Consider the following 55,528-nt stretch of genomic DNA (forward strand, 5'->3'; position numbering starts at 1 on the left):
GGTATTCGAGATTGATCCAGCGCGGCGCGGCCGGCAGGCGGGCGAGGGCGGCGACATAGCCGTCGGGCAGCTCGCAGGCAAAGGCTTCGACGACCAGCCGGGGCGGCGCCGCAGCGTCGGGCAGCACGCCGTCATGCCAGCGCTCGACTGCAATCCCTTGCACGTACTGAAGCGCGCGGTCGGCTGCAAGCTCGGGCGCGATGAAGGCCAGGCTCGCCAGATCGTCGATGACCAGCCGCACCCGCCAGCCGAAGTCGTGCGCCAGATTGCGCGCGAGCCGCCAGCACACGCCGGCATCGCCGAGGTTGTCGATGACACGGCAGAAGAGGTCGGCGCGAGGCGCGGGAACGGCGGGCGGGGTGATGGTCATAATCGTCGGCAGTCTCAGTCGCGTGATTGTCCATGTCCGAACCCGAAGCCCTGCCTGAACCCGCCGCCGCGCCCGACTTCGATCCGAAGGCGATCGTCCGCAGCCTGCCGAACATGCCCGGCGTCTACCGCTATTTCGACGCCGCCGGCACCGCGCTCTACGTCGGCAAGGCGCGCGACCTGAAGAAGCGCGTGTCGAGCTATTTCCTCACGCGGGTGTCGAGCGAGCGCATCGCGCGCATGGTCGCCCGCATCGCGCGCATCGAGACCACGGTCACGCGCTCCGAGGCCGAAGCGCTGCTGCTCGAAAACAATCTCATTAAGACGCTCGCGCCGCGCTTCAACATCCTGTTCCGCGACGACAAGAGCTATCCCTTTCTCAAGCTGACCGCGCACCGCTTTCCGCGCATGGCCTATTACCGCGGCTCGGTCGACAAGAAGAACCAGTACTTCGGCCCCTATCCGAGCGCCTGGGCGGTCAAGCAGTCGATCCAGATCCTTCAGAAAGTGTTCCAGCTGCGCACCTGCGAGGACTCGGTCTACAGCAACCGCACGCGGCCCTGCCTGCTGCACCAGATCGAGCGCTGCACCGCGCCCTGCGTCGACAAGATCAGCCACGAGGCCTATGCCGGCGACGTTCAGGCCGCGATGCGCTTCCTGCGCGGCGACCATGCCGAAGTGATGCGCGAGCTGGAAAACCGCATGACCGCGCTGGCCGAGGAACTGCGTTTCGAGGAAGCCGCCGTCGTGCGCAACCGGCTGTCGGCGCTCGGCAAGGTGCTGCACCAGCAATCGATGGAGGTGGCCGACAACGCCGACATCGACATCCTCGCGGTGGCGGTCGGCGGCGGCCGCGCCTGCGTCAATCTGGCGATGGTGCGCGGCGGCCGGCATCTGGGCGACCGCGCCTACTTCCCCAAGCATCTGGTCGATGCCGACGCGCTCGACGACAACCGTCCGCTCGCCGAGCGCGTGCTCGAAGCCTTCGTGGTGCAGCACTACGCCGACCAGCCGCTGCCGGCCGTCGTCATCGGCGAGTTCACGCCGGCGATGGAGCCGGTGCAGGAAGCGCTGGTGGAAGTGGCGCAGCGGCGCGTCAGCTGGTTGCATCAGCCGCAAGGCCAGCGGCGCGGCTGGCTTGAGCAATGCGCGCGCAATGCCGAGATCGCGCTCGCGCGCAATCTGGCCGAGCAGGGTTCGGCGCAGGCGCGCACCGCCGCGCTGGCCGACACGCTCGGCATGGAACTCGGCGCCGACGACCTCGAAGCGCTGCGCATCGAGTGCTTCGACATCAGCCACACCGCCGGCGAGGCGACGCAGGCGTCATGCGTGGTCTACAGCCAGCACGCGATGCAGAACGCCGAGTACCGGCGCTACAACATCACCGGCATCACGCCCGGCGACGACTACGCCGCGATGCGCCAGGTGCTGACACGGCGCTACTCCAAGGTGGCCGACGGCGAGATCGTGCTGCCCGACATCGTGCTGATCGACGGCGGCACCGGGCAGGTGGAAATCGCGCGCCAGGTGTTCGCCGAGCTGGGTCTCGACATGTCGGTGCTGGTCGGCGTGAAGAAGGGCGAGAACCGCAAGGTCGGGCTCGAAACGCTGGTGTTCGCCGATGCCCGGCCCGATCTGCTGCTGGGCCAGGAAAGCGCCGCGCTGATGCTGGTGGCGCAGATCCGCGACGAGGCGCACCGGTTTGCCATCACCGGCATGCGCGCCAAGCGGGCCAAGGCGCGCCAGGTGTCGGCGCTGGAGGAGATCGAGGGCATCGGCGCCAAGCGGCGGCAACGGCTGCTCACGCGATTCGGCGGGCTGCGCGGCGTGTCCAATGCCAGCATCGACGACCTCGCCTCGGTCGAAGGCATCTCGCGCACGCTGGCCGAGGAAATCTATCGGCGCCTGCATTGAAAGCAACACGCCAGGACGGCCGCCGGGCCGTCGCTAGAATCGCGTGCTTATGCCATTCAACTTCCCCATCCTGCTGACCTGGGCGCGCATCGTGCTGATTCCGCTCATCGTCGGAATCTTCTACCTGCCCGAGGACGTCGTCTCGCGGCCGATGCAGAACCTGATCGCGACGGCGGTGTTCGCGGCTGCCGCGCTCACCGACTGGTTCGACGGCTATCTGGCGCGGCGCTGGAACCAGACCTCGCAGTTCGGCGCCTTCCTCGATCCAGTCGCCGACAAGCTCATGGTGGCGGCTGCGCTGCTCATGCTGCTCAAGCTGCAACGCGTCAACGAGTTCATCGCGCTGGTCATCATCGGCCGCGAAATCACCATCAGCGCGCTGCGCGAATGGATGGCGCAGATCGGCGCCTCGAAAGCGGTGGCGGTGAACATGATCGGCAAGGTGAAGACCGCCGCCCAGATGGTCGCGATCCCGATGCTGCTGTACTACGAGCCGGTGGTCGTGGCGGGCATCGCGCTCGATGTGGGCCGCATCGGCGACTGGCTGGCCTGGGTGGCGGCGCTGCTGACCGTGGCGAGCATGCTGTACTACCTGCAACGCGCCTGGCCGCAAATTGCCGAGCGAACGAAGTCGTAAAAATGACACACCTGCAAGTTGGCGAATGCCAGTGTTTGACAAACAGAAAAATCCCCCTATACTTGCAATCTCTGTTCAGCGCTGAACGCAAATTCAGCAAACAATCAGACGAAAGCGTTAGCGATTAGTCAGGCTGTTTGAACAATGCGGGAGTAGCTCAGTTGGTAGAGCGCAACCTTGCCAAGGTTGAGGTCGCGAGTTCGAGCCTCGTCTCCCGCTCCAATTCAAGAAAAGGGAAGCGCAAGCTTCCCTTTTTGCTGTCTGCGCCGAGAGTTCATTCCGGCGCTTGCCCTGGCGGGTTGGCAGAGTGGTGATGCAGCGGATTGCAAATCCGCGTACGTCGGTTCGATTCCGGCACCCGCCTCCAGTCATTCCAATGTTCGGTTGATTGCACCGTCGATTTCTCCGGCGGCCTCGCACAACCGTTCGATTCCTTCCGCAGTGCCCGCCGCCGTTCCGGTTGAGTTCGCTCGCCATCGGCCTGGCAAGCGCAATTCATCCCGGCGCATGCAGCGGCGCACAATCTGCCGCTTTCATGGCGGGCGCGCCGTGTCGATATGCGGCCGCGCGCCAGATGGCAAGGAGCTGCGATCTCATGGACGGCATTCCCGATAGCAAGCCCGCTGCGCGCGACTGGCGCTTTCCCGTCGAGGGCATGACCTGCGCCGCCTGCGCCGGCCGGATCGAGAAGCTGCTGCGGCGCGTGCCCGGCGTGGAGTCGGCAAGCATCAATCTGGCGACCGAGACGGCGAGCGTGCGCGCCGCCGGCGAACTCGGCTTCGACGCCTTGCGCGGCGCGGTCGAGCGCGCGGGTTTCTCGGTGGGCACGCGGCTGCTGCGCATCGGCGTGGACGGCATGACTTGCGCATCCTGCGTGGCGCGGGTCGAGAAGGCGCTGGCGCGCGTGCCGGGCGTGCTGTCGGCCGAAGTCAATCTGGCGACCGAGACCGCGACGCTGCGGCTCGCCGGCCAATCGGACGACGACGCCGCGCTTGCCGCTGCCATCGAGCGCGCCGGCTACACGCCGCGCATGCCGGGCGCGGCCGAGCGCCCGGACCCGCAGCGCGCCGCCGCGCGCGACGGCTGGTACGTGGCGATTGCGGCGCTGCTCACCGCGCCGCTGCTGCTGCCGATGCTGGCGGAACTGGCCGGCGCGCATCTCATGCTCGATGGCTGGCTGCAGCTGGCGCTGGCGACGCCGGTGCAGTTCTGGCTCGGCGCGCGGTTCTATCGCGCTGGCTGGAATGCGCTGCGCGCGGGCGCCGGCAACATGGATCTGCTGGTGGCGCTGGGCACTTCGGCGGCTTTCGGGCTGAGCCTGTGGACGCTGGCGACCACGCAGTCGGCGATGCCGCCGCTGTATTTCGAGGCGGCGGCAGTGGTCATCACGCTGGTGCGGCTGGGCAAATGGCTGGAGGCGCGGGCGCGACGCCAGACGACCGAGGCGATCCGGGCGCTGAATGCGCTGCGGCCCGAAACCGCGCGGCTGCGGCGCGCCGACGGCGATGTCGACATTCCGCTGGCGCAACTGCGCGTGGGCGATGTGGTGGTGGTGCGGCCCGGCGAGCGCCTGCCGGCCGACGGCACGGTGACCGACGGCGACAGCCAGCTCGATGAATCGCTCATCACCGGCGAGAGCCTGCCGGTGGCGCGCGGCCCGGGCGACCGCGTGACCGGCGGCGCGGTGAACGGCGATGGCCTGCTACTGATCGCCGTGACGGCGGTCGGCGCCGAAACCACGCTCGCGCGCATCGTGCGGCTGGTAGAGAACGCCCAGGCCGGCAAGGCGCCGATCCAGCAGCGGGTCGATCGGGTGGCGGCGGTGTTCGTGCCGGTGGTGATCGGCATTGCGCTGGCGACGCTGCTGGGCTGGGGGCTGGCCGGCGGCGACTGGAGCCGCGCCATCCTCAATGCGGTCGGCGTGCTGGTCATCGCCTGTCCCTGCGCGCTCGGGCTGGCGACGCCGACGGCCATCATGGTCGGCACCGGCGCGGCGGCGCGGCAGGGCATTCTCATCAAGGATGCGCAGGCGCTGGAACTGGCGCGCGAGGTGACGGTGGTGGCGTTCGACAAGACCGGCACGCTCACGCTCGGCCGGCCCACGCTGCTGGCTTGCACTGCGGTGAACGGCGACGCCGCGGCATTGCTGGCGGCGGCTGCGGCGATCCAGTCGGGCAGCCAGCATCCGCTGGCGCTGGCCGTGATCCAGGCGGCGCAGCGTGACGGACTGCGGCTGCCGGCGGCAACCGGGCTGCGCGCCTGGCCCGGTCGCGGCATGGCGGCCCAGGTCGATGGCCGCGAACTGCGCCTCGGCAGCGCGCGCTGGATGACCGAACTCGGCATCGATCTCGCGCCGCTGCAAGCGCGTGCAGATGCGCTTCAGGCCGAGGGCAGCACGGTGTCCTGGCTGGCCTCGACCGACGACCGCCAGCTGCTCGGCCTGCTCGCTTTCGGCGACACGCTCAAGCCCGGCGCCGAGGCGGCAATTCGCGCGCTGCATGCGGCCGGCATCCGCACCCTGCTCATCAGCGGCGACAACCGTGGCAGTGCCGAGGCGGTTGCGCGTGCGCTCGGCATCGACGATGTGCGCGCCGAAGTGCTGCCCGAGGACAAGGCCGGCATCGTCGCGGCCCTGCGCGCCGACGGCAGCCGCGTGGCGATGGTCGGCGACGGCATCAACGATGCGCCCGCGCTCGCCGCCGCCGATGTCGGCATCGCCATGTCCACCGGCACCGACGTGGCCATGCATGCCGCCGGCATCACGCTGATGCGCGGCGATCCGGCGCTGGTCGCCGACGCCATCGACATCTCGCGTCGCAGCTGCGCCAAGATCCGGCAGAACCTGTTCTGGGCCTTTGCCTACAACGTGGTCGGCATTCCGCTCGCGGCGGCCGGGCTGCTCAGCCCGATGATCGCCGGCGCGGCGATGGCGTTCAGCAGCGTGAGCGTCGTCACCAACGCGCTCGCGTTGCGTCGCTGGCGCGCCCGCCGGAGCGCCGCATGACGCCGCGCTGGCCGGCACTGCTGCAGCAGCACGGCCTCGATGAACTGCTGCCGATCCGCGACGAGGCGCACTGGCGCGCCGATGCGGATTTCGTCTACTGGCGCCCGCATGCAAACGACCGCGTGATCGATGCAGACGGCCGCGTCTTTCGTGCGCTGCCGGGCAGTTCGGCGCCGCCGCCGCTCGAACATGGCGGCGAGGTCATCGCGCTCGCGGCCTTCTCCGATCTGGTCCGGCGCCATCTGTCGGCGGCCGGGCAGTGCTGCGTCAGCAAGATCGAATTGCGCGATCTGGCCGAGGGCTTTGCGCTGGTCGGGCAAAGCGCCGATTGACGGCGGCTGGGTCGGTAAAACGCGCGTCATATAATCGAAGGCTTTTGTTACGTCGGGTCGGTGCCGCGATTGCGGCGCTCGGCGCGCCGGTCATTCCTTCACTCGGCAACATCATGGCTTTGATCGTTCACAAGTACGGCGGCACGTCGATGGGCTCGACGGAACGCATCCGCAATGTCGCGCGCCGCGTCGCCAAATGGGTTCGCGCCGGGCATCAGATCGTCGTCGTCCCGTCCGCGATGTCGGGCGAGACCAACCGGCTGCTCGGCCTCGCCAAGGAGCTGTCGAGCAATCCCGATCCGCGCGAGCTCGATGTCATCGCCGCCACCGGCGAGCAGGTCTCGGTCGGCCTGCTGGCGCTCGCGCTGCAAAGCGAAGGCGTGCCGGCGGTCAGCTACGCCGGCTGGCAGGTGCCAGTCAAGACCGACTCGGCCTTCACCAAGGCGCGCATCGCCTCCATCGACGACGTGCGCGTGCGCGCCGATCTCGATGCCGGCAAGGTGGTCGTCATCACCGGCTTCCAGGGCGTCGACCCCGACGGCAACATCACCACGCTCGGCCGTGGCGGCTCGGACACCTCGGCGGTTGCCGTCGCGGCTGCGCTCAAGGCCGAGGAATGCCTGATCTACACCGACGTCGACGGCGTCTACACCACGGATCCGCGCGTCGTGCCCGAAGCGCGCCGGCTCAAGGTCATCAGCTTCGAAGAGATGCTGGAAATGGCCTCGCTCGGCTCCAAGGTCCTGCAAATCCGCTCGGTCGAATTCGCCGGCAAGTACCGCGTGCGCACCCGCGTGCTGTCGAGCCTGACCGATCCGCTCATTCCGCTCGAAGACGAAATGGTTTCGGGCACCCTGATTACCTTCGAGGAAGACGAAAAGATGGAAACCGCTGTCATCTCCGGCATCGCCTTCAGCCGCGATGAAGCCAAGATCACCGTGCTCGGCGTGCCCGACAAGCCGGGCATCGCGTTCAAGATCCTCGGCCCCATCGCCGAGGCCAACATCGATGTCGACGTGATCATCCAGAACCAGTCGGTGCAGGGCTTCACCGACTTTTCGTTCACCGTCGCGCGCGGCGAACTGGCCAAGGCGCTCGACGTGCTCAACACCCAGGTGAAACCGGACATTGGCGCGAAGGAAATCGTCGGCGATCCGGCAGTCTGCAAGGTGAGCGCAGTGGGCATCGGCATGCGTTCGCATGTGGGCATCGCCAGCCGCATGTTCGAAACCCTCTACAACGAGGGCATCAACATCCAGATGATTTCCACGTCCGAAATCAAGATCTCGGTCGTGATCGCCGACAAGTACATGGAACTGGCGGTGCGCGCACTGCACAAGGCTTTCGAGCTGGAAGGCAGCGCCGCCTGAGACCTGTGGCGGCCGCCCACGCGGTCTGATTGATCGTTTGCCTTCGCTCGCGATCATCGCTAGAATCGCGAGCTCGGCTGGAGACGTGACCGAGAGGCCGAAGGTGCTCCCCTGCTAAGGGAGTATGCGGTGAAGAGCTGCATCAAGGGTTCGAATCCCTTCGTCTCCGCCAACCGATTTGCACAACCCCGGCGGCGACAGTTTTCATTCATTGAAACTGTCGCCGCCGGGGTTTTTGCATTGGCGCCGCGAAAGTGATGTGGTTGGAGAGAACGAATCCCATGGTGCAATTGAGCTGATTGATAGGCGATGAATGTCGACAATTTCAAATAACGAAATTCGCCATGGATAATTCTGTCTTTATCATGGAATGAATGTCGCGGTACGGCATCACCCGATGATGGCAGATGTGAAACCTTGCGCTCCTTTGGTTTTTGCACGCGAATTCGACTTCGCGATTTGAGTGACTATCGACCACCTTCTGTTGAGGTGGACATGTCAAAGCGTCGCGATAAATCAAATGCGATTCCGGAGAAGGATTCGGCAACGCCATCTCAGGCAATGCAAGTGTCCGGGCGTCTTGATCAGACCCGCGATCGGGTTCTGGAGATTGCTTCGCGACTGTTTCTTCTCGAAGGATATGGCCCGGTTACCGTCGAGCGCGTGGCACGCGAAGCCCGGGTTTCCAAGACCACTGTTTATAAATTCGTGCGCTCGAAAGAGCAGTTATTCGAAATTTCAGTTGCGCTGAAAGCTAATAGAAGGGTCGTCGACGATCCTCTCGTCGTGCATGACGACGATGATTTGCAGCCGGCATTCGAAAAACTCGGGCGCAATATCGTGGCCGTGATGACTGATCCCGAGACGCTCTCTCTTACTCGCAACGTGATTGCGGAAAGTTCCCGCTTTCCGCAATTGGCTGAAGCATTTCATCGTGCGAGCGTGACTCAATTCGGGCGTACGCGGCTGATCAAATGGCTTGAAAAGCTGCGTGCCGATGGGCGATTGCAAATCGATGACGCTTCGACGGCGGCATCGCAGTTTCTCGGGATGGTGCGGGATGCGGCGATGCCCAGACTGCTGCTGGGCTTGAGCGTCAAGCCGCGCGACCTGGATCGGAATGCGGTTGCCGCAGCAGATGCCTTCCTGAAAATCTATCGACCGCAATGCTTGCAAAAATCAGAAAAGCATGTATAGTGCGCGTCTCCCGCAACAACCTTGTGGGCGAGGCAAGCAGCAAAACACATTGCAGTTTGCCTTTTCAGAAAATCAGGCTATAATCGATTTTCTTTGCGGCTGTAGCTCAGTTGGATAGAGTACCTGGCTACGAACCAGGGGGTCGTGGGTTCGAATCCTGCCAGCCGCACCAGAATTTATTGCAGTTCTCAAAAGCCCGATCGGTCAATCACCGTTCGGGCTTTTGCATTTCCGGAAGCCGATTCGGTCATGAAACTCGCGCTATTCGATCTCGATCACACGCTTATCCCTTATGACAGCGGCGCAAGCTGGCTCGACTTCCTGATCGCGCGCGGTGCGGTGCCGGCGTTGTTCGCCGAGCGCTATCTGGGCTTCTGCCACGACTATGTCGCCAGCAAGGTGGATTTGCGCGATCTGAATCGCGAGTACTTCGCGCTGTTGCGTGGCCATCCTGTGAGCGTGTTGCGTGGCTGGCGCGATGAATGGCGCGACGGCGTGCGCCCGGCGATCGCGGCCGAATCGCATGCGCTGGTGCAGCAGCATCGGCAGGCGGGCGATCTGTGCTGTCTCGTCACCGCGACCAGCGGCTTCATTGCCGAGGCCTTCCGCGACATCTTCGGTTTCGAGCATCTGGTGGCGACGGAACTGGTCATCGCCGGTACGGATGACGCTGCGCGCATCACCGGCGAGGTGGCCGGGACGCTCAACTACCGCGACGGCAAGATCGTCAACGTGGGCGCCTGGCTGGCGAAGCTCGGCCATGACTGGTCGAGCTTCGACGCGACGGTCTTCTACAGCGATTCGGCCAACGATCTGCCGCTGCTGCGCCATGTGACGCATCCGGTGGCGGTCATGCCCGACGCGCGGCTGCGCGCCGTGGCGCTGGAGCAGGGCTGGCCGATCATCGAGTCGGATCGGCCGGCTTCCGCGGCTTGACCCGACCGGCAGCGGTCTTGGCGTTGACGCGCGCGGTGTCGGTATCGGCGGCATGCGCGAGGGCCACGCCCATGCGCCGACGCACGAAGCTCTCGGGCTTGCCGAACAGCCGCAGCTCTGTGCCGGGCACCGCGAGCGCTTCGGCGACGCCGTCGAACACGATGTCCTTCGCCTCGATGCCGCCGTAGATCACCGCCGACGCGCCGGCGCTGCGCAGCGCCGTGTCCACCGGCAGGCCGAGGATGGCGCGCGCATGCAGCTCGAACTCGTTCTGCCATTGCGTGACGAGCGTGACCAGCCCGGTGTCGTGCGGTCGCGGCGACACTTCGCTGAACCACACCTGCTCGCCCTTCACGAACAGCTCGACGCCGTAGAGGCCGAAACCCCCATCGCCGCCGAGCGCGCCCGTGACCGCTGCGGCCACCTCCTGCGCGCGTTGCAGCGCGAGCGGCGCCATCGCGCAGGGCTGCCAGCTCTCGACGTAATCGCCGTGCACCTGCACATGGCCGATCGGCGCGCAGAAGTGCGTGGCGACGCTCGCCGCCGCGCCCTGGGCCCGCACGGTCAGCAGCGTGATCTCGTAATCGAAGTCGATGAAGCCCTCGACGATGACGCGTCCGGCGCCGACGCGGCCGCCAGCCTGAGCGTAATCCCAGGCGGCCTTCACGTCGCCCGGGCCGTCGACCTTGCTCTGGCCCTTGCCCGATGAACTCATCACCGGCTTGACCATGCACGGATAGCCGATGCCCGCGTCGATGGCGGCCTGCAATTCGTCGAGCGTGTCGGCGAAGGCATAGGGGCTGGTCGGCAGGCCGAGCGTCTCGGCGGCGAGGCGGCGGATGCCTTCGCGATCCATCGTGAGTCGCGCGGCGCGCGCATTGGGCACCACCCGCACCACGCCGGCCGCTTCCAGCTCCTGCAGCAGCGGCGTGGCGATGGCCTCGATCTCGGGCACGACGAGATCGGGCCGCTCGGCCTCGATCACGGCGCGCAGTTGCGCCGGATCGGTCATGGCGAGGGTGTGCGAGCGATGCGCGACCTGCTGGCCCGGCGCGTTGTCGTAGCGGTCGACCGCGATGGTCTCGACGCCGAGCCGCTGGAGCGCGATGAGCACCTCCTTGCCCAGCTCGCCCGACCCGAGAAGCATGACCCGCGTGGCCGACGGCGACAGCGGCGTACCGAGCGGTTTCGTCATGCCTGGCCCTCGTTCTTCTGCACCTCGGCCAGCTCGGCGCGGATCGCGTCCATGTCGAGGTCGCGCACCTGCTGGATCAGCTGCTCGAAGCCGCCGGCATTCATGGCACCGGCCTCGCGGTAAATCATGATCCGGTCGCGCAGCACCATCAGCGTGGGCACCGAGCGGATGTTGAAGCCGCCCGACAGCTCCTGCTGCTGATCGGTGTCGACCTTGCCGAAGACGATGTCGGTGTGCTTCTCGGCAGCGGCCTCGAACACGGGCGCGAAGCCCTTGCACGGCCCGCACCACGTCGCCCAGAAATCGAGGATGACAATCGGATTGTTGTCGATGACTTCCTTGAAGTTGTCATCGGTGACTTCGACGGTGGCCATGGCGGCTCCTTTGAGAGGGGAGCCCCGATTCTGGCGCATCGGCGCCGGGCGCAACGCCGGCCTGTGGCGCGCCTGCCCGTCGGTGCGCCGGCCGGCAGCCGTGCGCTGCCGGTCGAGCCTCAGACCAGCTCGGCCCGATGCGCGCGCAGCGCCGTCGCCACGATGTCGTCGAGCCCGTCGCCGTTGGTCGCATCGATGTGCGCCATCAGCTCGCGGCGCATGCGCGGCTCCCAGAAGCGGTGGATGTGCAGCGCAATGCCTTCGAGCGCCTCGGCGCGGTCGGGCATGGCGGCAAAGAAGGCGCCGATCTGGTTGGCCATGCGGATGAGTTTGCTGTTGTCCATTCGAGTCCCCGTCGCGCTCAGGCCGTGATGCGCCCGGCGCCGCTGTAGATATTGAGATTGCGCCCGCGCGCAAAGCCCGCCAGGCAGATGCCGGCGCGCGTGGCAACGTCGATGGCCAGCGCGGTCGGCGCCGATACCGCCACGACGATGCCGATGTTCATGGCCTGCGCCTTCTGCACCATCTCCAGGCTGGCGCGGCTGGTGACCAGCACGAAGCCCGCATCGGCATCGAAGCCGGCCGACGCCAGCGCGCCCGCGAGCTTGTCGAGCGCGTTGTGCCGGCCCACGTCCTCGCGCACCAGCAGCACCCGCCCGGCCATGTCGCACCAGGCCGCCGCATGCGATCCGCCGGTCGCGTGCTGCAAGGGCTGGAGCGCGGGCAGGGCGGCAAGCGCCGCTGCCACCGCCGCGCGCGGCACGCTCGCCGTCGACATGACCGGCGGCAGATGGCGCACCGCCTGCGCCAGGCTTTCGGTGCCGCAGAGACCGCAGCCGGTGCGCCCGGTGAGATTGCGCCGCCGCTCCTTCAGCCCGGCAAACCGGTCCGACGCGATCTCGAGCTTGACCGCGATGCCGTCGGGCCGGCGTTCAAACTCGATGCCGCGCACCTGACTGACCGCGCCGACGATGCCCTCGGTGAGCGCAAAGCCGAGCGCAAAGTCCTCCAGGTCGGCCGGCGACGCCAGCATCACCGCATGCGAGATGCCGTTGAACTCCAGCGCCACCGGCACTTCCTCGACCACGGCATCGTCGGCCGAAAAGGCTTCGTCGCCGCGCCAGCCGGTCAGCGCGATGGCGCGCAGCGGCGCCAGCTCGCTGTCGGTCGCGGTCGTGGGCATCACTTCGCCGTGACCGCTTCCGCCGGCGCGCGCTCGCGCAACAGCTGCTCCTGCAACTTGTTGAAGCGCGTATAGCCCTGCTGCCATTCGGACGGCTGCGTGACCGGCGTCACCTGCACCGCCGTCACCTTGTACTCGGGGCAGTTGGTCGCCCAGTCCGAGTTGTCGGTGGTGATGACATTGGCGCCCGACTCCGGAAAGTGGAAGGTCGTGTAGACCACGCCCGGCTGCATCCGCTCGCTGACCACCGCGCGCAGCACCGTCTCGCCGGCGCGGCTCTGGATGCCGACCCAGTCGCCATCCTTCACGCCGCGTTCCTCGGCATCGTGCGGATGGATTTCGAGCCGGTCCTCGCCGTGCCACTGGTTGTTGTCGGTGCGCCGCGTCTGCGCGCCCACGTTGTACTGGCTCAGGATGCGGCCGGTCGTCAGCAGCAGCGGGAAGCGCCGCGTCACCTTCTCGTCGGTGCCGATGTACTGGGTGATGATGAACTTGCCCTTGCCGCGCACGAAGCCGCCCACATGCATGATCGGCGTGCCTTCGGGCGCGCTGTCGTTGCAGGGCCATTGCACGCTGCCGAGCCGGTCGAGCTTGGCGTAGCTGACGCCGCTGAAGCTCGGCGTCAGCCGCGCGATCTCGGCCATGATTTCTTCGGGACTGTTGTAGGGCATCGGATAGCCGAGCGCCTCGGACAGCTTGCAGGTCACTTCCCAGTCCGACAGCCCGGCCTTGGCCGGCATCACCTTGCGCACGCGCGAGATGCGGCGCTCGGCATTGGTGAAGGTGCCGTCCTTCTCCAGGAAGGACGAGCCCGGCAAAAACACATGCGCGTACTTGGCCGTCTCGTTGAGGAACAGGTCCTGCACCACGATGCACTCCATGTTCATCATGGCTTCGGCCACATGCTGGGTGTTCGGGTCGCTCTGGACGATGTCCTCGCCCTCGCAGTACAGCGCCTTGAAGCTGCCGCCGATGGCCGCCTCGAACATGTTGGGAATGCGCAGGCCCGGTTCCGGGTGAAGCTGCACGCCCCATGCATCTTCAAACAGCGCGCGCGTGGTGCTGTCGCTGATGTGGCGATAGCCCGGCAGCTCATGCGGGAACGAGCCCATGTCGCAGGAGCCCTGCACATTGTTCTGGCCGCGCAGCGGATTCACGCCCACGCCTTCGCGGCCGACATTGCCGGTCGCCATCGCGAGGTTGGCGATGCCCATCACCGCCGTGCTGCCCTGGCTGTGCTCGGTCACGCCGAGGCCGTAGTAGATCGCCGCGTTGCCGCCGGTGGCATAGAGCCGCGCCGCACCGCGCACCAGCTCGGCCGGCACACCGCTGGCCGCCGCCGTCGCCTCGGGCGAGTTTTCGGGCCGCGCGACGAATTCGCGCCATTCGTTGAAGGCCTTGGTGTCGCAGCGCTCGGCGATGAACTGCTCGGCCAGCAGCCCTTCGGTGACGATCACATGCGCCAGCGCCGTGAGCACGGCCACGTTGGTGCCGGGCTTGAGTTGCAGATGGAAGTCGGCCTGCACATGCGGCGACTTCACGATGTCGGTCTTGCGCGGATCGATGACGATCAGCCGCGCGCCTTCGCGCAGCCGCTTCTTCATGCGCGAGCCGAACACGGGATGGCCGTCGGTCGGGTTGGCGCCGATGACCAGGATCACGTCGCTGTGCTCGATCGACTTGAAAGTCTGGGTGCCGGCCGAGGTGCCCAGCGTCTGGCCCAGGCCGTAGCCGGTCGGCGAATGGCACACGCGGGCGCAGGTATCGACGTTGTTGTTGCCGAAGGCCGCGCGCACCAGCTTCTGCACGAGATAGGTCTCTTCGTTGGTGCAGCGACTGGAGGTGATGCCGCCGATGCTTTCCTTGCCGTACTTGGCCTGGATGCGGCGGAATTCGCCGGCCGCATAGGCAAAGGCCTCGTCCCAGCTCACCACCTGCCACGGGTCGGTGATGTTCTTGCGGATCATCGGCGTGGTGATGCGGTCCTTGTGCGTCGCATAACCCCAGGCAAAGCGGCCCTTGATGCAGCTGTGGCCCTCGTTGGCCTGGCCGTCCTTCCACGGCGTCATGCGCACGACCGTGTTGCCCTTCATCTCTGCCTTGAAGCCGCAGCCGACGCCGCAATAGGCGCAGGTGGTGATCGCGCTGTGCTCGGGCTGGCCGAGCTTGATGACGGTCTTTTCCTCGAGCGTGGCGGTCGGGCAGGCATTCACGCAGGCGCCGCAGGACACGCATTCCGATTCCATGAACGGCTGGTCCTGGCCCGGCGACACGCGCGACTCGAAGCCGCGTCCGCTGATCGTGAGCGCGAAGGTGCCTTGCGTCTCTTCGCAGGCGCGCACGCAGCGGTTGCAGACGATGCATTTCGACGCGTCATAGGTGAAGTACGGGTTCGACTCGTCCTTCTTCAGCGCGAGATGGTTGTTGCCCTCGTAGCCGTAGCGCACGTTGCGCAGGCCCACGGCGCCGGCCATGTCCTGCAATTCGCAGTCGCCGTTGGTGGGGCAGGTCAGGCAGTCGAGCGGGTGATCGGAGATGTACAGCTCCATCACGCCGCGGCGGATCTTGGCGAGCCGGTCGGTCTGGGTGAACACCTTCATGCCGGCTTCGGCCGGCGTGGTGCATGACGCGGGCGTGCCGCGCCGGCCGTCGATCTCGACCAGACACAGCCGGCACGAGCCGAAGGCTTCGAGCGAGTCGGTGGCGCAGAGCTTGGGGATGACGATGCCGGCCTCGGCAGCGGCGCGCATGACGGACGTGCCCTCGGGCACGCTGATGCTGACGCCGTCGATCTCCAGCGTGACCGTGCGTTCGGATTCGCGTTTCGGCGTGCCGTAATCGAGTTCGATTTCGCGGAACTGGGTGCTCATGTTCGGTCTCCTGGGTCAGGCCGGCTGCTTCGCCGTGGCCTCGAAATCGGCCGGGAAGTGGTTGAGTGCCGACAGCACCGGATAGGGGGTCATGCCGCCCATTGCGCAGAGCGAGCCGGACAGCATCGTGTCGCAGAGGTCGCGCAGCAGTTCGGTTTGGCTGGCATGGGCTTCGGGCGTGTCGGCCGCCTTCACGCGGTCGATGACTTCGACGCCGCGCGTCGAGCCGATGCGGCAGGGCGTGCACTTGCCGCAGCTTTCGGTGACGCAGAACTCCATCGCGTAGCGCGCGAGCTTGCTCATGTCGGCGCGGTCGTCGTGGGCCACGATGCCGCCATGACCGACCACCGCGCCCACGGCCGAATAGGCCTCGTAGTCGAGCGGGATGTCCCATTGCGATTCGGGCAGGTAGGCGCCGAGCGGGCCGCCGACCTGCACCGCCTTGATCGGCCGGCCACTCGCGCTGCCGCCGCCAAAGTCGAACAGCAGCTCGCGCAGCGTGATGCCGAAAGCCTTCTCGATCAGTCCGCCGTGCTTGATGTTGCCGGCCAGCTGGAACGGCAGCGTGCCGTGCGAGCGGCCCACGCCGTAGTCGCGGTAGAACTGCGCGCCCTTGGCCATGACGATGGGCACCGACGCCAGGCTGATGACGTTGTTGATGACCGTCGGCTGGCCGAACAGCCCGACCAGCGCCGGAATCGGCGGCTTGGCGCGCACGATGCCGCGCTTGCCTTCGATGCTTTCGAGCATCGCGGTCTCTTCGCCGCACACATAGGCGCCGGCGGCCTTGCGCACTTCGAGCTTGAAGGCGCGGCCCGAGCCGGCGACGTTCTCGCCGAGCCAGCCGGCGCTTTCGGCGCGCGCGATGGCTTCGGTCATGGTCGCCACGGCATGCGGATATTCGGAGCGGATGTAGATGTAGCCGCGCGTCGCGCCCACCGCCAGCGCCGCGATGGTCATGCCCTCGATGAGCATGAAGGGGTCGCCCTCCATCGTCATGCGGTCGCTGAAGGTGCCGGAATCGCCTTCGTCGGCATTGCAGACGACGTACTTCTGCTCGGCCTGCGCGGCGAGCACGGTCTTCCACTTGATGCCGGCCGGAAAGGCGGCGCCGCCCCGGCCGCGCAGGCCCGAGTCGGTCACTTCCTTGACGATGTCGGCGCTGCTCATGGCGACCGCGCGGCGCAGGCCTTCGAGGCCGCCGTGCGCTTCGTAATCGGCGATCGACAACGGATCGGTGATGCCCATGCGCGCGAAGGTCAGGCGTTCCTGCTTGGCGAGGTAGGGGATCTGTTCGGTGATGCCGTGGCCGAGCGTATGCGCGCCGCCTTGCAGGAAGCCGGCGTCGAACAGCGACGGCACATCGTCGACCTCGACCGGGCCGTAGGCGACGCGGCCGTTGGCGGTCAGCACTTCGACCAGGGTTTCGAGCCAGAACAGGCCGCGCGAGCTGTTGCGCACGATGCGCACTTCGAGCCCGCGCTTGTGCGCCTCGGCGGTGATGGCGGCGGCGACCGCATCGGCGCCGACGGCCAGCGCGGCGGAATCGCGCGGCACATAGACGACCGGCGCGGCCAGGGGATCGTGGTGGTGAATGCTCATGGCGGCTCCGGTCAGTGGGCGTCGCCGTCGAGCGCGGCGATCAGGCGGTCGAACTTGGCCGGCGTGATGCGCGCATGCGGCTGGCCGTCGATGGCGATGGCCGGCGACATCGCGCACAGGCCGAGGCAGTAGACGGCGTCGTTCGACCAGCGTCCGTCGGCCGACTTGTGATGCTCGGCGCAACCGAGCTTGTGCTCGACATGCGCGGCGAGCGCGTCCGAGCCCATCGCCTGGCAGGACTCGGCGCGGCAGACCTCGATCTGGTGCAACCCCGGCGGCACGCTGCGGAAGTGGTGATAGAAGGTCACGACGCCATGCACTTCGGCGCGCGACAGGTTGAAGGTGTCGGCCAGCAGCGGCACCACTTCCGGCGGTACATGGCCGATGGCGGCCTGCACTGCATGCAGGGCGGGCATCAGTCCGCCGGGGGTGTCGCGGTGCGTCGCGATGAGGGCGCGCAGGGCGTCGAGGTCGAGCTTCATGGCTTGTGGCTCCCGGGCGCTCGCGCAATTGCTGCGGAGCGTCATGTGTTGCCGGCTTCATATTGGCCGGTGTCTCCCGACCCGAATGTAGTAGGCGCTCAGCAGGGCCGCAATAAGCGCAAGCGAGCTGATTTATAGGCTTTGAAAAACATATGATTGGCGCATGTACAAAGTCCTGATCCGCCCGCGCTGGACCATCCGCCGGCCCGATGGCACCGAGCTGCCGGCCCGCCTCATCGAGCTGCTGGCGGCGGTGCATGAGCGCGGCAGCCTGCTCGCCGCCTGCGAGGCGCTGGCGCTGTCCTACCGTCACGCCTGGGGGCTTTTGCGTGAGGCCGAGGCCGGTTTCGGCACGCCGCTGCTGCTGATGGAACGCGGCAAGGGCTCCACGCTCACGCCGCTCGGCGAGCGTCTGGTGTGGGCCGACCGGCGCATCGATGCACGCCTGTCGCCGGCGCTCGATGCGCTCGGTTCCGAGATCGAAGTCGAGCTGCGGCGCGCGCTTTCCTCGCCCGCCACCGGGCTGCGCATTCACGCCAGCCACGGTTTCGCCATGGAAGTCCTGCATGAGCAGCTGACGGCCGGCGGCGTGGATGTCGAGCTGAAATACACGCCGGCCGAGGAGGCGCTGAGCGGCCTGCGCGCCGGCCATTGCGAGCTGGCCGGCATGCATCTGCCCATCGGCGAGCACGAGGCGGCGGCGCGGCGCCATTACGGCGCGGCGCTCGGCGGCGAGCGCCAGCGGCTTGTGCATGTGGCCACGCGGCGGCAGGGGCTGATGGTCGCGCCGGGCAATCCGCGCAAGGTCTACGAGCTGGCCGATCTGGCGCGGCCGGGGCTGCGCTTCATCAACCGCCAGCCGGGCTCGGGCACGCGGCTGCTGCTCGATCTGCTGCTCAAGCAGGCCGGCGTCGCGGCGCGCCGCATCGACGGCTACCGGCAGAGCGAATTCACCCATGCGGCGGTCGCCGCCTACGTGGCCAGCGGCATGGCCGACGCAGCCTTCGGAGTCGAGACGCCGGCGCGGCGCTTCGGGCTCGACTTCATCCCGTTGCAGAACGAGCGCTACTTTCTGCTCTGCGACGCCGCCACGCTGGAAATGCCCGCCGTCGCAAAGACGCTCGACGTGCTGCGCGGCCCGGCCTTTCGCACCATGACCGACGCGCTCGCCGGCTACGACGCCGAGGATGCGGGCCGGGTGCTGAGCGCCGCCGAAGCCTTCGGCGCCGCGTCGGCGCGCAAGTTGCGCTGATGGCGCAGACCGCGTCGCGCATCAATACGGGTGCGTGTGGATGCAATGCACAATGACGACCGATTTCTCAACCGGAGGACACATATGACGATCAGCAAAGTGGGCGTGATTGGCGCCGGCACCATGGGCAACGGCATCGCGCAGGTCAGCGCGCTGGCCGGCATCGACGTGGTGCTCGTCGACATTTCCGACGACGCCATCGCGCGCGGCATCAAGACCCTGTCGGGCAGCCTCGACAAGCTCGTCAAGAAGGAAAAGCTCAGCGCCGAGGCCGCCGCCGCCGCGGTCGCGCGCATCAAGGGCACGACCGCCTATGCCGACCTGGCCGGCGTCGATCTGGTGATCGAGGCCGCGACCGAGAACGAGGGCCTGAAGACCAAGATCCTCAAGCTCATCGAGGACGCGGTCGGCGCCGACACCATCATCGCCACCAACACCTCGTCGATTTCCATCACCAAGCTGGCCGCCACGCTGGCCAAGCCCGAGCGCTTCATCGGCGTGCATTTCTTCAATCCGGTGCCGGTGCTGGCGCTGGTCGAGCTGATTCGCGGCCTGCAAACCTCGGATGCCAGCTTCGCCATCGCCGAGGCCTATGCCAAGGCGGTCGGCAAGACGCCGATCGCGGTGAAGAACCATCCCGGCTTCGTCGTCAACCGCATCCTCTGCCCGATGATCAACGAAGCCATCTTCGTGCTCGGCGAGGGTCTGGCATCGGCCGAGGAGATCGACGCCGGCCTCAAGCTCGGTGCTGCCCATCCCATCGGCCCGCTGGCGCTGGCCGACCTGATCGGCCTCGACACGCTGCTGGCGATCATGGAAGTTTTCTACACCGGCCTGAACGACCCGAAGTACCGGCCGGCGCCGCTGCTCAAGGAAATGGTCGCGGCCGGCTATCTGGGCCGCAAGACCGGCAAGGGCTTTTACAGCTACGCCTGATGGCTGGCTGAAACCGGCGGCCGCTCGTGCATTGCAAGTGGCCGTCGGTCCGGATGACTGTCTTTTCTAGGAAATCCATCTAGTCTTTGCCGGGATTTTTCCTGATCGTTCGCGGATTGCTGTCAGTAACAATCCGCAAACATCAGGGAAAAAATGAAGCAAGAGACCGCCTTGCGGTGGCTCGCCGGCCTCGGGCTGGCAGTCACCGCCTCGCTAGCCAGCGCCGGGCAATGCCCGGCCAAGCCCGCGCCTGGCAGCGTCATTTCCGATCCGCCCATGATTTACGCCAGCAACGGCGTGGTCGGCGGCAAGCTCGCCGCCTGGTTCGACGGCGATCCGGCGGGCGGCAACATCACCGGCCGCTACTGCCTGCTGCACACCGACGTGCTCGGGCGCACGCGCGAGGCGCCGGTCATCCGGCTCAAGCCGGGCGAGCGCATCGGCTTCACGGCCGAGAACCACATGCCGTCCACGCCGATCACGGCGGCCCATGCCTGGAATCCCGCGCTTGGCACGCCCTGCACGCCCGAGGCGGTGATGCGCAGCTTTGCCTTCAACCTGCACATGCACGGCACCAGCGCCATGCCCGGCTGCGGCTCGGACGAGGTCATCACCACCGTCGTGCAGCCCGGCGGCAGCTGGAAGTACGACATGCGCTTTCCGGTCAACAGCCCGCCGGGCATGGACTGGTACCACCCGCACATCCACACGCTGGCGCAGGACCAGATGCTGGGCGGCATGACCGGCGCGGTCATCGTCGACAACCCGGCGCAGCTGCCCAACGTGGTGCGCAATCTGCGCGAGCGCGTGCTCATCCTGCGCGACCAGGACCGCGCGCCCGCACCGGCCGGCGTGACCTATCTGGAGCGCCCCGACGTGCTGGCCGACCGCGCCCTGCCGCGCGCCCAGCGCTCGATCTTCGACGCGCTCAACCAGCCCGCGACCGACGCCGAGCTCGACAAGCTGCTCGCCGGCGGCACGCTGCTCGTCACGCAGGACGGCGGCAAGTCGGTGCATCCGGCGGTCGTGCCGCCGTGGAAGGACCTGTCGGTCAACTGGGTGTCGCCGCGCTTCCAGCCGACGGCGGCGGGCGTGGCCGGCTATGCCGCGCCGGGCGTCATCCGCATGGAAGGCCGGCGCGAGTTCTGGCGCGTGGCCAATGCCTCGGCCGACAGCTATGTGCGGCTGCAGGTGCGCTATTCGGGCGCGCCCAAGACCTTCTGGCTTGCGTCGATGGATGGCGTGCCGCTGACCGGCGCGGGCGGCGGCTTTCTGTTCGATCCGCTCAATCCGCTCGGCGTGCTGCTGGGCCTGGGCGAATCGGCCAACCGGCTGCTGCCGCGCAACGAGCTGCTGCTGCCGCCGGGCAGCCGCGCCGAATTCGTGATCGACGCGCCGCTGATCGGCCAGACCGCCGAGGTCGTGAGCCTGGCCTACGAGACCGCCGCCGACTCCAATCCGCAGCGCACCCTGGCCAAGGTGCAGGCGCCGAGCCTGCTGAGCCTGCTCACCTCCGGGCTCACCTTTGGCACCACGCTCGGCCAGAGCCGCACCCGCTTTGTCGACAGCGCCTCGCTGCTGCCGGCGGCGAAGAACCATCACACGCTCTACTTCTCGCAGGACGACGAGGCGGGCGAGTTCTACATCACCGAGGACGCCAGCACCGATCCCGATCCGGGCCCGGAAAAGGCCTTCGGCATGCGCGACGGTCCGTCCATCGTGGTGCCGCCCGGCGCGGTGCAGCAATGGCGCATCGAGAACCGCGCGACCGAGGCGCATGTGTTCCACATCCACCAGATCCATTTCCGCGTGCTCGGGCGCCAGCCCGCCGCCGACAGCCTCACGCAGGAGCTGGACCGCATGGCGCTGCGCGACACCGTCGACCTGCCGGCCTGGAGCGGCAGCGGCCCCTATCCGGCGGTGACGCTGCGCATGTACTTCAACGAGGCCGACATCCGCGGCAACTTCGTCTACCACTGCCACATCCTCGAACATGAGGACAACGGGATGATGGCCATCGTGCGGGTGGGTTCGCCGGTGGTCGTGGCGGGCGCCAAGCTGCGTGCCGCCATCGCGCTCGCCGAGGCTGGCCGGCGTGTCGATTCGGCGGGGACTGGCTATCGCAGCGGCAAGGTCGCGTTCACGCGCGGCCACTGGTTCGCGGCCAACAGCCTGCGCGGCGAGGTTGTCGAGCGGCTGGAGAACTCGGGCGGACTGTGGAATGCGCTGCGCGATCGGAATGGGCGCTTGCTCGATCCGGCGCAGTGCCGCGCGGTACGCAAGGGAGAGAAGTCGGCGCTGCTGAGCGGGGCGGCGGTCGTGCAGTGAAGTCGCGCCGCGAGTGGCGGGCGATGCGCCCGTCGCTTGCCGCTCGACCGGCGGGCTTGCATGGCGGTTGACGCTCGCCCGGAGCGTCTCGAAACTGGTCAGCCAACTGGTTTGAAGGAGCCCGACATGCAGACATGGCCTGTGCAGGACGCGAAAGCCCGCTTCAGTGAATTCCTCGACGCCTGTCTGTCCGACGGGCCGCAGATGGTGACGAAGCGCGGTTCCGAGGCGGCGGTGCTCATTTCGGTCAAGGAATGGCGCCGCCTGCAATCGGCGGCGCGCCCGTCGCTCAAGGAATTGCTGCTGAGCGACGAAGCGCGCGCCGAATTGCCGCTGCCGATGCGTGGCGCAATCAGGCGCCGTCAGACCGAATCGCTGGACTGACGCCGATGTATCTGCTCGACACCAACGTGGTTTCGGAATTGCGCAAGCCAAGGCCGCATGGCGCCGTGGTTGCATGGCTGAAATCGGTCGATGACGCCAGCCTCTTCATTTCCACCGTCACCATCGGTGAAATTCAGGCGGGAATTGAATTGACACGAGAGCAGGATGGACCCAAGGCAGCCGAAATCGAGGCATGGCTGGATCAGGTGATGAATGCCTTCAATGTGTTGCCGATGGATGCCGCCGCGTTCCGGCATTGGGCCAAATTGGTGCACCGAAAGTCGGACACGCTTTATGAAGACGCGATGATTGCCGCCATTGCGAGGAGCAATGCATTGACGGTGGTTACGCGGAATGTGGCGGATTTCACGGCGCTGGGGATCGAGGTTTTCAATCCGCTTGAATTCGCGTGATCGGTGTCTGCGATGCGCTGTTCTTGATGGTTGTTGGAATTTCTCCAAGATATTGTTTTAAAAACAAAATTTATTGAGTGAAGGTGTTGCGGCCGTATTTTCCGACGCAATGACTGGGACTTGCGAAAACGCCCAACCGCGACAGACTCCGCGAGCATCTTTTCTTGCATGCCAATTGAGTTTTCAAACTGCGCTAGGCGAGTTCGATGCGCCACATTCCGCGATAACTGCCTTCTACCCAACTGCCCTCAAGAATTGATGAGCCGGGGAACATATGCAGAGACGCTTTTCCATGAAGCTCGTGCGAGTGCAGTTCGAAATGTCCATCGCCGTTATTTTTCCCGCGATACTGCCTGGTGCCGTCATCTTCGTACTCGACGACAATTTCGTTGTCATCGATCTTGACTACGCAAGCGTAATCTTCAGAAGCTGATTCATTGGAGTAATAGAGAGACGACATTTTGCTGTTGGCCCAGATGGTCATGAAGACGCCAAATTGTTGATGGTTCGTGAGGCCGCGAATGCAAAAAAGCCGCCGACCCGTGAGGGTTCGGCGGCTTTTTCATTGAGGCTGAGGCAGCCGGGCAGGGCGCTTACGCGACAACCTTCCCGATCGCATCCACCACATACCCCAGGTTCTTGTTGTTCAGCGCCGCCACGCAGATGCGGCCGGTGCCGACGGCGTAGATGCCGAACTCTTCCTTCAGCCGCTCGACTTGCGCCGCGCTCAGGCCGGTGTACGAGAACATGCCGCGCTGGCGCGTCACGAAGGCGAACTTCTCGCCCAGACCCTCGGCCAGACCGGTGCGCATCGACTTGATGCGGTCGCGCATGCCCGCGAGTTCGTCTTCCCACATGGCGCGCAGTTCGGGCGTGTTGAGCACGGTCGAGACGATGGTGCCGCCGTGGGTCGGCGGGTTGGAGTAGTTGGTGCGGATCACGCGCTTGAGCTGGCTCAGCACGCGCTTCGACTCGTCGCCGCTCGCGTCGATGATCGACAGCGCGCCGACGCGTTCGCCGTAGAGCGAGAACGACTTCGAGAACGAGCTCGACACCAGGAAGGGCACATCGGCGGCGGCGAACAGGCGCACCGCTTCGGCGTCGGGTTCGATGCCATCGCCAAAGCCCTGGTAGGCGATGTCGAGGAAGGCGATCAGCTCGCGCTCCTTGACGACCTCGACGACCTTCTTCCAGTCGGCGGGCGACAGGTCGACGCCGGTCGGGTTGTGGCAGCAGGCGTGCAGCACCAGGATGGTGTGCGGCGCGGCGGCGCGCAGGTCGGCCAGCATGCCTTCCACGTCGGCGCCCTGGGTGGGCGACTGGTAGTAGGCATAGCTGCCCACTTCGAAGCCGGCCGACTCGAACAGCGCGCGGTGGTTTTCCCAGCTCGGGTTCGAGATGAGCACCTTGCTGTCGGGGAAGTAGCGCTTGAGGAAGTCGGCACCGATCTTGAGCGCACCGGTGCCGCCCAGGGCTTGCGCGGTGACCACGCGGCCGTCGGCGATCAGCGCCGAGTCGTTGCCGAACAGCAGCTTGGCGACGGCGGCGTCATAGGCGGCGATGCCTTCGATCGGCAGGTAGCCGCGGGCGGCGGCCTGCTCGAAGCGCAGCTTCTCGGCTTCGCGCACGGCGCGCAGCAGCGGCACCTTGCCGGCGTCGTCGTAGTACACGCCGACGCCGAGGTTCACCTTGGTATCGCGCTTGTCGGCGGCAAACGCTTCGTTCAGACCGAGGATCGGGTCGCGCGGCGCGAGGTCGACGGCGGCGAACAAGGATGCGGACATGGCTTCATTTCTCCCTTGGGGCTGGTGCGGGTTCGGCGCCGGTGGCGCCGCGCGGGCCGGGGCGGCGCCGCGGTCTTGCGGTCGGCCCGGAGGACGGGCCGCTGCAAGTGGCTGTGATCGCGCTGGGCGATTCGTACAATGGTCGATTGGTCTGGCCCCGTGGGGCCGGGCGCGAAGTTTAGCGCAGGGAGGTCGGCGGCTTTTGCCGCGCCGGCCGCGCCCCGGAGATGCACACGATGAGCAAGCTGAGCGAAGCCGATAGCGGCCTCGACGAATCGAAGTTCGTTTCCTACGAAGGTTCGCCCTTCCGGCTTTATCAGCCCTATCCGCCGGCGGGCGATCAGCCGACGGCCATCGCCGGTCTGGTGGAGGGCGTGGAGGCCGGCGAGGTCTACCAGACGCTGCTGGGCGTGACCGGCTCGGGCAAGACTTTCACCATGGCCAACGTGATTGCGCGCATGGGCCGACCGGCCATCGTGTTTGCGCCCAACAAGACGCTGGCGGCGCAGCTGTATGCCGAGTTCCGCGAGTTCTTCCCGCGCAATGCGGTCGAGTACTTCGTGAGCTACTACGACTACTACCAGCCCGAGGCCTATGTGCCGACGCGCGACCTGTACATCGAGAAGGACAGCTCGATCAACGAGCACATCGAGCAGATGCGGCTGTCGGCGACCAAGAGCCTGCTGGAGCGGCGCGATGTCGTCATCGTCGCGACCGTGTCGGCGATCTACGGTATCGGCAACCCGGGCGACTATCACCAGATGGTGCTGAGCCTGCGCGTCAACGACAAGATCGGGCAGCGCGACGTGATCCAGCGCCTGATCCAGATGCAGTACACGCGCAACGAGGCCGACTTCGCGCGAGGCAGCTTCCGCGTGCGCGGCGACACCATCGACGTGTTCCCGGCCGAGCATGCCGAGCTTGCGGTGCGCATCGAGCTGTTCGACGACGAGGTCGAGTCGCTGCAACTGTTCGACCCGCTCACCGGCCAGGTGCGGCAGAAGATTCCGCGCTTCACCATCTATCCGTCGTCGCATTACGTGACGCCGCGCGAGACCGTGCTGCGCGCCATCGAGACGATCAAGGTCGAGCTGAAGGAGCGCCTCGCGCAGTTCTATGCCGACGGCAAGCTGGTCGAGGCGCAGCGGCTGGAGCAGCGCACCCGCTTCGATCTGGAGATGCTCACCGAGATCGGCCACACCAAGGGCATCGAGAACTACACGCGCCATCTGAGCGGCGCCGCGCCCGGTGAGCCGCCGTCGACGCTGGTCGATTACATGCCGCCCGATTCGCTGATGTTCCTCGACGAATCGCATGTGCTGATCGGCCAGCTCAACGGCATGTACAACGGCGACCGCGCGCGCAAGCAGACGCTGGTCGACTACGGGTTTCGGCTGCCGAGCGCGCTCGACAACCGGCCGCTCAAGTTCGTCGAGTTCGAAAAGAAGATGCGCCAGGTCATCTTTGTGTCGGCGACGCCGGGCGACTACGAGCTCAAGTGCGGCGGCAACGTGGTCGAGCAGGTGGTGCGGCCGACCGGGCTGATCGATCCGGTCATCCATGTGCGGCCGGCGTCGACGCAGGTCGACGATCTGCTCGGCGAGATCCATCAGCGCGTCGGCGCTGGCGACCGGGTGCTGGTCACCACGCTCACCAAGCGCATGGCCGAGCAGCTGACGGAATTCCTCAGCGAGCACGACGTGAAGGTGCGCTACCTGCACTCCGACATCGACACGGTCGAGCGGGTGGAAATCCTGCGCGACCTGCGGCTCGGCACCTTCGACGTGCTGGTCGGCATCAACCTGCTGCGCGAGGGGCTCGACATTCCCGAGGTGTCGCTGGTCGCCATCCTTGATGCCGACAAGGAAGGCTTTCTGCGCGCCGAGCGCTCGCTGGTGCAGACCATCGGCCGGGCGGCCCGCAACATCAACGGCACCGCCATCCTCTACGCCGATGTCGTCACGCAATCGATGAAGCGCGCCATCGACGAGACCCTGCGCCGGCGCAACAAGCAGATCGCGCACAACGAGGCCAACGGCATCACGCCGCGCAGCGTGCGCAAGGAAGTGCGCGAACTCATCGACGGCGTGTACGAAAGCGAGGCCTCATCCGGACGGGGCAAGGCAAAGGACAAGCCGCGATATGAAGAACTTCCGGAACGCGATCTCGCAAAGGAGATCAAACGCCTTGAAAAACTGATGATCGAGCACGCGAAGAATCTCGAATTCGAAAAGGCAGCGCGTTATCGCGATCAGCTTTCGGCACTGAAAGAACAGGTGTTCGGTGCCAGTGGAGCCCAGGGTGCGCGGGCCTGAATGTTTTCACCGGCATTTCTCGCGCCAACTTTGTCAGAAGGGTTTCAGTTCACGATATGCAAACGCCCCAAAATGGGGCGTTTGAATCCCTTTGAAATCAAGGGCTTGGCATTTCGGGTGTGAAGTGGTCCAACAAACCCTCACAAAAAGTGCTTAATCTTTGGGCGTTGCACCGCTACAATCCGCGCCTCATCTCATTTTGGTTAGCGCGGGGTCAGTCAAGCCCTGAAAGACGAGTCATGACCAAGGTTCTTTTCGTTTGCATGGGCAATATCTGTCGTTCACCCACGGCAGAAGGCATCTTCCGTTCGATGATTCAGGACGCGAATCTTGAACATCTCGTGCGGATCGATTCGGCTGGCACTCACGCCTATCACATCGGCGAAGCGCCCGATGCCCGTGCCCAGGCCGCAGCGCGCAAGCATTCGGTCGACCTGTCGATGCTGCGCGCCCGCCAGATCACCAAGGAAGACTTCCGCGACTTCGATCTCATCCTCGCGATGGATTGGGAAAATCTCGCGGCGCTCCAGCACATGGCGCCCAAGGCCTATGCGCACAAGCTGATGCTGATGATGCGGTTCGCCACCGACAACGAAGAAGCCACCGTGCCCGATCCCTATTACGGCGGTCTCGACGGCTTCGAAAAGGTCATCGCCTATGTCACCGATGCCTGTCATGGGCTGGTCGATGTGGTGCGCAAGCGGGCTTTGCAGTACGCCGCCTGATGCGCTTTACCTGACCGTGTCACACGGTCCGCCCGGTATTTGATCCAGATTGCCGTAGCTCCACACAAAGCCCGCCATGTTGCGGGCTTTGTGCTTCATGGTTGGCGCGCCGAGCCGTTATTCGGTTTGACCGTCACTGCCACCTTCCCTATACTTGAGCAAACCAGTCGGGTTAAGCGTATCTGCTGATCCGGCCGCGTCGCAGAACGGCGATTGACCGATCCCGTGTCCGCAACGCGCTTCCTTGCGGATAAAGACATGAGACTGACTACCAAAGGCCGCTTCGCCGTCACAGCGATGATCGATCTGGGCCTGCGCCATGAAGGCGGGCCGGTGACGTTGGCGGCGATCTCGTCGCGCCAGAACATCTCGCTGTCCTATCTCGAGCAGCTGTTCGGCAAGCTGCGCCGGCACGAGATCGTCGAATCGACGCGCGGGCCGGGCGGCGGCTACAGCCTCGGCCGGCAGATGAAGGACATCACCGTCGCCGACATCATCTATGCGGTCGACGAGCCGCTCGACGCCACCGGCTGCGGCGGTCGCGAGCATTGCGGCTCGGGCGGCCAGGCCGACAGCAACCGCTGCATGACCCACGAACTGTGGACCACGCTCAACGCCAAGATGGTCGAGTACCTCGACTCGGTGTCGCTCGGCGACCTTGTGGAGCAGCAGCGCGCCCGCATGATCCAGGAAGGCGGCAGCCTCACGGTCATCCAGGGCAAGCCGGTCATGAGCGCCGGTACCCAGACCGCGACCGTCTGACCGCGGTTCAACCCTTTGCAACAGCGCACGGCACATCCATGAGCAGCCTTCATCTTCCGATCTACATGGACTACTCGGCGACCACGCCGGTCGATCCGCGGGTGGTCGAACGCATGATTCCCTACCTCACCGAGGACTGGGGCAATCCGGCGTCGCGCAGCCATGCCTACGGCTGGCGCGCGGAAGAAGCGGTCGAAAAGGCGCGCGCCGACGTGGCCGCGCTGGTCAACGCCGATCCGCGCGAAATCGTCTGGACGTCGGGCGCGACCGAGTCGAACAACCTCGCCATCAAGGGCGCGGCGGAGTTCTACAAGGACAAGGGCCGGCACATCGTCACCGTGCAGACCGAGCACAAGGCGGTGCTCGACACCTGCCGCGAGCTGGAGCGCAAGGGCTTCGAGGTGACCTATCTGGCGGTCGAGGAAAACGGCCTGCTCGACCTGAACAAGCTGGTCGCGGCGATGCGCAAGGACACGATCCTGGTGTCGGTCATGCTCGTGAACAACGAGATCGGCGTGATCCAGGACGTGGCGACCATCGGCGAGCTGTGCCGCGAGCGCGGGATCATCTTCCACACCGATGCGGCACAGGCCACGGGCAAGGTGCATATCGATCTGGGCCAGCTGAAGGCCGATCTGGTCACCTTCACCGCGCACAAGACTTATGGCCCGAAGGGCATCGGCGCGCTGTATGTGCGCCGCAAGCCGCGCGTGCGGCTCGAAGCGCAGATGCACGGCGGCGGTCATGAGCGCGGTCTGCGCTCGGGCACGCTGGCCACGCACCAGATCGTGGGCATGGGGGAAGCCTTCCGGCTGGCGCGCGAGGAAATGGACGGCGAGATGGAGCGTGTGCGCGGCCTGCGCGACCGCCTGCTCGCCGGGCTGGTCACGCTGGAAGAGGTCTATGTCAACGGCGACCTCACGCACCGCGTGCCGCACAACCTGAATGCGAGCTTCAATTTCGTCGAGGGCGAGTCGCTGATCATGGCGCTCAAGGATCTGGCGGTGTCGTCGGGTTCGGCCTGCACGTCGGCGAGCCTGGAGCCGTCGTATGTGCTGCGGGCCCTCGGCCGCAGCGACGAGCTGGCGCACAGCTCGATCCGATTCACGATCGGCCGCTTCACCAAGGTTGAAGAGGTCGATCACGCGATTGCACTGGTAAGGGAGAAGGTCGCCAAGCTGCGCGAACTTTCGCCGCTGTGGGAGATGCACAAGGACGGCATCGACATCAGCACCATCCAGTGGGCCGCGCACTAACAGGCAGGAGCTTCAAATGGCATACAGCGACAAGGTCGTCGAGCATTACGAAAACCCGCGCAACGTCGGCACCTTCGACAAGGCGGATGACACGGTGGGCACCGGCATGGTTGGCGCGCCGGCCTGCGGCGACGTGATGCGTCTTCAGATCAAGGTGAACGAGGCCGGCGTGATCGAGGACGCCAAGTTCAAGACCTACGGCTGCGGTTCGGCGATCGCGTCGAGCTCGCTGGTGACGGAATGGGTCAAGGGCAAGACGCTCGACCAGGCGCTCGACATCAAGAACACGCAGATCGCGGAGGAACTCGCGCTGCCGCCGGTCAAGATCCATTGCTCGATCCTCGCGGAAGACGCGATCAAGGCGGCGGTGGCCGACTACAAGCAGCGCCACACGGCCGGCCAGACCGACGCCGTCGCCTGCGCGCCGTCGCACGTGGCGGCCTGAGAGGAGGGCGGCATGGAAGAAGTCGTCTGCCGTCCCGATGCCGAGGCGCAAGCCGCTGCCGTCGCGAGCTTTGCGGAGGTGACGGCCAGCGTCGAGCAGTTGCTGGCCAACGCCAAGGGCATCACCCTCACCGAGCGCGCCGCCAATCATGTGCGGCGCTATCTGGAGCGGCGCGGCAAGGGCCTGGGCCTGCGCTTGGGCGTGCGCACGACCGGCTGCTCGGGCATGGCCTACATGCTCGAGTACGTGGACGATCCGCGTGCCGAGGACGCCGTCTATGAGAGTCATGGCGTGAAGGTATTCGTCGATCCGAAAAGCCTGGTGTATATCGACGGCACCGAGCTCGACTTCGTGCGCGAAGGTCTCAACGAGGGCTTCAAGTTCCAGAACCCGAACCTGCGCGACGAATGCGGCTGCGGTGAATCCTTCCGCGTCTGACGGCGCATGACCGGCAGGTGCCGGAAGGCATGAAGCGGGCGGCTTGCGGGCCGCCTTTTTTTCGACGGTCGGAAGCCTCCGCCGACCGGCACTGGGAGCAGGCCATGAACCAAAACTATTTCGAACTCTTCGCCTTGCCCGTCGGCTTCGCGCTCGACTCCGCCGCCCTCGACCAGGCCTATCGCCGCGTGCAGGGCGAGGTTCATCCCGACAAGTTCGCGCATGCCGGCGAAGCCGAGCGCCGCGTGGCGATGCAATGGGCCACGCTCGCCAACGAGGCCTATCAGGCGCTGAAGTCGCCGCTCAAGCGCGCACGCTACCTGTGCGAGATCAACGGCGTCGACCTGCAGATCGAGACCAACACCTCGATGGCGCCGGCCTTCCTGATGCAGCAGATGGACTGGCGCGATGCGCTCGACGATGCCAAGGGCGTGGCCAACGAGGCGGCGCTGCTCAAGCTCGAAGGCGAGCTCAAGCGCGCCCGCGCGGCCGAGATCGAGGCCATCGCCAAGCTCATCGACGAGCAGAAGGATTACGCCGGCGCCGCGCGCCATGTGCGCCAGCTGATGTTCGTCGACAAGTTCGGCGAGGAAGTCGCCAACGCGGTCGAGGCGCTCGACGCCTGAGCGTTTGCAGCGCCGTCCGCGCCGGGGCGCGGCGGCGGCGCGGCTGCACGGCGCCCCAGTGTTTCAAGCAACTCACGACACCTCATGGCTCTGCTTCAAATCGCCGAACCCGGCATGGCGACCGCACCGCATCAGCATCGGCTGGCGGTCGGCATCGATCTCGGCACCACCAACTCGCTGGTCGCGACGGTGAAATCCTCGGTGCCCGAGGTGATCGCTGACGAGGACGGCGCGCTGCTGCTGCCGTCGGTGGTGCGCTATCTGCCGGGCGGCGACGTGGTCATCGGCGCGCCGGCGCTGGCGGCGCGCGCGACCGATCCGCGCAACACGCTGGTGTCGGTCAAGCGCTTCATGGGGCGCGGGCTGGCCGACATTCCGCACCGCGAGAACCTGCCCTACCAGTTCATCGACGCGCCGGGCATGGTGCAGATCCGCACCGTGCAGGGCGTGAAGTCGCCGGTCGAGACCTCGGCGCAAATCCTGGCCAAGCTGCGCCAGCGCGCCGAGGACGCACTCGGCGGCGAGCTGGTCGGCGCGGTCATCACGGTGCCGGCCTATTTCGACGATGCCCAGCGCCAGGCCACCAAGGACGCCGCGCGGCTCGCCGGACTTGAGGTGCTGCGGCTGCTCAACGAGCCGACCGCCGCCGCCATCGCCTACGGGCTCGACAACGCGGCCGAGGGCCTCTACGCCATCTACGACCTCGGTGGCGGCACCTTCGACGTGTCGATCCTGCGGCTGTCGAAGGGCGTGTTCGAGGTGCTCGCCACCGGCGGCGACTCGGCGCTCGGCGGCGACGACTTCGATCACCGGCTGTTCTGCTGGGTGCTGGAGCAGGCCGGGTTGTCGCTGCTGAGCGAGGCCGACACCAGCCTGCTGCTCGGCAAGGTGCGCGTCGCCAAGGAGGCGCTGTCGACGCAGAAGAGCGCGACGATCCAGGCGCGCATCACCGGCGCCGACGGCAAGCATCGCTGGGTCAACGTCACGGTCACGGCCGAGACCTTTGCCACGCTGACCCAGCATCTGGTGCAGAAGACGCTGTCCGCCGCGCGCGCCGCCTTGCGCGATGCCGGCGTGGCCGCGTCCGAGGTGCGCGAGGTGGTGATGGTCGGCGGCGCCACGCGCATGCCGCATGTGCGCGCGGCGGTCGAGCAGTTCTTCGGCCGCGCGCCGCATATCGAGATCGATCCCGACAAGGTCGTGGCCGTGGGCGCCGCGATCCAGGCCGACAAGCTCGCCGGCAACCGCGCGCCGGGCGCCGACGACTGGCTGCTGCTCGACGTGATTCCGCTGTCGCTTGGCATCGAGACGCTCGGCGGCCTGGCCGAAAAGATCATTCCGCGCAACAGCACCATCCCGGTCGCGCGCGCGCAGGAATTCACCACCAGCCGCGACGGGCAGGGCGCCATCGCCATCCATGTGGTGCAGGGCGAACGCGAACTGGTGGCCGATTGCCGCAGCCTTGCGCGCTTCGAGCTGCGCGGCATTCCGCCGATGGCCGCCGGTGCGGCGCGCATCCGCGTGACCTTCCAGGTCGATGCCGACGGGCTGCTCGACGTGAGCGCGCGCGAGACGATTTCGGGCGTGAACGCCGCCATCACCGTCAAGCCGAGCTACGGCCTCGCAGACGACGACATCGCGCGCATGCTCGCCGAGAGCATGTCGGCCGCCGGCGCCGACGCGCAGGCCCGCATGCTGCGCGAGCAGCAGGTCGAGGCCGAACGCATGCTCGACGCGACCGCCGTCGCGCTCGCCGCCGACGGCGATCTGCTCGATGCCGACGAGCGCGCCGCCATCGATGCGCTGATCGTCGCGCTGCGCGCCACCGCCGCCAGCGCCACCGAGTCGGGCGCGGTCAAGGCCGCGAACGAAGCGCTCGCCAAGGGCACGGACGACTTCGCCGCCCGCCGCATGAACCGCTCGATCGCGCGCGCGCTGTCCGGCCGCTCGCTCGACGAAATCTCTTCCTGATCCTCCCCAACGCACATAAAACCCATGCCGAAGATCAAGGTCCTGCCCCATCCCGAGGTCTGCCCGAACGGCGCCGAATTTGTCGCCATCAAGGGCGTGAACATCTGCCGCCAGCTGCTCGACCAGGAAATCGAGATCGAGCACGCCTGCGAGCTGAGCGCCGCCTGCACCACCTGCCATGTGATCGTGCGCGAGGGCTTCTCGTCGCTCAACGAAGCGAGCGACACCGAGGAAGACCTGCTCGACCGCGCCTGGGGCCTCACCGCGCAATCGCGCCTGAGCTGCCAGGCCAAGGTCGGCGACGTCGATCTGGTGGTGGAGATTCCGCGCTACACCATCAACCACGCGCGCGAGCATCACTGAGCTGACGCGCATTCCTCCAGCCATGACAACAGCCGCGCCAGCGGCGCAACAGGAGCCTTCGCCATGAAATGGTCCGACACCCGCGACATCGCCATTGCCCTCGCCGACAAGTTCGGCGATGTCGATCCGAAGTACGTGCGCTTCACCGATCTGCACCGCTGGGTCTGCGAACTCGAAGGCTTCAGCGACGATCCGGAAAAGTCGAACGAGAAGGTGCTGGAAGCGATCCAGATGACCTGGCTCGACGAGATGGACTGAGCGGCGCCCAGCCCCGCGTTGCAGTTCGCGCGGGGCCGGGACCAAAAGGCCGGGACGAAAAAAAAGCGAACCGTCTTTCGACGATTCGCTTTTCAGTCTTGGCGGAGTGGACGGGGCTCGAACCCGCGACCCCCGGCGTGACAGGCCGGTATTCTGACCAACTGAACTACCACTCCTGATCTGTTTTCGCGTTTGCGTTTCGGCAGCAGCGAAGCCCTCGACTATAGGGGGTTTCTTTCCGTTTGCCAAGCAGGCGATGCAACCGTTCGTCGTCCGTTGGACACAAGCGACACAGTTGCGCCGCGCTCAGCCTTCCTTGCGCATGTGCGGGAACAGCAGCACGTCGCGGATGCTCGGGCTGTCGGTCAGCAGCATCACGAGCCGGTCGATGCCGATGCCGCAGCCGCCGGTGGGCGGCATGCCGTGTTCCAGCGCGCGGATGTAGTCGGCGTCGTAGAACATCGCTTCGTCGTCGCCGGCTTCCTTCGCGGCTACCTGGGCCTGGAAGCGCGCGGCCTGGTCCTCGGCATCGTTCAGCTCAGAGAAGCCGTTGGCGATCTCGCGTCCGGTCACGAACAGCTCGAAGCGTTCGGTGATGCCGGGCCGCGTGTCCGACTCGCGTGCGAGCGGCGACACCTCGATCGGGTAATCGATGATGTAGGTCGGCTCCCAGAGCTGGCCCTCGGCGGTTTCTTCGAACAGCGCGAGTTGCAGCGCGCCGAGGCCGGCGATCGACAGCGGCGCCTTGGTCGTGTCGGCGCCGAACTTCTTCAGCTCGGCGCGCAAAAAGTCGATGTCGTCGAGCTGGGCCGGCGTGTAGTGCGGCGCGTACTTGAGGATGGCGCCGGTGATGGTCAGGCGCTGGAACGGCAGGCTCAGGTCGAGCGGCTTGCCCTGGTACTCCAGCACCGCCGTGCCGCGCGCGGCGATGGCGGCGGCGCGGATGCATTCCTCGGTGAAGTCCATCAGCCACTGGTAGTCGGTGTAGGCTGCGTAGAACTCCATCATCGTGAATTCGGGGTTGTGCCGAACGCTCACGCCCTCGTTGCGGAAGTTGCGGTTGATCTCGTACACGCGCTCGAAGCCGCCGACGATCAGCCGCTTGAGATAGAGCTCGGGCGCGATGCGCAGATACATCTGCATGTCGAGCGCGTTGTGATGCGTGATGAAGGGCTTGGCCGCCGCGCCGCCCGGGATCGGGTGGAGCATCGGCGTTTCCACTTCAAGAAATTCGTGCCCGTTCATGAAGGCGCGGATCGCCGCAACGATGCGGCTGCGCGCGATGAAGGTGGCGCGCGTGTCGCCGTCGATGATGAGATCGACGTAACGCTGGCGGTACTTCAGCTCCTGGTCGGCCAGACCGTGGAACTTGTCGGGCAGCGGCCGCAGCGCCTTCGACAACAGGCGGATCTCGGTGCAGTGCACCGACAGCTCGCCGGTGCGCGTCTTGAACAGCTTGCCGCGCGCCGCAACGATGTCGCCGATGTCGAACTTCTTGAACGCGCCGTGGGCGTCCTTGCCCACGCCGTCGTCGTTGACGAACAGCTGGATGCGGCCATTGCCACCAAAGCCCACCGAGCCGTCCTGCACGGTGGCGAAGCTGGCCTTGCCCATCACGCGCTTGAGCATCAGGCGGCCGGCCACGGCCACTTCCACCGCGTCGGCTTCGAGGGCTTCCTTCTCGGCTTCATCGTGTTTCGCATGCAGCTCGGCGGCCTTGTGCGTGGGCTTGAAGTCGTTGGGGAAGGCGGGGCCGAGAGTGCGCAGGGCGGAAAGCTTTTCGCGCCGTTCGGCGATGAGCTGGTTTTCGTCCTGCGGGGCGGTGGCGGGGGCTTGCGAGTCCGACATGTCGTTGTGCTTGCGGTGCTGGGAAGGGTGGGGAGTATGAACGCGCGGCCGGAAACCCCGTGGCCGCACGCAAATCTGTGAATTGCTTCCGGTACGTGAAGGCACTTGTCACAGGCCGGGAATTTGTCCTACCTATAACAAGGGCTCCAGGACAAGTCGGCGCAGCCGCGAACAGGTCATGAACCCACTGAAAAGCGCGCTGGCGACCCTGGCGCCATCGGACATCCTCATCAAGACGCCGCGTGGCGAACTGGAATTCAGCCAGCGCGTGCGCTCGCTGCCGCAGAAGGTGCGTGGCGTGCTCATCCTGGTGAACGGTCAGCGCAGCGTGGCCGAGATCGAGGCCATGCTGCCGATCCTGCCGGTGTTCGGCACGCTGGCCGCGCTGCTCGCGACCGGATTCATCGAGAGCCGCGCCGAAGCCACCACTCGGCCCGCCGCCCTGCCGCTGCCGATCGCGCACGAACCGGTGACGGTGGCCGCGCCCGGCCTGGCCGCCAACGATCCCAACCGACTGCCGCTCGAAGACTTGCGCGAGGCCGCCATCGCCCAACTGCGCGGGCTGGCCGGCGAGGCGTCGGTCAACATGGTGCAGCGCATGCAGGCCTGCAAGCGCCTCGGCGAACTGCGCATCGAGCTGCAGCGTGCGGCCCAGGTGCTGGAACGCTTCGTCGGCGTGGCGGTGGCCGAGATCTTTCTCGACGAGATGACGGCGCGCGTGCGCACCGTCACCGAACCCGAGCACCGGCCGCTTACACGCCCTGCTTGAGGCTGGCCGAGATGAAGGCGTCGAGATCGCCGTCGAGCACCGACTTGGTATTGCCGATTTCGACGTTGGTCCGCAGATCCTTGATGCGGCTGTTGTCCAGCACATAGCTGCGGATCTGATGGCCCCAGCCGACATCGGTCTTGCTGTCTTCCAGCGTCTGCTGCTGGGCCATGCGCTTGCGCATCTCGGCTTCGTACATGCGCGACTTCAGCATCGCCATCGCCTCGGCGCGGTTGCGGTGCTGCGAGCGGTCGTTCTGGCACTGCACGACGATGCCCGACGGGATGTGCGTGATCCGCACCGCCGAATCGGTCTTGTTGATGTGCTGGCCGCCGGCGCCGCTGGCGCGGAAGGTATCCACGCGCAGATCGGCCGGATTGATCTCGATGTCGAACGAATCGTCGACTTCGGGCGACACGAAAACGCTTGCAAACGAGGTGTGCCGGCCGCCGGCCGAGTCGAACGGGCTCTTGCGCACCAGCCGATGCACGCCGGTTTCGGTGCGCAGATAGCCGTAGGCGTACTCGCCCTCGATCTTGATCGTCGCGCTCTTGATGCCGGCCACTTCGCCCGGCGACTCTTCCATCACCTCGGCCTTGAAGCCCTTGCGCTCGGCATAGCGCAGGTATTGGCGCAGCAGCATGCTGGCCCAGTCCTGCGCTTCGGTACCGCCGGCGCCAGCCTGGATGTCGAGGAAGGCGTTGTTGGGATCGGCCGGGTTGTTGAACATCCGGCGGAATTCCATCTTCTCGACCGAGTCGGTCAGGCCGGCGAGATCGGCCTCGACGGCTTCGAGCGTGGAATCGTCGGCTTCCTCGCGCGCCAGCTCGAACAGGTCGTTACTGTCGGCGAGAGATTGATCGATGCTATCTAGCTGGAGCACCACGTCTTCGAGCGACTTGCGCTCGCGGCCCACTTCCTGGGCCTGCTTCGGGTCGTTCCAGAGGCTGGGATCTTCACTAAGACGGACAACTTCGCTCAGGCGCGTGCGTTTGCTGTCGTAGTCAAAGATACCTCCGCAACTCGGACTCGCGCTGGCGCAAGTCGGCGAGTCGGGCGGCGATGGCATTCAGGCGTTCTGCTTCCATGGTGCTTATCGCTAAAAGGCGCGGAGTATAAACAACGCGGTCTATTGCGTCCCGACGGAAGTAAGGCGCCCGCCTATTGGCAGGGCGCTCGCTCGTCACCCACAATGCGGCGCGCTTTCAATCGAACTATGTCATCCAACTTCAAAGATCTCTTCGCATCCCCGGGCCGCTCCGGGAGCCACAGCCAGCAGCTGCGCGTTCTCGAGATCGTCGCGCGTGCCGTGCGCGGTGCCTATGCGAACCAGATCCAGGGCATGGTCGATCGGCTGCTCGACGCGATGTTCCGCTATGCCGAGAGCACGGTGTCGGCCGAGGATTCGCGCCGCGTGCTGTCGTCCTACGGCGTGCTGTACGAGCACCGCATTCCGTTCGCGCGCCTGCTCGAAACCAAGATCCAAGCCTCGCTCAACCGCACGATCGACGACTTCCTCAATCACCGCCAGACCACGCCGGGCATTGCCACCTCGCCCAAGCGCGTCAGCCTCGATGAGTTGTCGCTGGTGGAAACCAGTGCAATGGATCGCATGGTGGTGATGAGCAATCTGGCCAAGCGGGTCGAGAACGCGCACTACGAGGCGTTCAACGACCTCAATGCGCGGCTGGCGGCGCTGGTCGGCATGAAGGAAATCGACACCGCGAACAATCCTTTTCGCGCCGAGTTCCTGCTCCAGGCCATCGAGGATGCGTGGTCCGAGACGCGCACCGATCCCAATCACGACCGCGTGCTCATCGAGCGCTCGTCGCCGCAAATCATTGGCGACTTCGGCGCGCTGCTGAAGGCGGCGAACGAAGCGCTTCAGCGCCAGGGCATCGGGCCGGTGAAGTTCGGCGTGAGCACTTCGCTGAACCGGTCGACGGCTGCCGATCCGGCCGCTGTCGCGGAAGCTGCCGAGGCGGCGGCTGCGGCTGCCGAAGCCGCCGAGGCGCCGCCGGTGGTGGCCGGGCGGCCGGGTTTCCTCAAGCGCGTGCAGCAGCTGCTGGCGCGCCAGCTCGGCGGTGGCGATCGCGCCGCCGCGCCGGCGCCGGTGCAGGGCGGTGTGGCAGGTGTGCCGACGATGCCCGGTCAGCCTGCCGTGCCGTCCGGCTTTCCGGGTGGCGGCATGGGCCAGCCGGCTCAAGGCTTTGGGCAGCAGACGGGTTTCCCGCAGCAGACCGGCTTTCCGCAGCAGGCTGGTTTCCCGCAGCAGACCGGTTTCCCGCAGCAGACGCTGCCGGGCGCCGGCCATCCGCAAGCGGCGCCGGGCGGCTATCCGCAGCCAGGGCCGGGCGCGCATCCGGCGCAGATGCCGGTGGGCGGCGATCCGCTGATGCCGGGCTACGACCCGGGCAGGATCGGCGGCGGCGAGACCGGCATTCCGCCCGGCATGTCGGGCCAGCATGAGGTGGTCGGCGACATCGACCTGAGCGGCGTGGCCCAGCTGGCACAGGCCGCCATGAGCCGCGTCGTGCCCTACGAGGAAATCGCGCACACGGTCAGCGCGCTGGGCCGGCTCCAGCAGGCCCAGGTCGCGGCCTTCCCCGACTTCGCCACCGCGCTGTCGCTGCCGGGCAGCGCCGCCGCCTTCGAGCCGGCCGGCGACGCCACCTATCTCGATCCGATGTCGCCGGCCGACGTGGCGCTGCGCACGCCGGGCCGCTTCGTCAACGTCATCCGCAGCATTGCCGAATCGGAGATCGGCAAGAGCGCGTCGCAGATGGACTCGATGGTCATCGAGCTGGTCGCGCGGCTGTTCGACTTCGTCTTCGACGACGAGAACCTGCCCGACGCCATCAAGGTGCTGCTGTCGCGGCTGCAGATCCCCGTCCTCAAGGCGGCGATGATCGATCCCGAGTTCTTCGAACTCGACTACCACCCGGCGCGCCGGCTGGTGAATGTGCTGGCCGAGGCCGGCCTCGGCTGGGAGGAGTACGACGGCCGCGAGGACCCGCTCTACGAGATCATCGACCGCACGGTCGCGCGCGTGCTGCGCGAGTTCTCGGAGGACGTGAACCTGTTCGGCGAGCTGGCCGACGAGGTCGAGGAGCTGGTTCGCAAGACCGACGAGGAAAGCCGTCAGGCCGCCGCCGAGCAGGTCCAGGCGGCCCAGGCCACGGCGCGCACCGAGGAAGACCGCGTCTATGCGATGCGCGCCTCGCGTGCGGCCATCGAGGACCGGCTGCGCAACAACGCCACCGCCGACTTCGTCGCCGCCTTCCTGCGCGAGCAATGGTGCGAATACATCGGCGAGCTGCTGCTGCTGCACGGCAGCGGCCATGAATTCCTCAAGAACGCGTTCGAGACCGCCGACGATCTGCTCTGGTCGGTGCAGCCCAAGTTCGTGCCCGAGGAGCGCCGGCTGCTGCTGGTGATGATGGCCAACCTCGAACGCCAGCTGCGCAGCGGCGCCAGCGCGGTGCGCATGACGGCGCCGGCCGTCGCCGCCTTCTTCGCCGCGCTCGACGACCGCTGGGCCGGCGCGGTGATCGGCGAGCCGCTGACGCAGAGCACCGACGCGGTCGATGCGCCGCCGCTGCCGCCCGAGCTGGCCACGCCCGAGCCTGACGAGGCCACCGGCGCCATCGACGAGCTGGTGCCCGGCGCCATCCTCGAAATGACCAAGGACGACGGCGCGCGCTTCGTCTACAAGGTGGGCTGGATCAGCGGCCAGCGCACCCGCTTCCTGCTGACCAACCGCTACAACAGCGCGCCGCTGATCGTCAGCGGCACGCATCTGGCCGACCGGCTGCGCATCGGCAAGCTGCGCGTGATCGACCGCGGCGCCATCATCGACCGCGCCTTCAGCAGCATCCTCGAAGCGCTCGAAGAGACCCGCTATCCCAACGACGCCGGCACCTCGCCGCTCGACGACTGACAGCAAAAAGGCCGGATGCGATCCGGCCTTTTTCTTGGGCGGCGGCGCTCGTCACACCACATGCTCGATCACGAGCTGGGTGTTGATGTGGCCGTTGAACTCGTTGGCATCGACGCGGAACGCGAACGTCCCGCGCGGCGGCAGTTTCTGCCGGTTGAAGCCGATGGCGTCGAAGCGCTGGCCCGCGACCCGCAGCGACGCCTTCACATGGCGCTCGCCGACGATGCGCTGCTGGATCACCTCGAACTCGTCGGCGAACAGCGGCGCCTCGAAGGCCTGACCCCAGATTTCGGCGCCCAGCATCTGGGCGATCTCGGCGCGCATCCAGGCGGTTTCGAGCGGCCCGTCGACGGTCACGATGCGCTCGCGCGGCGTGTTGCCGAGCTGCTCGGCCACCACCTGCACGAAGGCCTCGCGGAAGGCGTCGAGCGCGCCGGTCGCAATCGTGAGCCCGGCCGCCATCGCATGCCCGCCAAAGCGATCCACCAGCCCCGGCGCGCGCTTGGTCACGAGATCGATCGCATCGCGCAGATGCAGCCCCGGAATCGACCGCCCCGAACCGGTCAGCACGCCGTCGCCGTTGGGCGCGAACACGATGGCCGGCCGGTGATGGCGGTCCTTGAGCTTGGTCGCCACCAGCCCGGTCACGCCCGCGTGAAAGCTCGGGTCCATCAGCACGATGGCCTGGGCGTCGGCATCGACCGGCAGGTCTGCGCTGCGGTCGAGCATCGCGTCCTGCACCAGCCGGCGCTCGGCATTGATGCGGTCGAGCTGCCCGGCCAGATCGAAGGCGCGCGCCGGGTCATCGGTGAGCAGGCATTCGATGCCGATCGACATGTCGGCCAGCCGCCCGGCGGCATTGATGCGCGGCCCGATGCCAAAGCCGATGTCGGCCGTCGACAGCCGGCGCAGCTCGCGCCCGGCCACCTGGGCCAGCGCCGCAATGCCCGGCTGGGCCTGACCGGCGCGCAGCCGGTCGAGCCCGAGCTTGACCAGCAGCCGGTTGTTGTCGTCGAGCTTGACCAGATCGGCCACGGTGCCCACGGCCACCAGATCGAGCAGCTTGTCGAGGCGCGGCTGGGTCTGCGCATCGAAGCGGCCGCGCGCGCGCAACTCGGCGCGCAGCGCGATCAGCACATAGAACATCACGCCCACGCCGGCCAGCTGGCGCGACGCAAAGCCGCAGCCCGGCTGGTTGGGATTCACGATGGCGCGCGCGTCGGGCAGGGTGGCGCCGACCGCGTGATGGTCGGTCACGATCACCTCGATGCCGTGGGCGTTGGCGTAGTCCACGCCCTCGTGGCTGGCGATGCCGTTGTCCACCGTCACGATCAGGTCGGGCTTGCGCGGCAGCGCCAGATCGACCACCTGCGGCGACAGGCCATAGCCGGTCTCGAAGCGGTTGGGCACCAGGTAATCGACGGTTGCGCCCAGCTCGCGCAGACCGCGCACGGCCAGCGCGCAGGCGGTCGCGCCATCGCAGTCGTAATCGGCCACCACCAGCAGGCGCTCGCCGTCCTCGATGGCGTCGGCGAGGCGCTCGGCGGCGTCGGCCAGGCCGAGCATGTCGGTCGGCGGCAGCAGCTTGCCGATGCTCGCGGCCGGCGGCGCGGAACAGCCGCGTTGCGCGTAAAGGCGCGCCAGCAGCGGATGCAGGCCGGCGCGGATCAGCGCGTCTTCCTTGCGCGGATCGCGCGGGCGCACGACAAAGCGCGGCGGTACGGCGGAATCGGACATCAGGCTTCCTCGGCCACGGGATCGACGGCCAGTGAATCGATCAGCTTGCGGCGCTGCCAGAACTTCCAGCCCGCGACGGCGCCGGCGCGCAATTCGCGCCAGTCGTGTTCGCTGCATGCAATCAGCTCGAAGCGCCGGCCCGAGGCGAGCAGCGGCGCAAACCAGTCGCGCTCCAGCGCGGCGATGGCGGCGCGCCAGCCGGCCCAGTCCTCGCGCGCGGCCGGCACTTCGAGTTCGTCGAGCAGGATGAGCGCATCGGTGCCCGGTTCGCGCGCCGGCTCGGCGGCGCGGTGCAGCCGGGCGAGGGCGCGCAGCGAGAGCTGATCGGCGCGCGCGGCAATCGCGGCCACCGGCGAAGGCGCCGCCGCACCGGCCAGCGCAAGACTGCCGCCGCCATGCACCCACAAGCCGTTTACCGTCGCCGCACCGCGCGCCTCGCGCGCCGCGCACACCGGATGCTCGAACCAGCTCATCTGGATTTCGTTCTGCAGCCGGCGCCAGTGGCGCGCGACCGCGTCGTACTCGCCGCCCGGCCCGCGCGCGCCCCACAGATCGATGTTGCGACCCAGCGCCCGCAGCGGCTCGGCGGTGCGCAGCGAGTCGAGCGCCGGCCAGTGCAGAAACCATTCATCCGGCGTCGGCCGCAGCAGCTGCGCGCCCAGCGGATCGAGCGACGGCGCAATCGCCTCGGCCAGCGCCGCCGCCTCGTCGGCGCCGAGGCCCGGCCGCAGCGTGGCCAGCACCACATGGTCGGTCGCCGCCGTGAAGCTGCACGGCTCCACGCACCACCAGCTTTTCTCGCCCGGGTCCACGCCCAGCGCCAGCAGCCGCAAGGCCGCTTCCGGCAGCGGATTGGGCACCGCCGGCCCGCGCGTCGTGCCCTTGCGCGACGACAGCATCCGCGCCGCCGCCGCCTGCGCCGCCCGCAGCGCCGCCTGATCGATCACCTCGTCGCCCGCCGGCCGCCGCAGGCCCAGCCGCCGCGCCAGCCAGCGCGACGCCGGCCGGCTGAACTGCACCGGCCCGCCGGCAGCAGCCACCTCCGCCGCCGACTCGCGCGCCAGCGGCCGCGCCTGGGCCAGCAGCGCCTGCAAGGCCGGCAGCGGAAGGTCGTCAAGCACCTCGTGCGCAACGCTGCGCGGCACGAGCAGATCGGGAACAAGCAGTTGCATGTGGGGGCGTCCTGGGAGGCCGGCGATTCTATGTCTATGGCAGACTCGCCCGCGCTCTCGGGGTGCCCCCCGACGGCAACCTTCTTGCAAAGCCCCCCGCTGTGTCCTTCTTCCAATCCTTCGAGTGGATGATCGGGCTGCGCTACACCCGCGCCCGGCGCGGCGCCCGGCGCAACCGCTTCATCTCTTTCATCTCCGGCATCTCCATGGCCGGCATCGCGCTCGGCGTGGCCGCGCTCATCATCGTGCTGTCGGTGATGAACGGCTTCCAGAAGGAAGTGCGCGACCGGATGCTTTCGGTGCTGTCGCACGTCGAAGTGTTCGCCCCCGAAGGCGGCCTCGACGACTGGCAGAAGACCGCCGCCGAAACCCGCGCCAACAAGCATGTGATCGCCGCCGCGCCCTATGTGCAGGGCCAGGTGATGATGGCCCGCGGCGACGTGTTCAAGGGCGCGCTCATCCGCGGCGTCGACCCGGCGCTGGAGCCGGCCGTGTCCGATCTGGCCACCGAGGTGCGCGAAGGCAATCTCGCCGATCTCGGCGCCGGGCAGTTCAACATCGTGCTGGGGCGGGGCCTTGCCAGCGAACTCGGCGTGGGCGTGGGCGACAAGGTCGCGCTCATCGCGCCCGAAGGCAGCGTCACGCCGGCCGGCGTCGTGCCCCGGCTCAAGCAGTTCAGCGTGGTCGGCATCTTCGAGAGCGGGCATTACGAGTACGACTCCACGCTCGCTCTGGTGGCGCTCGACGACGCCGCCAAGCTGTTCCGCACCGGCGGCCCGAGCGGCGTGCGGCTCAAGCTCGACGACATGCAGCTCGCCCCCGAGGTGGCGCAGGAACTGTCGCAGAGCCTCAGCGGCCATCTCTACATCCTGGACTGGACGCGCCAGAACAAGACCTGGTTTGCCGCCGTGAAGACCGAGAAACGGATGATGTTCATCATCCTGGCGCTCATCGTGGCCGTCGCCGCGTTCAACTTGGTGAGCACGCTGGTGATGACCGTGACCGACAAGCAGGCCGACATCGCCATCCTGCGCACGCTCGGCGCCGCGCCCGGCTCGATCATGAAAATCTTCGTCGTGCAGGGCGCGCTCATCGGCCTGTCGGGCGCCGCGCTCGGCGTGGGGCTCGGGGCGCTGGTGGCCTACAACATCGAGACCGTCGTGCCCTTCATCGAGCGCCTGCTCGGCGTGCAGTTCCTGCCCAAGGACGTGTACTTCATCAGCAGCCTGCCGAGCGATCCGCAGGCGAGCGACATCCTCACCATCGGCTGCGTGTCCATCGTGCTGAGCTTGGTGGCCACCCTTTACCCGAGCTGGAGCGCCTCGCGCGTGGAACCGGCCGAGGCGCTGCGCTATGAATGACCCGATCCGCCAACGCCCGGCCGCCGGCAGCGACGTGCTCGTCGCGCGCGACATCGGCAAGGTCTACCGCAGCGGCCCCGACGCGGTGGAAGTGCTGCGCGGCGTGGATTTCAGCGTGAAGGCCGGCGAGAGCGTGGCCATCGTCGGCGCCAGCGGCAGCGGCAAGAGCACGCTGCTGCACATTCTCGGCGGCCTAGACTGGCCCACGACCGGCAGCGTGACGCTGCTGGGCCAGAGCTATGCCGGACTGGATGAAGTGAAGCTCGGCCAGGTGCGCAACCGGTCGCTCGGCTTCGTGTACCAGTTCCATCACCTGCTGCCCGAGTTCAGCGCGCTGGACAACGTGGCGATGCCGCTGTTCATTCGGCGGATGGCGAAGGCGGAGGCGAGGGCGAGGGCGGCTGCGGTGCTGGAGGCGGTGGGGCTCGGGCATCGGCTGGGGCATGCGCCGGGGGAGCTGTCTGGCGGGGAGCGTCAGCGGGCGGCGATTGCGCGTGCATTGGTTACCGAGCCGGCTTGTGTGCTCGCCGATGAGCCGACGGGGAATCTGGATCGGGAAACGGCTGAGGTTGTATTTGAATTGATGGTTTCGCTAAATACGAGGCTTGGTGCAAGCCTCGTATTTGTTACCCATGACCGTGAACTAGCTGATCGTGCTTCTAGGCTGATATTAATTGCTAAGTAGGTAGCATGCTCCCAGCTACTTGGTTGATTTGGTTTGATTCAGCTAAGGATTTAATTTCACAAGGCTGAATATATGGCTATTGGATCGACAACTATTTCTTTTGTTCCTTTTCCAAACAGGCTGCGTTCAATATTTGCAATTTGATCTATCATTCCGCTAAGGCCTTCCTTTAAATTGCTTGCGCTATTTAGTGGTTTGATGGGCTCAACGGCCACAACTGTATCCGTTTTGGTCTGCGTTGCAATTCCGAGTAAGACCAGAGGTTTTTCGGTATTGCGTGAATATTTTCTAATGAGCAAGTCTTCAGATTCGCGAAGGTAGTCTCGTTTGAGGCAGGCTGAAAACAACAATTCATCAAAGGTTTGGTGAACTTCAAAGTTCCCGGAGAATCCGTATTCCGTGATTGAGCGTAAAGAGTTTAGAAAATCGGGATCAAGATAAAGTCCATTTTCTTTCGTAAACTGACTCCCGTCCTTTAATTGTTTTTCCAGTCTTGTAATTTCATTATGCCTATTTTTCAGACTCTTATTGCTTTTTAAGGCTTGAATCTCATTTAGGACCGGGGAAATCTTCTCATAGTTTGAAACATAATTGATAGCAATTCCAAGGGTGTTGAATGAGTCAAGGAGCGTTGTAATTTTGTCCGCATCGAAAAATCTCATATTTGACTCAATTCGCACGAATGATTTGACTTCGTTTGTGGGACGCGATTTTTCACTCGTGGTTGAAGAAAAATTGCTTATTAGATTAAGTTCTTCCAGTCGATTTTCAAAAATTGAGAAGGCGTGATCGTGTAAAACACGTTTTTCTATTTCTAGCTTATTTGAACTCATGGCTTTGGCAACCATACGCCCGCTGCCGACGGGCCCCTTTTGTTCTTCATTGGAATCTTTGCTGGTGCCTGACTCGTGTAAAACGTATTCAGTAATGCCTTCAAAAATTTGGGCCGAAAGCGAAAACATCTTGCTTTGGTCAAGGTAAATTATGTTTTTCATTTTCGTTCTTCCTGTTCATAAATTCTTGGTAATAGCGACGCCGAGTATCTATGAAAGACCAGACGGCAACGCAGACGCCAAGCAGTATGGCAATGATTAAAATGGTAAGCAAGATGATGCTCAACATTCGCCTCCAACTTTCGAATGATTGAATCGATCTAATGCGGAAAATGAAAGTAGCAGCGATGTTAAAGCCAGTCCAATTGAGCAGGTTCTTACTGCCCCGAAATCGACCACATTGTTTGCTGATTCGCCTATTAGGGTAATGGCGTAAAGGGTGCTGTAAATCACTATAAAAAATATGGACACTCCATTTTGAATGGTTTTCCAATTTTTATCTTTGCTGGGTAAATGCTCGATTTCATTTAAAACCGAAATATGCAATATGAGTCCAAAGGCGACGACGTCTCCTGGGGAAATGACGGTGGTCGGTCCGTTATTTGTAATAAGCCATACTAATATTCTGGTTGCTATTGGTAATAAACCAATAAATACCGTATAGATAAACCATTTTGTCTTGTTAATGGTTCGCATATCTTTGATGTCAGTGTTATGGTGCTTGATGGGTTAAGTGATGAAGATTATACCCGACGAACGTATATATGGCGTAAATAATAGGTGGTAATTTTGCATTAAGAATGTTCAGTGTGCTGTGCGTGACATGTTGCGTCAATTCGAGGTGTTTAAATTTTTGTTTGCACCAACTCCTTACTGAAAGAGTTGGCGTCTTGAATTTCAGCTTAATCATTCACGCCGCGTAAGCAATGTTTTGTCATTTGTGATGATGGAAATTACGCTCAGCACAGGCAGGCGAAAGATTAAATAACTTCCACACAGACTGCGCTCAGTTGATATCGTTCCGGCTTATCCGCGTTATTGTGGTTGGGCTTCTCATGTTTCCAAATACCCCATCCCCGCCCCCACCATCAACCGATTCCACCCATTGATCTCCGCCACCGCCAGCGACAAATCCGCCATTTCCTTCGGCGAAAACACCGCGCTGGCCTGATCCCAAATCACCGCCGCCAAGCCGCTGCTGTCCGCCAACCGCGTCAGCGCCTCGCCCCAAGCCAGCGCCGCGCGTTCCCGCGCGCTGAATACCGTCGCCTCGCGCCATACCGCCAGCAGATTCAATTGCGCGTCGCTCACGCCGTGCTGGCGCGCAATCGGCACATGCATCGCCACGCAATAGGCGCAGCCATTCATCTGCGAAATGCGCAGCCGCAGCAATTCGAGCAGGCCGAGTTCGAGGCCGCAGCCGTCCACATAGCCATGCACGCCGCGCATTGCCTGAAAGCCCTTGGGCGCGAGGGCGAAGAAGTCGAAGCGCTGTTCCATCTGCATTTCCTTCAAGGCGGGCGGCCGGGTGCCGCCCCGAATGCAGGCAATGCTAGGCGGCAAGTGGCTCGGCCTGAATAGCCATTTAGACTCTTTCCGGTTGAGCCATTCACCTCGGAAAGCGACGCATGCGCCAGGCCCCCGACATCGAACTCGGCGTTGCGCCGCGCCCGGCCGGCGTCACGCGCCAGCGCTGGCTGTACGACGAATTGCGCGGCGCCATCCTCGCTGGGCGGTTGCGGCCGGGCCAGCGCCTGCCGCCCAGCCGCGACTTCGCGCGCCAGCAGGGCGTGTCGCGCGGCACGGTGCTGGCGGTGTATGCCCAGCTCGCGGCCGAGGGCTATCTGACCGGCGCGGTCGGCAGCGGCACGGTGGTGTCGGGGCGCCTGCCCGAGGGCGCGGCGGTGGCGCCCGCGAGCGTGCTGGCGCGGGCCGAGGTTGTGGCGGCGCCGCCTCCTGTAGCTGCGGCGGCGCGGCTTTCGCAGCGCGGTGTGCGGCTGGCGGCCACGCCGTTTCCGGTCGATGAATCCGTCGGCCCGCTGCGCTGCTTTCGCGCCAACCAGCCCGACTTTTCGGCCTTTCCGCTCGCGGTGTGGAACCGCATCGCGGCGCAGCGCGCGAGCGCCTTGCGGCCAGCGCGGATGGCCTACGGCGATGCGGCCGGCCATCTGCCGCTGCGCCAGGCCATCGCGGCGCATCTGCGCACCGCCCAGCGCATCGACTGCGATGCGCGGCAGGTGATGATCGTCGGCAGCGCCCAGCAGGCGCTCGATCTGGCGTCGCGGCTGCTGCTCGACGAGGGCGACGCGGTGTGGATGGAAGACCCGGGCTATCCGGGCGCGGCGCGGCTGTTCGAGGCCAACGGCGCGCGCGTGGTGCCGGTGCCGGTCGATGCCGACGGCCTGCGCGTGGACGCCGGCACGCGGCTCGCGCCCGAGGCGCGGCTGGCCTATGTGACGGCGGCGCACCAGTCGCCGCTGGGCATGGCGCTGGCGCTCGACCGTCGGCTGGCGCTGCTGCGCTGGGCTGCCGGCTGCGGCGCGACGGTCATCGAGGACGATTACGACAGCGAGTTCCGCCATGCCGGCACGCCGCTGGCGGCGCTCAAGAGCCTGGATGGCGGCGGGCGGGTGATCTATCTGGGCAGCTTCAGCAAGCTGCTGTTTCCGTCGCTGCGGCTGGCCTATGTGGTGCTGCCCGACTGGCTGGTCGAGCCGTTTGCGGCGGCGCTGTCGCTGGGCTGCCGGCAGGTGGCGCCGCAGGCGCAGGCGCTGCTGGCCGAGTTCATCGCCGAGGGCCATTTCGCGCGCCATGTGCGGCGCATGCGGCTGCTGTACAGCGAGCGCGCGGCGGCCTTGCAGGCGGCGGTGACGGCCCAGCTGGGCGGCTGGCTCGATCTGCTGCCGATCACCACCGGCCTGGATGCGGCCGGGCTGCTGACCGCCGGTAGCGACGACTGCGCGGTGGTGGCGCGGCTGGCGGCGGCGGGCGTGGAGGCGCGGCCGCTGTCCTTCTATGCGCTGGGCGCGGCCGGCGCGCCGGGGCTGGTGCTGGGCTTTTCGGCCTTTGGCGTGGACGAGATCCGCGCCGGCGTGGCGGCGATGGCGCGCGCGCTGCCGGGCTGAGCCGCTGCCAAATCCGCTTACACACTGCCGTCTTTATCCGCTCGCGCCTGCCGCGCAAATCACCAAGACTTATCTGCGCCGACGCTTCGCCGTCGCGCACCGTTTCCCAACTCCGGATGAATCCATGACCGACGCCCTTCGCACCCCCGAACACCCGATCGATCCCCTGTTCACCAACCGCTGGTCGCCGCGTGCCTTCACCGGCGAGCCGATCCCCGAAGCGCAGCTGCTCAGCCTCATTGAGGCCGCGCGCTGGGCGCCGTCGGCCTACAACGCCCAGCCGTGGCGCTTTGTCTATGCGCTGCGCGACACGCCGGAATGGGCGCCCATCCTCGACGGCCTCGTCGAGTTCAACCAGGGCTGGGCGCAGCGCGCGTCGGCGCTGGTGGTGGTGGTGTCGCGCACGGTGTCGGTATCGCCGGGTGCGACCGAGGCCAAGCCCAATCCCTGGCATGCCTTCGATACCGGCGCGGCCTGGGCCAGCCTGGCGTTCCAGGCGACGCTGGCCGGCTGGTACACGCATGCGATGGCCGGCTTCGATGCCACGCGACTCGCGGCCAACATCGGCGTGCCGCCCGATCACGCGATCCAGGCGGTGGTCGCCATCGGTCGCCCGGGCGACAAGTCGGTGCTGCCCGAGGGCCTTCAGGCGCGCGAGCAGCCGTCGCCGCGCCAGCCCTTCGCGTCCATCGCGGCCAAGGGCAAGTTCGGCTTCGGCGGTTAAGCGGGCCGGGCCGGCGCCTCAGCGCGAGCGCGGCAGCAGCGCCGGCACCAGCGGCCGGCTCAGCCGCTCGCGCCACCAGCGCAGCGCGCGGCCGTCGGCGCCGGTCTTCCACGCGAGCCAGAAGGTTTCGGGCGCGCGCGGTTCTTCCACTTCCAGCTCCACCAGCCCGCCGCGCGCCAGCTCGGCCTCGACGCAGGCGCGCGGCACAAAGCCGTGACCAAGCCCGGCGCTCTGGCAGGCGATCTTGGCCGCCATCGTCGGCACGGTGATGCGCGACTGGCCGGCGGCCAGCCCCACGGTGCGGTCGGCCAGCCCGCGCGCGCTGTCGCCCACCACGATGGCCGTGTGCGCCAGCAGATCGCCGCGCGCCACCGGCCGCCCCAGCCGCGCCAGCGGATGCAGCGGCGCGACGCAGAACACGAAGTCGAGCCGGCCCACGTCGAGCATCTGATGGCCGCCGCCGGCCGGGCCCTCGCCGGCCGCGATCACCAGATCGGCGCGGCCGTCGCGCAGCGCCTCCCAGGTGCCGGTGAGCGCCTCGCTGCCCAGCCGCAGCCGGGTGCCGCAGGCCAGCGTCTCGAAGGCGGCGATGTCCTGCACCAGCGCCTCGGTCGGGATCAGCGAGTCGTGCACGAGGCGCAGCTCGGCCTCGTAGCCGGTCGCGATCTGGCGCAGCCGCGACTCCAGATCGCCGGCCGCCGCCAGCAGCCAGCGGCCCTCGCGCAGCATTTCGGCGCCGGCCGGCGTGAGCGTGACGCGCGGACCGTTGCGCTCGAACAGCTTCACGCCGAGCTGCTCCTCCAGCTTGCCGACCGCATACGAGATGGTCGACGGCACCTTGTTGAGCCGCGTCGCGGCGGCGGCAAACGAGCCGTGGCGCGCGATCGCGTCCACCACCTCGATCGCATCGAGACTCAGCCTCAGCATCGGTTTCGCTCCCGCAATCGATCATCGAAAACTTCGATCATAGGCGGGTGAAAGACTCGTCAACGGCGCGTTTCAGAAGCCGATGATTCGTTCATGCCGTGGCGTTAAACCCAGCCCGGCAACGTGAAAGCAGTCGAACGAATCACCGTCATCCAAGGAGCCCGTCATGCTTGAAGTCCGCCGCGCGCAAGACCGTGGAATCGCCAATCTCGGTTGGCTGAATTCGCATCACACCTTCTCGTTTGGCCATTACCACGACCCGCAGCAGGTCGGCTTCTCGGACCTGCTGGTCATCAACGACGACCGCGTCCAGCCCTCGCGCGGTTTCGGCACCCATCCGCACCGCGACATGGAAATCATTTCCTACGTGCTCGACGGCGCGCTGGAACACAAGGATTCGATGGGCAACGGCTCGGTCATCGTCCCGGGCGATGTGCAGCTGATGAGCGCCGGCACCGGCGTGCGCCACAGCGAGTTCAACCACTCGACCGAGCAGGTCACGCACTTCCTGCAAATCTGGATCGTGCCGGGCCGCAAGGGCGTGACGCCGGGCTATCAGCAGACCAATTTCGGCCCGGAAGAAAAGCGCGGCCGGCTGCGGCTGGTGGTGTCGCCGGATGGCGCGGATGGCTCGCTGGTGGTGAACCAGGATGCGCGGCTTTATGCCGGGCTGTTCGATGGCGCGGAGCGCGCGTCGGTCACCTTGGGTGCCGGCCGTAATGCCTATGTGCATGTGGCGCGCGGCAGCGTGGAGCTGAACGGCGAGCGCCTTGAAGCAGGCGACGGCGTGCGCATCCGCGATGCCGGCGAGCTGACGCTGGCGAACGGGCAGGGCGCCGAGGTGCTGGTGTTCGACCTGCGCGGGCAGGAGCTGCCGGTGATGTGAGCCGGCTGGCAAGCCAGGCTCAGGAAGGCCGGGCGCTGGAACCGGCGGGCGCTTGCGGGCCCGTCAGTCCGGCGCCGCCGCCGCGCACCCTGCCGGCGGCGCATCCGCATCCGGTGCTCCCTGCCGCGTCGCGCGCCAGAACAGCAGCGCCACCGCGCTCGTGACCGCGCCCGCCGCGCACACGCCCGACCAGCCGGCGCGTGCGTACAGCCAGGTCGAGGCCAGCGCGCCCACCGCCGAGCCGAGCGAATAAAAGCTCATGTAGGCGGCGGTCAGCCGGCTGCGCGCCTCGGGGCGCAGCCTGAGCACCAGCCCCTGGTTGGCCACATGCACGCTCTGGAGGCCGAAGTCGATCGCGATCACGCCGGCCACCAGCGCCCACAGCGACCACGGCAGCAACGCGATCGGCACCCAGGCCAGCAGCATCGCGAGCAGGCCCAGCCCGGTCGCGCGCTGTGCCTGTCCCCGGTCGGCGCTGCGACCGGCGCCGCGCGCGCCCAGCGCGCCGGCCACGCCCGCCAGCCCGAACAGACCCACCTGCGTGTGCGACAGCGAATGCGGCGGCGCCGACAGCGGCAGCACCAGCGGCGTGAGCAGCAGGTTCACCGCGCCGAAGATCAGCATCGCCAGCGTCGCGCGCACCCGCAGCAGCGGCTCGCGCGCGAGCAGCGCGAAGGTCGAGCCGATCAGCCGCGCATACGACAGCCGGGACGGCGCCGGCTCGACCGGCAGCGCGCGCCGCAGCAGCAGCGCCAGCGCCAGCGTCGCGCCGGCCGAGGTCGCGTACACCGAGCGCCAGCCCGCGAGGTCGGCCAGCGCCCCCGACACCGTGCGCGCAAGCAGGATGCCGATGACGATCCCGCCAGTGACGCTGCCCACCGCGCGGCCGCGCCGGGCGGGCGGCACCAGGCTGGCCACATGGGCCACCAGCACCTGAGTCACCACCGCCAGCAGCCCGACGACGCCAAGCGCGCCCAGCAGCACGTCCGGCCCGGGGGCCAGCGCCACCGCCACCAGCGCGAGCGCCGACAGCAGCGACTGCCCGACGATCAGCGCGCGCCTTGGCAGCAGATCGCCCAGCGGCACCAGCAGCAGCAGGCCGAGGCCGTAGCCGATCTGCGTGACCGTCACCGGCAGCCCGGCCGTCGCCCGGTCCAGCGCGAACTCGTCGGCCAGCGTGTCGAGCAGCGGCTGGGCGAAATAGACGTTCGCCACCGCCAGCCCGCAGGCCACGGCAAACAGCAGCAGCACCGCCGGGCGCGGCGCCGCGGTCTCAGGCGCCGAGGCCGTCATGGAAGCGCTCGATGCGCGCGGCGATCTCCTCACCCAGTTCCTCCAGCGCGAAATGGCCGGTGTCGAGCAGGTGGAAGTCGATGCGTTCCAGGTCGCGCCGATAGGGATGGGCACCCGACGCCGGAAAGATCGCGTCATTGGCGCCCCACACGACCAGCGTCGGCGGCTGATGCTCGCGGAAATAGGCTTGCCAGGCCGGATAGCGCCCCGGGTTGCTGCCGTAGTCGTGCAGCAGGGCCAGCATTGCCTCCTTGTTGCCGGGCCGGTCGAGCAGGGCGCGCTGCAGCAGCCAGTTGTCGGGGCTGATGCGCTCGGGTCGGCGCACGCCGTGGATGTAGTTCCATTCGAGCGCCTCGGGCGACATGCCGGCTTCGCGGATGCGCGCGAAGTTCTCCGGCGACGGGTCGCGCCACAGCTCGCGCACCGGCGCCCAGAAGCTGTCGGGCAGGCCTTCCTCGTAGGCATTGGCGTTCTGCACCACCAGAAAGCTCACCCGCTCCGGATGCCGGCTGGCGAGGCGAAAGCCCACCGGCCCGCCGAAGTCCTGCATGTACAGGCCGTAGCGCGTGAGGCCGAGCTGCCCGGTGAAGCGCTCGACCACGTCGGCGAGGCGGTCGAAGGTGTAGGCGAAATCCTCCTTCGCGGGCGCGTCGCTGTGGCCGAAGCCCGGATAGTCGGGCGCGACCAGATGGAAGCGGTGCGCAAGCCGCTCGATCAGCTCGCGGAACATGAAGGACGACGCCGGAAAGCCGTGCAGCAGCAGCAGTGTGGGCAGGGCCGGGTCGCCGGCCTCTCGATAGAAGACCTTCAGGCCGTCGACGGTGGTGCTGCGGTAGTGAGTGGTCATGGCTGAACCTGTGGGATGACATGGCGGGGCCGGCGCGCGGGCCGGCAGCTTCCGGCGCGGCGAAGAGTTCGCGCCTTTCTTGGTTGCATGTTGCAACCAAGTTGCCTTGTAGCATGGGCGGTTGTATGATGCAACCACTTGCCGCGCGACCCCGGCGCGGCCGACCCGACCCCGAGCCGGAGAAGAAAACCATGGTCAAGCGCACCAGTCACAAGAGCGCCAGCTGCCCGGTGGCGCGCCCCCTGGACGCGATCGGCGACTGGTGGTCGCTGCTCATCATCCGCGACGCCTTCGACGGGCTGAGGCGCTTCGGCGAGTTCCAGAAGAGCCTCGGCCTCGCCAAGAACATCCTCTCGGCGCGGCTGCGCAATCTGGTCGAGCACGGCATCTTCGAGACCGTGCCGGCCGCCGACGGCAGCGCTTACCAGGAATACGTGCTCACCGCGAAGGGGCGCGGCCTGTTCCCGCTGCTGGTGGCGCTGCGCCAGTGGGGCGAGGACTGGTTTTTCGACCCGGCCGAGCCGCATGTGCAGCTGGTCGATCGGGAACGCGGCGAGCCGGTGCGCCGGCTCGAGCTGCGCTCGCAGGACGGCCGCCTGCTGGACGCGACCGACACCATCGTGCGGCACGGCTGAGCCGGTGCCGGCCGGCGTGCGCATCGCAGCGGCCCGATCCGGACCGCTGCCGCCACCGCCTTATTGCAGATTGAGCGCGTTGGTCAGATCGCCCATCGGCGTGCCGCCGGCGGCCTTGAGCGCGTTGTCGCGGCTGGCAAGGCCGGCCAGCGTGTCGAGGCCGAAGCGGCGGGTGATCAGCCGCAGGATCGACGCGGTGTCGTACTGCGTGTGATCGACCGTGCCCTTCTTGGCCAGCGGCGAAACGATGATCGCCGGGATGCGCGTGCCCGGGCCGAGCAGGTCGCCCTTGGGCGGTGCAACGTGGTCCCACACGCCGCCGAACTCGTCGTAGGTGATGACGACGACCATGTTCTTCCACTGCGGGCTGGCCTGGAGCTTGGCGATCAGGTCGGCGATCTTGGCGTCGCCGTCGGTCAGGTTGGCATAGCCCTCGTGCTGGTTGTAGACGCCTTCGGGCTTGTAGAAGGCCACGGCCGGCAGGCTGCCGGCGGCGGCGGCGGCGACCAGATCGTTGTAGTCCTTCAGGTGGCTCGCGCGCTCGCCGGCATGCTTCACCGGGTCGAAGGCGGCGTAGTAGTTGAACGGCTGGTGATGCGGCTGGAAGTCGACATTCGACGTGGTGGCGATGCCGTTGGAATTGCCGGCATAGATCACCGTGCGCTTGGTGGCCGGGTCCTGCGTGCCGTCGTTCAGCGCGGCATTCCACGCGCCGCCGTACCAGGCCCAGCTCACGTTCTTGGCCGTGAGCAGGTCGCCGATGGTCTTCTGCGTCTGCGGCGGCAGCGTGGTCGCGGCAGCGGTGTTGGCATACAGGTTGTTGTTGCCGTCGATGCTGGCCGGCGCGACGCCGCTCGGCTGATACGGCGCCTGCATGGTGTTGACGGCGTAGAACTTGCCGTCGCCGAAGTAGTTGGCCGGCGTGATGTTGCCGCTCTTCACGTACACCGGCGGGCCGTCCAGCGCCGAGGCCGGGCTGGTGGCGGCGGTGGTCAGGCGCGGCAGGTACTTGCCGCTGCTGTCGG

General features: G+C 66.5%; 51 protein-coding genes and 5 tRNA genes (2 of these 56 cut by a window edge). 34 read left to right on the forward strand and 22 right to left on the reverse strand.

Annotated features, from left to right (window positions below):
- A protein-coding gene (earP, locus tag B9P64_RS04060) for an elongation factor P maturation arginine rhamnosyltransferase EarP (RefSeq protein ID WP_085314927.1) crosses the window boundary here: on the reverse strand, positions 1-370 show its start. 713 nt of this gene lie to the left of the window's left edge; 370 of the gene's 1,083 nt are visible here — the first part of the coding sequence; it begins with the start codon at positions 368-370; its stop codon lies beyond the left edge, outside the window.
- Positions 371-402: 32 nt separating this feature from the next.
- Here earP and uvrC point away from each other — a divergent pair, with 32 nt between their 5' ends.
- The 11 genes from uvrC (at position 403) to B9P64_RS04115 (ending at position 9,759) form a co-directional block, all read left to right on the forward strand.
- Positions 403-2,283, forward strand: coding sequence for an excinuclease ABC subunit UvrC (gene uvrC / locus B9P64_RS04065; protein WP_085314928.1), 1,881 nt, complete (start codon positions 403-405; stop codon positions 2,281-2,283).
- A 49-nt stretch (positions 2,284-2,332) separates the two neighbouring features.
- Positions 2,333-2,920, forward strand: a complete 588-nt coding sequence (gene pgsA, locus B9P64_RS04070; protein ID WP_085314929.1) for a CDP-diacylglycerol--glycerol-3-phosphate 3-phosphatidyltransferase — start codon at positions 2,333-2,335, stop codon at positions 2,918-2,920.
- A 146-nt stretch (positions 2,921-3,066) separates the two neighbouring features.
- Positions 3,067-3,142 (forward strand) — tRNA-Gly (locus B9P64_RS04075).
- A gap of 71 nt (positions 3,143-3,213) precedes the next feature.
- Positions 3,214-3,287, forward strand: a tRNA-Cys gene (locus B9P64_RS04080).
- A gap of 228 nt (positions 3,288-3,515) precedes the next feature.
- The gene (locus tag B9P64_RS04085; RefSeq protein ID WP_085314930.1) at positions 3,516-5,924 is read left to right on the forward strand and encodes a heavy metal translocating P-type ATPase; all 2,409 of its coding nucleotides are present in this window, start codon (positions 3,516-3,518) and stop codon (positions 5,922-5,924) included.
- A complete protein-coding gene (locus B9P64_RS04090; protein WP_085314931.1) occupies positions 5,921-6,256 on the forward strand; it encodes a DUF4144 family protein in 336 nt (111 codons plus the stop codon). Before B9P64_RS04085 ends, B9P64_RS04090 begins: the two co-directional genes overlap by 4 nt.
- 113 nt (positions 6,257-6,369) lie before the next feature.
- The gene (locus B9P64_RS04095) at positions 6,370-7,626 is read left to right on the forward strand and encodes an aspartate kinase (RefSeq protein WP_085314932.1); all 1,257 of its coding nucleotides are present in this window, start codon (positions 6,370-6,372) and stop codon (positions 7,624-7,626) included.
- Positions 7,627-7,705: 79 nt separating this feature from the next.
- Positions 7,706-7,798, forward strand: a tRNA-Ser gene (locus B9P64_RS04100).
- Positions 7,799-8,121: 323 nt separating this feature from the next.
- Positions 8,122-8,823: a TetR/AcrR family transcriptional regulator gene (locus B9P64_RS04105; protein WP_085314933.1), complete on the forward strand. Its 702-nt coding sequence runs from the start codon at positions 8,122-8,124 to the stop codon at positions 8,821-8,823.
- A 95-nt stretch (positions 8,824-8,918) separates the two neighbouring features.
- Positions 8,919-8,995 (forward strand) — tRNA-Arg (locus tag B9P64_RS04110).
- 77 nt (positions 8,996-9,072) lie between these two features.
- The gene (locus tag B9P64_RS04115) at positions 9,073-9,759 is read left to right on the forward strand and encodes an HAD family hydrolase (protein ID WP_085314934.1); all 687 of its coding nucleotides are present in this window, start codon (positions 9,073-9,075) and stop codon (positions 9,757-9,759) included.
- Here the strand turns inward: B9P64_RS04115 and purT are convergent.
- The 7 genes from purT to B9P64_RS04150 form a co-directional block, all read right to left on the reverse strand.
- Positions 9,725-10,954, reverse strand: a complete 1,230-nt coding sequence (gene purT / locus B9P64_RS04120) for a formate-dependent phosphoribosylglycinamide formyltransferase (RefSeq protein WP_085314935.1) — start codon at positions 10,952-10,954, stop codon at positions 9,725-9,727. The two genes, B9P64_RS04115 and purT, sit on opposite strands and share 35 nt — an antisense overlap.
- A complete protein-coding gene (gene trxA, locus B9P64_RS04125) occupies positions 10,951-11,328 on the reverse strand; it encodes a thioredoxin (protein WP_085314936.1) in 378 nt (125 codons plus the stop codon). The genes purT and trxA overlap by 4 nt, the downstream gene beginning before the upstream one ends.
- A 119-nt stretch (positions 11,329-11,447) precedes the next feature.
- Complete coding sequence (locus B9P64_RS04130; RefSeq protein WP_085314937.1) at positions 11,448-11,672, reverse strand: formate dehydrogenase subunit delta; 225 nt, start codon at positions 11,670-11,672, stop codon at positions 11,448-11,450.
- A gap of 17 nt (positions 11,673-11,689) precedes the next feature.
- Complete coding sequence (gene fdhD, locus B9P64_RS04135; RefSeq protein WP_085314938.1) at positions 11,690-12,511, reverse strand: formate dehydrogenase accessory sulfurtransferase FdhD; 822 nt, start codon at positions 12,509-12,511, stop codon at positions 11,690-11,692.
- Positions 12,511-15,381 (reverse strand): formate dehydrogenase subunit alpha, encoded by a 2,871-nt coding sequence (fdhF, locus tag B9P64_RS04140; protein ID WP_085314939.1) that lies wholly within the window; start codon positions 15,379-15,381, stop codon positions 12,511-12,513. The genes fdhD and fdhF overlap by 1 nt, the downstream gene beginning before the upstream one ends.
- Before the next feature lie 15 nt (positions 15,382-15,396).
- Positions 15,397-16,983, reverse strand: a complete 1,587-nt coding sequence (locus B9P64_RS04145; protein WP_235839885.1) for a formate dehydrogenase beta subunit — start codon at positions 16,981-16,983, stop codon at positions 15,397-15,399.
- Positions 16,984-16,994: 11 nt separating this feature from the next.
- Entirely contained in the window at positions 16,995-17,465 is a 471-nt protein-coding gene (locus B9P64_RS04150) for a formate dehydrogenase subunit gamma (protein ID WP_085314940.1), read from the reverse strand.
- A 163-nt stretch (positions 17,466-17,628) separates the two neighbouring features.
- Between B9P64_RS04150 and B9P64_RS04155 the strand changes: the two genes are divergently transcribed.
- From B9P64_RS04155 to B9P64_RS04175, 5 genes are all read left to right on the forward strand, one after another.
- A complete protein-coding gene (locus B9P64_RS04155) occupies positions 17,629-18,717 on the forward strand; it encodes a substrate-binding domain-containing protein (RefSeq protein ID WP_085314941.1) in 1,089 nt (362 codons plus the stop codon).
- Between the two features lie 84 nt (positions 18,718-18,801).
- Positions 18,802-19,653 (forward strand): 3-hydroxybutyryl-CoA dehydrogenase, encoded by an 852-nt coding sequence (locus B9P64_RS04160; RefSeq protein WP_085314942.1) that lies wholly within the window; start codon positions 18,802-18,804, stop codon positions 19,651-19,653.
- 153 nt (positions 19,654-19,806) lie between these two features.
- A complete protein-coding gene (locus B9P64_RS04165) occupies positions 19,807-21,981 on the forward strand; it encodes a multicopper oxidase family protein (RefSeq protein WP_085314943.1) in 2,175 nt (724 codons plus the stop codon).
- Positions 21,982-22,041: 60 nt separating this feature from the next.
- Positions 22,042-22,365 carry a type II toxin-antitoxin system Phd/YefM family antitoxin gene (locus B9P64_RS04170; protein ID WP_235839886.1) on the forward strand — a complete coding sequence of 108 codons (324 nt, stop codon included), beginning with the start codon at positions 22,042-22,044 and terminating at the stop codon, positions 22,363-22,365.
- Between the two features lie 5 nt (positions 22,366-22,370).
- Entirely contained in the window at positions 22,371-22,778 is a 408-nt protein-coding gene (locus tag B9P64_RS04175; protein ID WP_085314945.1) for a type II toxin-antitoxin system VapC family toxin, read from the forward strand.
- Between the two features lie 193 nt (positions 22,779-22,971).
- Here the strand turns inward: B9P64_RS04175 and B9P64_RS23515 are convergent, their stop codons facing one another.
- Positions 22,972-23,262 (reverse strand): hypothetical protein, encoded by a 291-nt coding sequence (locus tag B9P64_RS23515; protein ID WP_139826127.1) that lies wholly within the window; start codon positions 23,260-23,262, stop codon positions 22,972-22,974.
- 109 nt (positions 23,263-23,371) lie between these two features.
- Complete coding sequence (locus B9P64_RS04180) at positions 23,372-24,562, reverse strand: amino acid aminotransferase (RefSeq protein ID WP_085314946.1); 1,191 nt, start codon at positions 24,560-24,562, stop codon at positions 23,372-23,374.
- Between the two features lie 236 nt (positions 24,563-24,798).
- Here B9P64_RS04180 and uvrB point away from each other — a divergent pair, with 236 nt between their 5' ends.
- The 10 genes from uvrB (at position 24,799) to iscX (ending at position 33,721) form a co-directional block, all read left to right on the forward strand.
- Positions 24,799-26,877 (forward strand): excinuclease ABC subunit UvrB, encoded by a 2,079-nt coding sequence (gene uvrB / locus B9P64_RS04185; RefSeq protein WP_085315095.1) that lies wholly within the window; start codon positions 24,799-24,801, stop codon positions 26,875-26,877.
- 239 nt (positions 26,878-27,116) lie between these two features.
- Positions 27,117-27,602: a low molecular weight protein-tyrosine-phosphatase gene (locus B9P64_RS04190; protein ID WP_085314947.1), complete on the forward strand. Its 486-nt coding sequence runs from the start codon at positions 27,117-27,119 to the stop codon at positions 27,600-27,602.
- 258 nt (positions 27,603-27,860) lie between these two features.
- Entirely contained in the window at positions 27,861-28,364 is a 504-nt protein-coding gene (locus B9P64_RS04195; RefSeq protein ID WP_085314948.1) for an Rrf2 family transcriptional regulator, read from the forward strand.
- A gap of 38 nt (positions 28,365-28,402) precedes the next feature.
- Entirely contained in the window at positions 28,403-29,620 is a 1,218-nt protein-coding gene (locus B9P64_RS04200) for an IscS subfamily cysteine desulfurase (protein WP_085314949.1), read from the forward strand.
- A gap of 16 nt (positions 29,621-29,636) precedes the next feature.
- Complete coding sequence (iscU, locus tag B9P64_RS04205; protein WP_085314950.1) at positions 29,637-30,065, forward strand: Fe-S cluster assembly scaffold IscU; 429 nt, start codon at positions 29,637-29,639, stop codon at positions 30,063-30,065.
- A 120-nt stretch (positions 30,066-30,185) separates the two neighbouring features.
- Positions 30,186-30,503, forward strand: a complete 318-nt coding sequence (gene iscA / locus B9P64_RS04210; RefSeq protein ID WP_235839890.1) for an iron-sulfur cluster assembly protein IscA — start codon at positions 30,186-30,188, stop codon at positions 30,501-30,503.
- Between the two features lie 104 nt (positions 30,504-30,607).
- Entirely contained in the window at positions 30,608-31,129 is a 522-nt protein-coding gene (gene hscB, locus B9P64_RS04215; protein WP_085314952.1) for a Fe-S protein assembly co-chaperone HscB, read from the forward strand.
- Between the two features lie 84 nt (positions 31,130-31,213).
- Positions 31,214-33,100, forward strand: coding sequence for a Fe-S protein assembly chaperone HscA (gene hscA / locus B9P64_RS04220; protein ID WP_085314953.1), 1,887 nt, complete (start codon positions 31,214-31,216; stop codon positions 33,098-33,100).
- 24 nt (positions 33,101-33,124) lie between these two features.
- On the forward strand, positions 33,125-33,463 hold the full coding sequence (gene fdx / locus B9P64_RS04225) for an ISC system 2Fe-2S type ferredoxin (protein ID WP_085314954.1): 339 nt from the start codon (positions 33,125-33,127) through the stop codon (positions 33,461-33,463).
- Positions 33,464-33,526: 63 nt separating this feature from the next.
- Positions 33,527-33,721 (forward strand): Fe-S cluster assembly protein IscX, encoded by a 195-nt coding sequence (gene iscX, locus B9P64_RS04230; protein ID WP_085314955.1) that lies wholly within the window; start codon positions 33,527-33,529, stop codon positions 33,719-33,721.
- A 99-nt stretch (positions 33,722-33,820) separates the two neighbouring features.
- Here iscX and B9P64_RS04235 read toward each other — a convergent pair.
- Both B9P64_RS04235 and lysS read right to left on the reverse strand, forming a co-directional pair.
- Positions 33,821-33,897, reverse strand: a tRNA-Asp gene (locus B9P64_RS04235).
- A gap of 130 nt (positions 33,898-34,027) precedes the next feature.
- Positions 34,028-35,569, reverse strand: coding sequence for a lysine--tRNA ligase (gene lysS / locus B9P64_RS04240; RefSeq protein ID WP_085314956.1), 1,542 nt, complete (start codon positions 35,567-35,569; stop codon positions 34,028-34,030).
- A gap of 178 nt (positions 35,570-35,747) precedes the next feature.
- Here lysS and B9P64_RS04245 point away from each other — a divergent pair, with 178 nt between their 5' ends.
- Complete coding sequence (locus B9P64_RS04245; RefSeq protein WP_085314957.1) at positions 35,748-36,338, forward strand: hypothetical protein; 591 nt, start codon at positions 35,748-35,750, stop codon at positions 36,336-36,338.
- Here the strand turns inward: B9P64_RS04245 and prfB are convergent.
- A protein-coding gene (gene prfB / locus B9P64_RS04250) for a peptide chain release factor 2 (RefSeq protein WP_139826128.1) occupies positions 36,322-37,426 on the reverse strand; the annotation gives its coding sequence in 2 pieces (ribosomal slippage) (positions 36,322-37,344 and positions 37,346-37,426; 1,104 coding nt in all). The genes B9P64_RS04245 and prfB overlap by 17 nt on opposite strands.
- 128 nt (positions 37,427-37,554) lie before the next feature.
- On the opposite strand from prfB, the gene B9P64_RS04255 reads away from it, so the two are divergent.
- A complete protein-coding gene (locus B9P64_RS04255) occupies positions 37,555-40,278 on the forward strand; it encodes a DUF1631 family protein (RefSeq protein ID WP_176256711.1) in 2,724 nt (907 codons plus the stop codon).
- A gap of 51 nt (positions 40,279-40,329) precedes the next feature.
- Here the strand turns inward: B9P64_RS04255 and recJ are convergent, their stop codons facing one another.
- Positions 40,330-42,015 carry a single-stranded-DNA-specific exonuclease RecJ gene (recJ, locus tag B9P64_RS04260; protein ID WP_085314960.1) on the reverse strand — a complete coding sequence of 562 codons (1,686 nt, stop codon included), beginning with the start codon at positions 42,013-42,015 and terminating at the stop codon, positions 40,330-40,332.
- Complete coding sequence (locus tag B9P64_RS04265; protein WP_085314961.1) at positions 42,015-43,187, reverse strand: hypothetical protein; 1,173 nt, start codon at positions 43,185-43,187, stop codon at positions 42,015-42,017. The genes recJ and B9P64_RS04265 overlap by 1 nt, the downstream gene beginning before the upstream one ends.
- Positions 43,188-43,315: 128 nt before the next feature.
- On the opposite strand from B9P64_RS04265, the gene B9P64_RS04270 reads away from it, so the two are divergent.
- Both B9P64_RS04270 and B9P64_RS04275 read left to right on the forward strand, forming a co-directional pair.
- Entirely contained in the window at positions 43,316-44,548 is a 1,233-nt protein-coding gene (locus B9P64_RS04270; RefSeq protein WP_139826148.1) for a lipoprotein-releasing ABC transporter permease subunit, read from the forward strand.
- Positions 44,541-45,233 carry an ABC transporter ATP-binding protein gene (locus B9P64_RS04275; protein WP_085314963.1) on the forward strand — a complete coding sequence of 231 codons (693 nt, stop codon included), beginning with the start codon at positions 44,541-44,543 and terminating at the stop codon, positions 45,231-45,233. The genes B9P64_RS04270 and B9P64_RS04275 overlap by 8 nt, the downstream gene beginning before the upstream one ends.
- Positions 45,234-45,289: 56 nt before the next feature.
- Here B9P64_RS04275 and B9P64_RS23520 read toward each other — a convergent pair whose 3' ends face one another.
- The 3 genes from B9P64_RS23520 to B9P64_RS04285 all read right to left on the reverse strand — a co-directional run bounded on the left by B9P64_RS23520 (position 45,290) and on the right by B9P64_RS04285 (position 47,566).
- Positions 45,290-46,228: a DUF6414 family protein gene (locus tag B9P64_RS23520; RefSeq protein ID WP_139826129.1), complete on the reverse strand. Its 939-nt coding sequence runs from the start codon at positions 46,226-46,228 to the stop codon at positions 45,290-45,292.
- A 120-nt stretch (positions 46,229-46,348) separates the two neighbouring features.
- Entirely contained in the window at positions 46,349-46,762 is a 414-nt protein-coding gene (locus tag B9P64_RS04280; RefSeq protein WP_085314964.1) for a hypothetical protein, read from the reverse strand.
- 357 nt (positions 46,763-47,119) lie between these two features.
- A complete protein-coding gene (locus B9P64_RS04285; protein ID WP_085315096.1) occupies positions 47,120-47,566 on the reverse strand; it encodes a carboxymuconolactone decarboxylase family protein in 447 nt (148 codons plus the stop codon).
- Between the two features lie 128 nt (positions 47,567-47,694).
- Between B9P64_RS04285 and pdxR the strand changes: the two genes are divergently transcribed.
- Positions 47,695-49,191 (forward strand): MocR-like pyridoxine biosynthesis transcription factor PdxR, encoded by a 1,497-nt coding sequence (gene pdxR, locus B9P64_RS04290; RefSeq protein WP_085314965.1) that lies wholly within the window; start codon positions 47,695-47,697, stop codon positions 49,189-49,191.
- A 124-nt stretch (positions 49,192-49,315) separates the two neighbouring features.
- On the forward strand, positions 49,316-49,915 hold the full coding sequence (locus B9P64_RS04295; protein WP_085314966.1) for a nitroreductase family protein: 600 nt from the start codon (positions 49,316-49,318) through the stop codon (positions 49,913-49,915).
- A gap of 18 nt (positions 49,916-49,933) precedes the next feature.
- On the opposite strand, the gene B9P64_RS04300 is transcribed toward B9P64_RS04295, so the two are convergent.
- Positions 49,934-50,842, reverse strand: coding sequence for a LysR family transcriptional regulator (locus B9P64_RS04300; RefSeq protein ID WP_085314967.1), 909 nt, complete (start codon positions 50,840-50,842; stop codon positions 49,934-49,936).
- Positions 50,843-51,008: 166 nt separating this feature from the next.
- On the opposite strand from B9P64_RS04300, the gene B9P64_RS04305 reads away from it, so the two are divergent.
- Positions 51,009-51,728 carry a pirin family protein gene (locus B9P64_RS04305; RefSeq protein ID WP_085314968.1) on the forward strand — a complete coding sequence of 240 codons (720 nt, stop codon included), beginning with the start codon at positions 51,009-51,011 and terminating at the stop codon, positions 51,726-51,728.
- A 63-nt stretch (positions 51,729-51,791) separates the two neighbouring features.
- On the opposite strand, the gene B9P64_RS04310 is transcribed toward B9P64_RS04305, so the two are convergent.
- Together B9P64_RS04310 and B9P64_RS04315 are read right to left on the reverse strand one after the other, a co-directional pair.
- Complete coding sequence (locus B9P64_RS04310) at positions 51,792-53,021, reverse strand: MFS transporter (protein ID WP_085314969.1); 1,230 nt, start codon at positions 53,019-53,021, stop codon at positions 51,792-51,794.
- Entirely contained in the window at positions 53,002-53,868 is an 867-nt protein-coding gene (locus B9P64_RS04315; protein WP_085314970.1) for an alpha/beta fold hydrolase, read from the reverse strand. Before B9P64_RS04315 ends, B9P64_RS04310 begins: the two co-directional genes overlap by 20 nt.
- Before the next feature lie 191 nt (positions 53,869-54,059).
- Here B9P64_RS04315 and B9P64_RS04320 point away from each other — a divergent pair, with 191 nt between their 5' ends.
- Entirely contained in the window at positions 54,060-54,503 is a 444-nt protein-coding gene (locus tag B9P64_RS04320; protein WP_085314971.1) for a winged helix-turn-helix transcriptional regulator, read from the forward strand.
- Positions 54,504-54,563: 60 nt separating this feature from the next.
- Here B9P64_RS04320 and acpA read toward each other — a convergent pair whose 3' ends face one another.
- Positions 54,564-55,528, reverse strand: partial view of an acid phosphatase gene (acpA, locus tag B9P64_RS04325; protein WP_085314972.1) — the 3' portion only. The gene runs 718 nt beyond the window's last position; 965 of the gene's 1,683 nt are visible here — the last part of the coding sequence; its start codon lies off the right edge, out of view — the gene reads right to left on this strand; the stop codon is at positions 54,564-54,566.

Source organism: Derxia lacustris (assembly GCF_002105195.1).
In the GTDB taxonomy this organism is placed as follows: domain Bacteria; phylum Pseudomonadota; class Gammaproteobacteria; order Burkholderiales; family Burkholderiaceae_E; genus Derxia; species Derxia lacustris.

Excerpts from the sequence above, each read along its gene's own strand:
- uvrC (WP_085314928.1), top strand. The coding sequence starts at position 403 with ATGTCCGAACCCGAAGCCCTGCCTGAACCCGCCGCCGCGCCCGACTTC.
- pgsA (WP_085314929.1), top strand. The coding sequence starts at position 2,333 with ATGCCATTCAACTTCCCCATCCTGCTGACCTGGGCGCGCATCGTGCTG.
- B9P64_RS04085 (WP_085314930.1), top strand. The coding sequence starts at position 3,516 with ATGGACGGCATTCCCGATAGCAAGCCCGCTGCGCGCGACTGGCGCTTT.
- B9P64_RS04090 (WP_085314931.1), top strand. The coding sequence starts at position 5,921 with ATGACGCCGCGCTGGCCGGCACTGCTGCAGCAGCACGGCCTCGATGAA.
- B9P64_RS04095 (WP_085314932.1), top strand. The coding sequence starts at position 6,370 with ATGGCTTTGATCGTTCACAAGTACGGCGGCACGTCGATGGGCTCGACG.
- B9P64_RS04105 (WP_085314933.1), top strand. The coding sequence starts at position 8,122 with ATGTCAAAGCGTCGCGATAAATCAAATGCGATTCCGGAGAAGGATTCG.
- B9P64_RS04115 (WP_085314934.1), top strand. The coding sequence starts at position 9,073 with ATGAAACTCGCGCTATTCGATCTCGATCACACGCTTATCCCTTATGAC.
- purT (WP_085314935.1), bottom strand. The coding sequence starts at position 10,954 with ATGACGAAACCGCTCGGTACGCCGCTGTCGCCGTCGGCCACGCGGGTC.
- trxA (WP_085314936.1), bottom strand. The coding sequence starts at position 11,328 with ATGGCCACCGTCGAAGTCACCGATGACAACTTCAAGGAAGTCATCGAC.
- B9P64_RS04130 (WP_085314937.1), bottom strand. The coding sequence starts at position 11,672 with ATGGACAACAGCAAACTCATCCGCATGGCCAACCAGATCGGCGCCTTC.
- fdhD (WP_085314938.1), bottom strand. The coding sequence starts at position 12,511 with ATGCCCACGACCGCGACCGACAGCGAGCTGGCGCCGCTGCGCGCCATC.
- fdhF (WP_085314939.1), bottom strand. The coding sequence starts at position 15,381 with ATGAGCACCCAGTTCCGCGAAATCGAACTCGATTACGGCACGCCGAAA.
- B9P64_RS04145 (WP_235839885.1), bottom strand. The coding sequence starts at position 16,983 with ATGAGCATTCACCACCACGATCCCCTGGCCGCGCCGGTCGTCTATGTG.
- B9P64_RS04150 (WP_085314940.1), bottom strand. The coding sequence starts at position 17,465 with ATGAAGCTCGACCTCGACGCCCTGCGCGCCCTCATCGCGACGCACCGC.
- B9P64_RS04155 (WP_085314941.1), top strand. The coding sequence starts at position 17,629 with ATGTACAAAGTCCTGATCCGCCCGCGCTGGACCATCCGCCGGCCCGAT.
- B9P64_RS04160 (WP_085314942.1), top strand. The coding sequence starts at position 18,802 with ATGACGATCAGCAAAGTGGGCGTGATTGGCGCCGGCACCATGGGCAAC.
- B9P64_RS04165 (WP_085314943.1), top strand. The coding sequence starts at position 19,807 with ATGAAGCAAGAGACCGCCTTGCGGTGGCTCGCCGGCCTCGGGCTGGCA.
- B9P64_RS04170 (WP_235839886.1), top strand. The coding sequence starts at position 22,042 with ATGGCGGTTGACGCTCGCCCGGAGCGTCTCGAAACTGGTCAGCCAACT.
- B9P64_RS04175 (WP_085314945.1), top strand. The coding sequence starts at position 22,371 with ATGTATCTGCTCGACACCAACGTGGTTTCGGAATTGCGCAAGCCAAGG.
- B9P64_RS23515 (WP_139826127.1), bottom strand. The coding sequence starts at position 23,262 with ATGACCATCTGGGCCAACAGCAAAATGTCGTCTCTCTATTACTCCAAT.
- B9P64_RS04180 (WP_085314946.1), bottom strand. The coding sequence starts at position 24,562 with ATGTCCGCATCCTTGTTCGCCGCCGTCGACCTCGCGCCGCGCGACCCG.
- uvrB (WP_085315095.1), top strand. The coding sequence starts at position 24,799 with ATGAGCAAGCTGAGCGAAGCCGATAGCGGCCTCGACGAATCGAAGTTC.
- B9P64_RS04190 (WP_085314947.1), top strand. The coding sequence starts at position 27,117 with ATGACCAAGGTTCTTTTCGTTTGCATGGGCAATATCTGTCGTTCACCC.
- B9P64_RS04195 (WP_085314948.1), top strand. The coding sequence starts at position 27,861 with ATGAGACTGACTACCAAAGGCCGCTTCGCCGTCACAGCGATGATCGAT.
- B9P64_RS04200 (WP_085314949.1), top strand. The coding sequence starts at position 28,403 with ATGAGCAGCCTTCATCTTCCGATCTACATGGACTACTCGGCGACCACG.
- iscU (WP_085314950.1), top strand. The coding sequence starts at position 29,637 with ATGGCATACAGCGACAAGGTCGTCGAGCATTACGAAAACCCGCGCAAC.
- hscB (WP_085314952.1), top strand. The coding sequence starts at position 30,608 with ATGAACCAAAACTATTTCGAACTCTTCGCCTTGCCCGTCGGCTTCGCG.
- hscA (WP_085314953.1), top strand. The coding sequence starts at position 31,214 with ATGGCTCTGCTTCAAATCGCCGAACCCGGCATGGCGACCGCACCGCAT.
- fdx (WP_085314954.1), top strand. The coding sequence starts at position 33,125 with ATGCCGAAGATCAAGGTCCTGCCCCATCCCGAGGTCTGCCCGAACGGC.
- iscX (WP_085314955.1), top strand. The coding sequence starts at position 33,527 with ATGAAATGGTCCGACACCCGCGACATCGCCATTGCCCTCGCCGACAAG.
- lysS (WP_085314956.1), bottom strand. The coding sequence starts at position 35,569 with ATGTCGGACTCGCAAGCCCCCGCCACCGCCCCGCAGGACGAAAACCAG.
- B9P64_RS04245 (WP_085314957.1), top strand. The coding sequence starts at position 35,748 with ATGAACCCACTGAAAAGCGCGCTGGCGACCCTGGCGCCATCGGACATC.
- B9P64_RS04255 (WP_176256711.1), top strand. The coding sequence starts at position 37,555 with ATGTCATCCAACTTCAAAGATCTCTTCGCATCCCCGGGCCGCTCCGGG.
- recJ (WP_085314960.1), bottom strand. The coding sequence starts at position 42,015 with ATGTCCGATTCCGCCGTACCGCCGCGCTTTGTCGTGCGCCCGCGCGAT.
- B9P64_RS04265 (WP_085314961.1), bottom strand. The coding sequence starts at position 43,187 with ATGCAACTGCTTGTTCCCGATCTGCTCGTGCCGCGCAGCGTTGCGCAC.
- B9P64_RS04270 (WP_139826148.1), top strand. The coding sequence starts at position 43,316 with ATGATCGGGCTGCGCTACACCCGCGCCCGGCGCGGCGCCCGGCGCAAC.
- B9P64_RS04275 (WP_085314963.1), top strand. The coding sequence starts at position 44,541 with ATGAATGACCCGATCCGCCAACGCCCGGCCGCCGGCAGCGACGTGCTC.
- B9P64_RS23520 (WP_139826129.1), bottom strand. The coding sequence starts at position 46,228 with ATGAAAAACATAATTTACCTTGACCAAAGCAAGATGTTTTCGCTTTCG.
- B9P64_RS04280 (WP_085314964.1), bottom strand. The coding sequence starts at position 46,762 with ATGCGAACCATTAACAAGACAAAATGGTTTATCTATACGGTATTTATT.
- B9P64_RS04285 (WP_085315096.1), bottom strand. The coding sequence starts at position 47,566 with ATGGAACAGCGCTTCGACTTCTTCGCCCTCGCGCCCAAGGGCTTTCAG.
- pdxR (WP_085314965.1), top strand. The coding sequence starts at position 47,695 with ATGCGCCAGGCCCCCGACATCGAACTCGGCGTTGCGCCGCGCCCGGCC.
- B9P64_RS04295 (WP_085314966.1), top strand. The coding sequence starts at position 49,316 with ATGACCGACGCCCTTCGCACCCCCGAACACCCGATCGATCCCCTGTTC.
- B9P64_RS04300 (WP_085314967.1), bottom strand. The coding sequence starts at position 50,842 with ATGCTGAGGCTGAGTCTCGATGCGATCGAGGTGGTGGACGCGATCGCG.
- B9P64_RS04305 (WP_085314968.1), top strand. The coding sequence starts at position 51,009 with ATGCTTGAAGTCCGCCGCGCGCAAGACCGTGGAATCGCCAATCTCGGT.
- B9P64_RS04310 (WP_085314969.1), bottom strand. The coding sequence starts at position 53,021 with ATGACGGCCTCGGCGCCTGAGACCGCGGCGCCGCGCCCGGCGGTGCTG.
- B9P64_RS04315 (WP_085314970.1), bottom strand. The coding sequence starts at position 53,868 with ATGACCACTCACTACCGCAGCACCACCGTCGACGGCCTGAAGGTCTTC.
- B9P64_RS04320 (WP_085314971.1), top strand. The coding sequence starts at position 54,060 with ATGGTCAAGCGCACCAGTCACAAGAGCGCCAGCTGCCCGGTGGCGCGC.